At 63.1% G+C, this 54,348-nt stretch carries 59 protein-coding genes (2 of these 59 cut by a window edge); 34 read left to right on the forward strand and 25 right to left on the reverse strand.

The genetic code is table 11. From position 1 onward, the window contains the following. Nucleotides 1-732: the 5' portion of a PilT/PilU family type 4a pilus ATPase gene (locus tag VPH40_RS26195; RefSeq protein WP_285817188.1), read on the reverse strand. The gene continues 408 nt to the left of window position 1, outside the view; the window shows 732 of its 1,140 coding nt (coding positions 1-732); the start codon lies at nt 730-732; the stop codon falls past the left edge of the window. A 3-nt stretch (nt 733-735) separates the two neighbouring features. After that, complete coding sequence (locus VPH40_RS26200; protein WP_099665476.1) at nt 736-1,779, reverse strand: type IV pilus twitching motility protein PilT; 1,044 nt, start codon at nt 1,777-1,779, stop codon at nt 736-738. A gap of 70 nt (nt 1,780-1,849) precedes the next feature. Here VPH40_RS26200 and VPH40_RS26205 point away from each other — a divergent pair, with 70 nt between their 5' ends. Both VPH40_RS26205 and proC read left to right on the forward strand, forming a co-directional pair. Continuing rightward, nucleotides 1,850-2,551 (forward strand): YggS family pyridoxal phosphate-dependent enzyme, encoded by a 702-nt coding sequence (locus tag VPH40_RS26205; protein WP_328574903.1) that lies wholly within the window; start codon nt 1,850-1,852, stop codon nt 2,549-2,551. Nucleotides 2,552-2,573: 22 nt separating this feature from the next. After that, entirely contained in the window at nt 2,574-3,404 is an 831-nt protein-coding gene (proC, locus tag VPH40_RS26210; protein WP_328574904.1) for a pyrroline-5-carboxylate reductase, read from the forward strand. A 12-nt stretch (nt 3,405-3,416) separates the two neighbouring features. Here proC and VPH40_RS26215 read toward each other — a convergent pair whose 3' ends face one another. The 8 genes from VPH40_RS26215 to VPH40_RS26250 form a co-directional block, all read right to left on the reverse strand. After that, nucleotides 3,417-4,133, reverse strand: a complete 717-nt coding sequence (locus VPH40_RS26215) for an anti-sigma factor (RefSeq protein ID WP_328574905.1) — start codon at nt 4,131-4,133, stop codon at nt 3,417-3,419. Continuing rightward, complete coding sequence (locus VPH40_RS26220) at nt 4,130-4,687, reverse strand: sigma-70 family RNA polymerase sigma factor (protein WP_180278816.1); 558 nt, start codon at nt 4,685-4,687, stop codon at nt 4,130-4,132. The genes VPH40_RS26215 and VPH40_RS26220 overlap by 4 nt, the downstream gene beginning before the upstream one ends. Nucleotides 4,688-4,779: 92 nt before the next feature. Then, the gene (locus VPH40_RS26225; protein WP_099665472.1) at nt 4,780-5,337 is read right to left on the reverse strand and encodes a DUF3455 domain-containing protein; all 558 of its coding nucleotides are present in this window, start codon (nt 5,335-5,337) and stop codon (nt 4,780-4,782) included. Nucleotides 5,338-5,426: 89 nt separating this feature from the next. Then, entirely contained in the window at nt 5,427-5,774 is a 348-nt protein-coding gene (locus VPH40_RS26230; protein WP_077399688.1) for a hypothetical protein, read from the reverse strand. Further along, complete coding sequence (locus VPH40_RS26235; protein ID WP_046683403.1) at nt 5,771-6,157, reverse strand: phage holin family protein; 387 nt, start codon at nt 6,155-6,157, stop codon at nt 5,771-5,773. Before VPH40_RS26235 ends, VPH40_RS26230 begins: the two co-directional genes overlap by 4 nt. Before the next feature lie 56 nt (nt 6,158-6,213). Beyond that, nucleotides 6,214-6,570 (reverse strand): glycine zipper domain-containing protein, encoded by a 357-nt coding sequence (locus VPH40_RS26240; protein ID WP_099665471.1) that lies wholly within the window; start codon nt 6,568-6,570, stop codon nt 6,214-6,216. 108 nt (nt 6,571-6,678) lie between these two features. Beyond that, nucleotides 6,679-7,533 carry a 4-hydroxybenzoate octaprenyltransferase gene (gene ubiA, locus VPH40_RS26245; RefSeq protein WP_305063505.1) on the reverse strand — a complete coding sequence of 285 codons (855 nt, stop codon included), beginning with the start codon at nt 7,531-7,533 and terminating at the stop codon, nt 6,679-6,681. Between the two features lie 77 nt (nt 7,534-7,610). Beyond that, nucleotides 7,611-8,549, reverse strand: coding sequence for a hydrogen peroxide-inducible genes activator (locus VPH40_RS26250; RefSeq protein ID WP_099665470.1), 939 nt, complete (start codon nt 8,547-8,549; stop codon nt 7,611-7,613). 134 nt (nt 8,550-8,683) lie between these two features. Between VPH40_RS26250 and VPH40_RS26255 the strand changes: the two genes are divergently transcribed. The 8 genes from VPH40_RS26255 to VPH40_RS26290 all read left to right on the forward strand — a co-directional run bounded on the left by VPH40_RS26255 (nt 8,684) and on the right by VPH40_RS26290 (nt 18,795). Continuing rightward, nucleotides 8,684-8,923 carry a DUF3717 domain-containing protein gene (locus VPH40_RS26255; RefSeq protein ID WP_328574906.1) on the forward strand — a complete coding sequence of 80 codons (240 nt, stop codon included), beginning with the start codon at nt 8,684-8,686 and terminating at the stop codon, nt 8,921-8,923. 44 nt (nt 8,924-8,967) lie between these two features. Continuing rightward, entirely contained in the window at nt 8,968-9,450 is a 483-nt protein-coding gene (rfaE2, locus tag VPH40_RS26260) for a D-glycero-beta-D-manno-heptose 1-phosphate adenylyltransferase (protein ID WP_251351044.1), read from the forward strand. Between the two features lie 126 nt (nt 9,451-9,576). Then, entirely contained in the window at nt 9,577-11,061 is a 1,485-nt protein-coding gene (locus VPH40_RS26265) for a hypothetical protein (RefSeq protein WP_328574907.1), read from the forward strand. Then, on the forward strand, nt 11,058-12,533 hold the full coding sequence (locus VPH40_RS26270) for a hypothetical protein (RefSeq protein WP_328574908.1): 1,476 nt from the start codon (nt 11,058-11,060) through the stop codon (nt 12,531-12,533). The genes VPH40_RS26265 and VPH40_RS26270 overlap by 4 nt, the downstream gene beginning before the upstream one ends. A 44-nt stretch (nt 12,534-12,577) precedes the next feature. Beyond that, nucleotides 12,578-13,027: a hypothetical protein gene (locus tag VPH40_RS26275; RefSeq protein ID WP_289906843.1), complete on the forward strand. Its 450-nt coding sequence runs from the start codon at nt 12,578-12,580 to the stop codon at nt 13,025-13,027. A gap of 36 nt (nt 13,028-13,063) precedes the next feature. Further along, complete coding sequence (locus VPH40_RS26280) at nt 13,064-16,759, forward strand: tubulin-like doman-containing protein (RefSeq protein ID WP_328574909.1); 3,696 nt, start codon at nt 13,064-13,066, stop codon at nt 16,757-16,759. 33 nt (nt 16,760-16,792) lie between these two features. Next, nucleotides 16,793-18,028 (forward strand): hypothetical protein, encoded by a 1,236-nt coding sequence (locus VPH40_RS26285; protein ID WP_328574910.1) that lies wholly within the window; start codon nt 16,793-16,795, stop codon nt 18,026-18,028. A gap of 17 nt (nt 18,029-18,045) precedes the next feature. Beyond that, complete coding sequence (locus VPH40_RS26290; RefSeq protein ID WP_289919613.1) at nt 18,046-18,795, forward strand: hypothetical protein; 750 nt, start codon at nt 18,046-18,048, stop codon at nt 18,793-18,795. A 142-nt stretch (nt 18,796-18,937) separates the two neighbouring features. Here VPH40_RS26290 and trmL read toward each other — a convergent pair whose 3' ends face one another. Beyond that, nucleotides 18,938-19,408: a tRNA (uridine(34)/cytosine(34)/5-carboxymethylaminomethyluridine(34)-2'-O)-methyltransferase TrmL gene (gene trmL, locus VPH40_RS26295; protein WP_328574911.1), complete on the reverse strand. Its 471-nt coding sequence runs from the start codon at nt 19,406-19,408 to the stop codon at nt 18,938-18,940. Between the two features lie 40 nt (nt 19,409-19,448). Continuing rightward, a complete protein-coding gene (locus VPH40_RS26300) occupies nt 19,449-20,198 on the reverse strand; it encodes a ComF family protein (RefSeq protein ID WP_328574912.1) in 750 nt (249 codons plus the stop codon). Nucleotides 20,199-20,255: 57 nt separating this feature from the next. Here VPH40_RS26300 and VPH40_RS26305 point away from each other — a divergent pair, with 57 nt between their 5' ends. The 7 genes from VPH40_RS26305 (at nt 20,256) to VPH40_RS26335 (ending at nt 26,339) form a co-directional block, all read left to right on the forward strand. After that, nucleotides 20,256-21,179, forward strand: coding sequence for a methyltransferase domain-containing protein (locus VPH40_RS26305; RefSeq protein WP_328574913.1), 924 nt, complete (start codon nt 20,256-20,258; stop codon nt 21,177-21,179). 465 nt (nt 21,180-21,644) lie between these two features. Next, nucleotides 21,645-22,853: a cytochrome c oxidase subunit II gene (gene coxB, locus VPH40_RS26310; RefSeq protein WP_099665461.1), complete on the forward strand. Its 1,209-nt coding sequence runs from the start codon at nt 21,645-21,647 to the stop codon at nt 22,851-22,853. Between the two features lie 13 nt (nt 22,854-22,866). Further along, nucleotides 22,867-24,465 carry a cytochrome c oxidase subunit I gene (ctaD, locus tag VPH40_RS26315; protein ID WP_099665460.1) on the forward strand — a complete coding sequence of 533 codons (1,599 nt, stop codon included), beginning with the start codon at nt 22,867-22,869 and terminating at the stop codon, nt 24,463-24,465. 68 nt (nt 24,466-24,533) lie between these two features. Further along, nucleotides 24,534-24,653 (forward strand): cytochrome oxidase small assembly protein, encoded by a 120-nt coding sequence (locus tag VPH40_RS26320; RefSeq protein WP_218965284.1) that lies wholly within the window; start codon nt 24,534-24,536, stop codon nt 24,651-24,653. Next, nucleotides 24,650-25,222, forward strand: a complete 573-nt coding sequence (locus tag VPH40_RS26325) for a cytochrome c oxidase assembly protein (RefSeq protein WP_099409817.1) — start codon at nt 24,650-24,652, stop codon at nt 25,220-25,222. Before VPH40_RS26320 ends, VPH40_RS26325 begins: the two co-directional genes overlap by 4 nt. Nucleotides 25,223-25,231: 9 nt before the next feature. Next, nucleotides 25,232-25,438: a DUF2970 domain-containing protein gene (locus tag VPH40_RS26330; protein WP_077399736.1), complete on the forward strand. Its 207-nt coding sequence runs from the start codon at nt 25,232-25,234 to the stop codon at nt 25,436-25,438. 40 nt (nt 25,439-25,478) lie between these two features. Further along, the gene (locus tag VPH40_RS26335; protein ID WP_099665459.1) at nt 25,479-26,339 is read left to right on the forward strand and encodes a cytochrome c oxidase subunit 3; all 861 of its coding nucleotides are present in this window, start codon (nt 25,479-25,481) and stop codon (nt 26,337-26,339) included. Between the two features lie 123 nt (nt 26,340-26,462). On the opposite strand, the gene VPH40_RS26340 is transcribed toward VPH40_RS26335, so the two are convergent. Further along, nucleotides 26,463-26,663 (reverse strand): twin transmembrane helix small protein, encoded by a 201-nt coding sequence (locus VPH40_RS26340; RefSeq protein WP_034748996.1) that lies wholly within the window; start codon nt 26,661-26,663, stop codon nt 26,463-26,465. Between the two features lie 36 nt (nt 26,664-26,699). On the opposite strand from VPH40_RS26340, the gene VPH40_RS26345 reads away from it, so the two are divergent. From VPH40_RS26345 to VPH40_RS26370, 6 genes are read left to right on the forward strand one after another with little or no spacing between them, the layout of a single operon-like run. Continuing rightward, nucleotides 26,700-27,458, forward strand: a complete 759-nt coding sequence (locus VPH40_RS26345) for an SURF1 family protein (RefSeq protein WP_305054602.1) — start codon at nt 26,700-26,702, stop codon at nt 27,456-27,458. Beyond that, nucleotides 27,439-28,062, forward strand: a complete 624-nt coding sequence (locus VPH40_RS26350; protein WP_099665457.1) for an SCO family protein — start codon at nt 27,439-27,441, stop codon at nt 28,060-28,062. The genes VPH40_RS26345 and VPH40_RS26350 overlap by 20 nt, the downstream gene beginning before the upstream one ends. An 18-nt stretch (nt 28,063-28,080) precedes the next feature. Further along, entirely contained in the window at nt 28,081-29,256 is a 1,176-nt protein-coding gene (locus tag VPH40_RS26355) for a COX15/CtaA family protein (protein ID WP_099668234.1), read from the forward strand. Then, nucleotides 29,257-30,156 (forward strand): heme o synthase, encoded by a 900-nt coding sequence (gene cyoE / locus VPH40_RS26360; RefSeq protein WP_070258805.1) that lies wholly within the window; start codon nt 29,257-29,259, stop codon nt 30,154-30,156. Further along, entirely contained in the window at nt 30,153-30,746 is a 594-nt protein-coding gene (locus tag VPH40_RS26365; protein ID WP_328574914.1) for an SCO family protein, read from the forward strand. Before cyoE ends, VPH40_RS26365 begins: the two co-directional genes overlap by 4 nt. Before the next feature lie 42 nt (nt 30,747-30,788). Beyond that, nucleotides 30,789-31,868, forward strand: coding sequence for an AI-2E family transporter (locus VPH40_RS26370; RefSeq protein WP_099665455.1), 1,080 nt, complete (start codon nt 30,789-30,791; stop codon nt 31,866-31,868). On the opposite strand, the gene VPH40_RS26375 is transcribed toward VPH40_RS26370, so the two are convergent. From VPH40_RS26375 to nhaR, 3 genes are all read right to left on the reverse strand, one after another. Then, nucleotides 31,865-33,205 (reverse strand): hemolysin family protein, encoded by a 1,341-nt coding sequence (locus VPH40_RS26375; RefSeq protein WP_099668233.1) that lies wholly within the window; start codon nt 33,203-33,205, stop codon nt 31,865-31,867. The two genes, VPH40_RS26370 and VPH40_RS26375, sit on opposite strands and share 4 nt — an antisense overlap. Nucleotides 33,206-33,325: 120 nt before the next feature. Beyond that, nucleotides 33,326-34,660, reverse strand: a complete 1,335-nt coding sequence (locus tag VPH40_RS26380; RefSeq protein ID WP_305054604.1) for an MFS transporter — start codon at nt 34,658-34,660, stop codon at nt 33,326-33,328. A gap of 123 nt (nt 34,661-34,783) precedes the next feature. Next, complete coding sequence (gene nhaR, locus VPH40_RS26385; RefSeq protein WP_099665453.1) at nt 34,784-35,698, reverse strand: transcriptional activator NhaR; 915 nt, start codon at nt 35,696-35,698, stop codon at nt 34,784-34,786. A 117-nt stretch (nt 35,699-35,815) separates the two neighbouring features. Between nhaR and VPH40_RS26390 the strand changes: the two genes are divergently transcribed. From VPH40_RS26390 to VPH40_RS26410, 5 genes are all read left to right on the forward strand, one after another. After that, nucleotides 35,816-36,889, forward strand: a complete 1,074-nt coding sequence (locus VPH40_RS26390) for a DUF475 domain-containing protein (RefSeq protein WP_076568380.1) — start codon at nt 35,816-35,818, stop codon at nt 36,887-36,889. A gap of 131 nt (nt 36,890-37,020) precedes the next feature. Beyond that, the gene (locus tag VPH40_RS26395; RefSeq protein ID WP_070222543.1) at nt 37,021-37,596 is read left to right on the forward strand and encodes a TerD family protein; all 576 of its coding nucleotides are present in this window, start codon (nt 37,021-37,023) and stop codon (nt 37,594-37,596) included. 195 nt (nt 37,597-37,791) lie between these two features. Beyond that, nucleotides 37,792-38,487 carry a TIGR00266 family protein gene (locus VPH40_RS26400; RefSeq protein ID WP_251351058.1) on the forward strand — a complete coding sequence of 232 codons (696 nt, stop codon included), beginning with the start codon at nt 37,792-37,794 and terminating at the stop codon, nt 38,485-38,487. A gap of 34 nt (nt 38,488-38,521) precedes the next feature. Beyond that, nucleotides 38,522-39,103, forward strand: coding sequence for a TerD family protein (locus VPH40_RS26405; protein WP_099665451.1), 582 nt, complete (start codon nt 38,522-38,524; stop codon nt 39,101-39,103). 203 nt (nt 39,104-39,306) lie between these two features. After that, nucleotides 39,307-39,525: a hypothetical protein gene (locus VPH40_RS26410; protein ID WP_034784905.1), complete on the forward strand. Its 219-nt coding sequence runs from the start codon at nt 39,307-39,309 to the stop codon at nt 39,523-39,525. A 70-nt stretch (nt 39,526-39,595) separates the two neighbouring features. Here the strand turns inward: VPH40_RS26410 and VPH40_RS26415 are convergent, their stop codons facing one another. The 3 genes from VPH40_RS26415 to VPH40_RS26425 form a co-directional block, all read right to left on the reverse strand. Continuing rightward, nucleotides 39,596-41,248: a patatin-like phospholipase family protein gene (locus tag VPH40_RS26415; protein WP_099665450.1), complete on the reverse strand. Its 1,653-nt coding sequence runs from the start codon at nt 41,246-41,248 to the stop codon at nt 39,596-39,598. 241 nt (nt 41,249-41,489) lie between these two features. Then, nucleotides 41,490-42,344, reverse strand: a complete 855-nt coding sequence (locus VPH40_RS26420) for a DUF3667 domain-containing protein (RefSeq protein WP_328574939.1) — start codon at nt 42,342-42,344, stop codon at nt 41,490-41,492. A gap of 139 nt (nt 42,345-42,483) precedes the next feature. Next, nucleotides 42,484-43,182: an ArsR/SmtB family transcription factor gene (locus VPH40_RS26425; protein WP_251351060.1), complete on the reverse strand. Its 699-nt coding sequence runs from the start codon at nt 43,180-43,182 to the stop codon at nt 42,484-42,486. A 76-nt stretch (nt 43,183-43,258) separates the two neighbouring features. On the opposite strand from VPH40_RS26425, the gene VPH40_RS26430 reads away from it, so the two are divergent. Both VPH40_RS26430 and VPH40_RS26435 read left to right on the forward strand, forming a co-directional pair. Then, nucleotides 43,259-44,386, forward strand: coding sequence for a cytochrome P450 (locus VPH40_RS26430; RefSeq protein ID WP_328574915.1), 1,128 nt, complete (start codon nt 43,259-43,261; stop codon nt 44,384-44,386). Beyond that, on the forward strand, nt 44,383-44,730 hold the full coding sequence (locus tag VPH40_RS26435) for an antibiotic biosynthesis monooxygenase family protein (RefSeq protein ID WP_289900380.1): 348 nt from the start codon (nt 44,383-44,385) through the stop codon (nt 44,728-44,730). Before VPH40_RS26430 ends, VPH40_RS26435 begins: the two co-directional genes overlap by 4 nt. 3 nt (nt 44,731-44,733) lie before the next feature. On the opposite strand, the gene VPH40_RS26440 is transcribed toward VPH40_RS26435, so the two are convergent. Next, on the reverse strand, nt 44,734-45,186 hold the full coding sequence (locus tag VPH40_RS26440; RefSeq protein WP_099665446.1) for a hypothetical protein: 453 nt from the start codon (nt 45,184-45,186) through the stop codon (nt 44,734-44,736). 178 nt (nt 45,187-45,364) lie between these two features. Here VPH40_RS26440 and VPH40_RS26445 point away from each other — a divergent pair, with 178 nt between their 5' ends. Then, nucleotides 45,365-45,631, forward strand: a complete 267-nt coding sequence (locus VPH40_RS26445; RefSeq protein ID WP_077399791.1) for a hypothetical protein — start codon at nt 45,365-45,367, stop codon at nt 45,629-45,631. A gap of 90 nt (nt 45,632-45,721) precedes the next feature. Here the strand turns inward: VPH40_RS26445 and rpoH are convergent, their stop codons facing one another. The 5 genes from rpoH to VPH40_RS26470 form a co-directional block, all read right to left on the reverse strand. Next, nucleotides 45,722-46,615 (reverse strand): RNA polymerase sigma factor RpoH, encoded by an 894-nt coding sequence (rpoH, locus tag VPH40_RS26450; RefSeq protein WP_034784924.1) that lies wholly within the window; start codon nt 46,613-46,615, stop codon nt 45,722-45,724. Between the two features lie 417 nt (nt 46,616-47,032). Further along, entirely contained in the window at nt 47,033-47,953 is a 921-nt protein-coding gene (gene ftsX / locus VPH40_RS26455) for a permease-like cell division protein FtsX (protein ID WP_099665445.1), read from the reverse strand. Then, complete coding sequence (locus VPH40_RS26460; RefSeq protein WP_251351063.1) at nt 47,950-48,687, reverse strand: cell division ATP-binding protein FtsE; 738 nt, start codon at nt 48,685-48,687, stop codon at nt 47,950-47,952. Before VPH40_RS26460 ends, ftsX begins: the two co-directional genes overlap by 4 nt. A gap of 8 nt (nt 48,688-48,695) precedes the next feature. Continuing rightward, entirely contained in the window at nt 48,696-49,754 is a 1,059-nt protein-coding gene (ftsY, locus tag VPH40_RS26465) for a signal recognition particle-docking protein FtsY (RefSeq protein WP_251351064.1), read from the reverse strand. Between the two features lie 164 nt (nt 49,755-49,918). Beyond that, nucleotides 49,919-50,860, reverse strand: coding sequence for a MerR family transcriptional regulator (locus VPH40_RS26470; RefSeq protein WP_289913646.1), 942 nt, complete (start codon nt 50,858-50,860; stop codon nt 49,919-49,921). Between the two features lie 205 nt (nt 50,861-51,065). Here VPH40_RS26470 and VPH40_RS26475 point away from each other — a divergent pair, with 205 nt between their 5' ends. The 3 genes in view from VPH40_RS26475 to VPH40_RS26485 are tightly spaced (each overlapping or abutting the next) and all read left to right on the forward strand, a layout consistent with a single transcriptional unit that may run on beyond the window. Further along, complete coding sequence (locus VPH40_RS26475; protein ID WP_251351066.1) at nt 51,066-52,379, forward strand: NAD(P)/FAD-dependent oxidoreductase; 1,314 nt, start codon at nt 51,066-51,068, stop codon at nt 52,377-52,379. Then, the gene (locus tag VPH40_RS26480; protein WP_099665441.1) at nt 52,369-53,166 is read left to right on the forward strand and encodes a DUF1365 domain-containing protein; all 798 of its coding nucleotides are present in this window, start codon (nt 52,369-52,371) and stop codon (nt 53,164-53,166) included. The genes VPH40_RS26475 and VPH40_RS26480 overlap by 11 nt, the downstream gene beginning before the upstream one ends. Next, nucleotides 53,163-54,348, forward strand: partial view of a class I SAM-dependent methyltransferase gene (locus VPH40_RS26485; RefSeq protein WP_442906692.1) — the 5' portion only. 56 nt of this gene lie beyond the right edge of the window; the window shows 1,186 of its 1,242 coding nt (coding positions 1-1,186); the start codon lies at nt 53,163-53,165; the stop codon falls past the right edge of the window. Before VPH40_RS26480 ends, VPH40_RS26485 begins: the two co-directional genes overlap by 4 nt.

Below are 54,348 nucleotides of genomic sequence, written 5' to 3' on the forward strand. Positions count from 1 at the left end.
CGCCTGGTTGGCGTTGTTCGCGTGCAAGGTCGCCAGGCACAGATGGCCCGTCTCGGCAAACGCGATGGCGTGGTCCATGGTGTCGCGGTCGCGGATTTCGCCGATCTGTATCACGTCGGGCGCCTGGCGCAGGGTGTTTTTCAGGGCCGTGGCCCAGTCGTCCGTATCGACGCCCACTTCGCGCTGGGTGACGATACAGTTGCCGTGCGGATGGATGAATTCCACGGGGTCTTCGATGGTGATGATGTGGCCGTGGCTGTGGGCGTTGCGGTGGCCCACCATGGCCGCCAGGGTGGTCGACTTGCCGCAGCCCGTGGCGCCCACCATGATGACGAGGCCGCGCTTGCTCATCACGATGTCTTGCAGGATGGCGGGCAAACCCAGACCAGCGAGGCTGGGGATGGCGGTATTGATCAACCGCAAGACCATGCCTGCCTGGCCCATCTGCACGAAGGCGGACACGCGGAAACGCCCCAGTCCCTCCGGGCTGATGGCGAAATTGGCTTCGCGGCTGGACTCGAACTCGGCCGCCTGGCGCGCGTTCATGACGGCGCGCACGTAGCCGGCCGCCTGTGCCGCGTCAAGCGCGCCGCCAGCCAGCGGCGTCAGCTTGCCGTCGAGCTTGATGGCGGCGGGAAAGCCGGCCGTGATGAACAGGTCGGATCCGCCCCGTGCGCGCATCTGCGCCAGCAGCGCATGCATGGCGCCATAGTGTTCGTGCGTCGTCTGCATGGCTTATCCGGGGAAGTTTTCAGGGGACTTGGCGGCCGAGCGGGCCGTTTCCGCCGAGATCGTGCCGCGCCGCACCAAGTCGGTGAGGCACTGGTCCAGGGTTTGCATGCCCACGTTGCTGCCCGTCTGGATGGCCGAATACATTTGCGCCACTTTCGCTTCGCGGATCAGGTTGCGCACGGCAGGCGTGGCCAGCATGATTTCATGCGCGGCCACGCGGCCCGCGCCGTCCTTGGTTTTCAGCAAGTTTTGCGAGATGACGGCTTGCAAGGATTCGGACAACATGGCGCGCACCATTTCCTTTTCCTCGGCAGGGAAGACGTCGATGATGCGGTCGATCGATTTCGCCGCCGACGAGGTGTGCAGGGTGCCGAACACCAGGTGGCCCGTCTCGGCCGCCGTCAGCGCCAGGCGGATGGTTTCCAGGTCGCGCAATTCGCCCACCAAAATCACGTCCGGGTCTTCGCGCAGGGCCGAGCGCAGCGCATTGCTGAACGAATGCGTGTGGGAACCGACTTCGCGCTGGTTGATCAGGCATTTCTTCGGTTCATGCACGAATTCGATCGGGTCTTCGATGGTCAATATATGGTGGTTCAGGCGCTCGTTGACGTGGTTCACCATCGCCGCCAGGGTGGTCGACTTGCCGGAACCCGTCGGGCCCGTCACCAGCACGAGTCCCCGCGGACGCATGGCCAGCTCGCCGAAGATGCGGGGGGCGTTGAGCTCTTCCAGGGTCAGCACCTTCGACGGAATCGTGCGCAGCACGGCCGACGCACCGCGTTCCTGATTGTAGGCGTTGACGCGGAAGCGCGCCAGGCCGGGGATTTCGAACGAAAAATCGCATTCCAGCGCTTCTTCATACGCCTTGCGCTGGCTGTCGTTCATGATGTCGTAGATCATGCTGTGCACTTCCTTGTGCTCGAGCGGCGCCACGTTCAGACGGCGCACGTCGCCATTGACCCGTATCATCGGCGGCAGGCCGGAAGACAGGTGCAGGTCGGAAGCCTTGTTGCTGACGGAGAAAGCGAGTAGTTCGGAGATGTCCATTTATAATCCCTGTGCCTGCATTGATGGGCTGGCGCACTGTGCCGCCGCCCCTATACACTAGAAAATGATTATGTCCACAATCGAACAGAACTTGCAAGCCGTGCGCGACAGTATTGCGCAGGCCGCCTTGGAGGCGCAGCGCGCCCCTGGTGACGTGACCCTGCTGGCCGTGTCGAAAACCTTCGGCGCGGACGCCGTGCTGGCAGCCATGCACGCGGGCCAGGCGGCGTTTGGCGAAAATTACCTGCAGGAAGCGCTCGACAAGATTAGCGCCGTCAAGCTTGCGCTGCCGCAAGGCGCACCCGTCTGGCATTTCATCGGCCCCATCCAGAGCAACAAGACGCGCCCCATCGCCGAACATTTTGACTGGGTGCATACGGTGGAACGGGAAAAGATCGCCGCCCGCCTGTCCGAGCAGCGCCCGGCCGGCTTGCCGGACTTGAATATCTGCCTGCAAGTCAATATCAGCGGCGAAGCCAGCAAGAGCGGCGTGACGCCGGCTGACTTGCCGGCGCTGGCGCATGCCGTGGCGCAACTGCCCCGTTTGCGCTTGCGCGGCCTGATGGCCATCCCCGAGCCGGAAACGGATGTCGACCTGCAGCGCGCCGCCTTTGCGCAATTGCGCGCGCTGTACGACCAATTGAAGGCGGACGGCCTCGCGCTCGATACCTTGTCGATGGGCATGTCGGCCGACTTGCGCGCCGCCGTGCTGGAAGGCGCCACCATCGTGCGCGTGGGCAGCGCCATCTTTGGTTCCCGCAATTACTCTTAACTGATTGATAGAAAGAATCACCATGACGACAGAATTGAATATCGCCTTTGTGGGCGGCGGCAATATGGCTGCGGCCCTGATCGCCGGCCTGGCGGGTAAATTGACCCTGGGCGGCAACATCCACGTGATCGACCCGCATGCGCCCGCGCTGGAAAAACTGCGGGCGCAATTCGGCGTGACGACGGCTTCCGCCGCCGGCGACGCGCTGCGCGCCGTGGACGTGATCGTACTGGCCGTGAAACCGCAAAGCATGCGCGAGGTGGCGGCGCAGTTGCTGCCCTTCCTCGACGGCGAGCGGGCGCCATTGATCCTGTCGATCGCGGCCGGCATCCGCGCGGCCGACCTGTCGCGCTGGCTCGGCGATTACCGCGCCATCGTGCGCTGCATGCCGAATACGCCAGCCCTGATCGGCATGGGCATCACGGGCATGGTGGCCAGCAGCGGCGTCAGCGATGAGCAAAAGAAGACGGCGGACGCCATCCTGCGCGCCGTCGGTCAGACCGTCTGGCTTGATGATGAAGCGAAGATCGACCCTGTGACGGCCGTGTCCGGCAGCGGTCCCGCCTATGTGTTTTACTTTATCGAAGCGATGCAGCAGGCGGCCGCCGAGCTGGGCCTGACGCCGGAGCAGGGCACGCAGCTGGCGATTGCCACGTTTACGGGCGCGGCGCAGCTGGCGGCGAACTCCAGCGAACCCGTGTCCTTGCTGCGCGAGCGGGTCACGTCGAAGGGCGGCACGACGTATGCGGCGCTCACCAGCATGGAAGAGAGCGGCGTGAAGGCGGCCATCGTCAAGGGCATCAAGGCGGCTGCGCAGCGCGGACGTGAGATGGGAGACGAGCTGGGAAAATAAGTGGTCAAGTAATTACATGACCTTGACGGCGCGGCCGATGTATAAAACCGGCCCCGTCGGCCGGCCCGTGGGCGAGCCCGTTGCCGGTTCCAGGGTGATTTCAAACAGTTGCTCCGGCTGCAGCGGCGGCAGCTTGTCCAATGTCAACTTGAGGCTTTGCCCCGGCTTGACCAGGCCCAGCGACACGGGCGCACCCCAGTCCTTGCCCTTGGTCCAGAATTGCAGGGCCTTTTGCTGCGGCACGCTGGTCGGCCCCAGCGGGATCAGGCTCAGGTCGCGGTTCTTGCCGCCGCGTCCGCCCGCCTGCACGATCCAGCCCGGCGATTTGTCCTGCGGCGCCACCAGCACCACCAGGTAGCCGGGTCCGCTGGGTGCCTGCAGTTGCACGCTGACCAGCACGGCCAGCGCGGCCGTGGCCGCCAAGCCGCCGCCCGCCAGCATTCTCCAGAAGGCCAGGCTGTACCACCACGCTTGCCAGCCGCCCGCCTGCCGCACGGCCGAAGGCGTGAACAGGCTGGCGCTGATGCGCGGCCACAGTTGCGCGGAGGGCGTTTCGGGTGGCGCCAGGGTCGTCAAGGGCAGCAGGCGCCGTTCCCAGGCTTCGACGGCATCGCGCAAGACGGCGTCGCGCGGCAAGCGCTGTTCCACTTCCGCCCGTTCGGCCAGCTCCAGGGTGCCCAGCACGTATTCGCTGGCCAGCCTGTGCAATTCTTCGCCGCCGTTGATCATCCCATGCACTCCCGCAAGGCGGCCAGGCCCCGCTTGACCCAGGCCTTGACGGTCCCCAGCGGCGCTTGCAGGCGCTGCGCGATTTCGCTGTGGGAACAGCCGTCAACGTAGGCGTACAGGATGCTGTTGCGCTTCGATTCATCCAGGTGGCCGAGGCAATCGTGCAGCTTGCCCAGGTTCGCCTGGTCGGCATAGGCCTCGCCCGCATCGTGGCTGTGGCGTTCGTGCAGCAGGGTTTCCACGGTATCCTCGTCGGCCGGTACTTCATGGGCGCGGGCGCGCGCCACGTCCAGTGCCTGGTGCCGCACCACCACATAGATCCAGCCCTTGCCGCTGCCGCGCGTGGCGTCGAAACTGCCGGCGCGGCGCCAGATATTCAGGAAGGCGTCGTGCAGCACGTCTTCGGCCAAGGCCCGCTGGCGCACGATGCGCAGGGCCACGCCCAGCAGGTAGCGGCTTTCCTGCTGGTACAGGCCGTGCAATGCCTGCTGCTCGCCCCTGGCGCAGGCGCGCAGGGCGGCATCGTAATCGAACGGAGTGGCTAGCGTTGGCAAGGTCGGCGCAATCGTCAGGAATAAACGGTTAGCAAGTTTTCAAGGCCGAGTATAGGCCAGAAACCCGCTTGCCAACCGTCAATTTGACGCTGTTATGCGGCTTTCCAAAAAATGTAGTCGGCCTGATAGGGCACCCATTGTTTGGCGCCGATGCTTTCCATGCCGCAGGGGCTGCTTGGCGCCACGCCGCCGCTGGTGGCCACGCGCTGGATGTAGCTGACGCCCTGCATGGCGCCGCTGCCCGTGGCCGGGTTGGCCTTCACCAGCTGGTATGGGATATTGCCCGCGCCGGCCGGCGCCACGGCCACTTGCGTGGCCGTCACTTTCGAGCCGTCCAGGTTGGCCCAGGTGGCCGGTGGACCGACATACGTGCCCACCTGCATACCGCTGCGGTCGTTCAAGGCCGCGTCCGGTCCCACGAAAACCCATTCATGGCCCGTCATGTCTTTCTTGGCCTTGCATTCGTAGGCGATCTTGCCCACGCCCACGGTCTGCATGGCCACCTGGTGGCCATCGGGCACCTTGACGGCGTTCGGTAATTGTTCCTGCGAATAGCGCGCGCTCATGGGGGCGCAAGCGCTCAGCAGCAGGGCGGCGCCCAGCACAGCGAGGGCGGGAACGGCGTGGCGTGGGGCGGTGAAGGCAAGCATGGCGAACTCCTGGTAGTTGGCTCAACCGGCTGGTTGATACTGTTACTACGCATGGGTCTGCCATTTGGATGCAGCCGGGTCAAAATATTTTATGACGGCGTTTCTTTCTTGCTGAAACGCTGCGCCAGCGCCAGCAGGACGGGCATGGCCGTGGTGGCGTGCTTGAGCAGCGCGCCGCTGGCCCGCAGCAGCGGCAGGATGCGGCGCGGACGTACCAATGCCAAGCCCAGCACGGCGCCACCCACCATCAGGGGAATTTTGAAACGCGTGGCCAGGGTGTGGCGCAGATTGCCGCCCGTGAGCGGTTCCAGCAACTGGCGCGTCTGCACGCCCAGGGCCAGGCGCTGCAGCGCGCATTCGGCCAGCAGCGCGTCGCGCCGCTGCGCCAGGCTGGCGGCCGTGTGGACGCTGGACAATTTGGTGGGGTGCGTGGTCATGGCCGCTCCGATCCCCGGCGCGCCAGCAATTGCAGCTCGTCCAGGTCTTTGTTCAGTTCGGAAAGTGTAAAAGAAAGCAGTTTCGGCTTGCTGCGGAAACTGGCGCGCACGCCCAGCAGGGTGGCGATGGCGGCGACGATGAAGACGGCGGCCGTGATGGCGATGGCGGCGATGCGGTGCGTATCCCAGAACAGCACGATGACGAGGAACACGATCAAGACGAGGCCGACAAACAGGCACAACAGTGCCAGCATGGCCAGCGCCAGATAGGACAGGAAGCGCAGCGACTCTTCTTCCATTTCCACGGCCGCCAGGGCCAGACGGGTCTGGACGATGGCGGCGAGGGTCGCTGCGACTTGGGCGACATGGTGCACGATAGCCATATGCTGCCTTTCGCGTCAGGTGACGGCCTGCGCCGTCGGTACCGCGTCGTTACAATCTAGCGGCGCGACGAGGAAAGCAGCAGACCGAACAGCACGCCGACGACGGCGCCCGCGCCCACGGCTTTCCAGGGATTGTCCTGCACGTATTCGTCGGTGGCCTTGGCCGCCTTCTTGGTACGTTCGAGCAAGTCTTCTTCCAGCTTGATCAAGTCTTTCTTGGCCGTTTCCAGGGTGGCGATGAACTTGTCCTTGACGGCTTTGACATTCTCGCCCGTCTGATCCTTGGCGCCATCGAGCCAGCCTTCCGCTTCATCGATGACGGTCTTCAAGTCGCCGACCAGTTTGTCGCGGGCCTTGTCGGCGTCGGCGAGGATGCTGTCGCTGCTGGATTTTCCGGTATGTATCGAGCTCATGTATTACCTCATGGAAGTGAAACTGCACAGTGAAATACCAGTGTAGGCAGCTGCGGCCAGGCTTGTCTTGCGCCGCCTCAAGGGCTGCCGCGGCGCAAGGGTCATTGCTTAACGGAAAGCAAAGTCCAGTACCACGCCCGCAAATACCGCCGCTCCTAGCCAGTTATTATGCCGGAATGCCGCAAAACACGGCATACGCTCGCGTGCGCGGATCAAGGTGTAGTGATAAACGGCGCAGCCGGCCGCCACCAGCAAGCCCGCGACGAACCAGTAACGCAAGCCCAGATACCAGCCGCATGCCAGCCACAGCAGCAGGAAAACGGCATAGCAGGCCATGACGATGGCCACGTCGTAGCGGCCAAAGGTGATGGCCGAGGTCTTGATGCCGATTTTTAAATCGTCGTCGCGGTCGACCATCGCGTATTCCGTATCGTAGGCCACGGCCCAGAAGACATTGCCCAGCAGCAGCAGCCAGGCGACGATGGGCACGGCATCCGTGATGGCGGCAAAGCCCATGGGGATGCCGAAGCCGAAGGCGATGCCGAGATACGCTTGCGGAATCGCAAAGAAACGCTTGAAATAGGGATAGGTGCCGGCGATGATGACGGCCGCCACGGATAGCTGCTTGGTCAGCGCGTTGAGGGGCAGGATCAGGCAAAAGGCCAGCACGGTCAGCACGCCTGCCACGGCCAGCGCTTCCTTGCCGCTGATGCGTCCGCTGGTGATGGGACGCTCGGCCGTGCGCTTGACGAATTTGTCGATATCCTGGTCGGCGTAGTCATTGATGGCGCAGCCTGCCGAGCGCATCAGGAAAGTGCCGAGGGTAAAGATGAGCAGCAGCCGCCAGTCCGGCACGCCCTGCTGCGCCAGCCACAGCGCGCACAGGGTAGGCCACAGCAGCAATACGGTACCGATAGGCTTGTCCAGCCGTATCAGGCGGAAATACAGCGCCAGCTTGTTCATGGAAGACTCGATCTTGTTGAAGAGAAAGGTCGATTATCGCAAATAGTATGTAAATGTACTATTTTGCGCCTGGGGCGCTAGTCTTCGTCCTCGCACAGCGGCGTAATGCCGGGCAAGTTGCAGCTGGCGATGGCCGCGCACAGGGCGTCGATGGCGGCCTTGCGCGTGAAACTCTTGCGCCACAGCATGACCACGCGGCGCGATGGCACGGGGGCGGCGAAGGGCCGGTATTCGAGCATGCCGTCGGTGGCGTGCATATTGGCGACTGAGGCGCGCGGCAAGACCGTCAGGCCGATGCCGCTGGCCACCATGTGGCGGATGGTTTCCAGCGAGGAACCCTCAAACGTGCGCTGCATGCCATTGCCGGGCGAGGAAAAACGCGCCATTTCGGGGCACACTTCCAGCACCTGGTCGCGGAAACAGTGGCCATTGCCCAGCAGCAGCATGGTTTCCGATTTCAAGTCTTGCGCGGCGATTTTCTCGCGCGCCGTCCATGGATGCTGGCGCGGCATGGCGACGACGAACGGTTCGTCATACAGTTCCTGCATGGCCATGCCGTGTTCGGGCAGGGGCAGGGCCATGATGGCCACGTCCAGTTCGCCCTGGCGCAGCAGTTCGAGCAGGCGAACCGTGAAGTTTTCCTGCAAGATCAAGGGCATCTGCGGTACCTGGTCTATCATGGCCTTGACCAAGGGCGGCAGCAGGTAGGGGCCGATCGTGTAGATCACGCCCAGGCGCAGGGGGCCGGCCAGCGGGTCCTTGTTTTGCTTGGCGAGTTCCTTGATGGCGGCCGTCTGTTCCAGCACGCGCTCGGCTTGCGCAATGATCTGCGCGCCCAGGGGCGTGACGGAGATTTCCGCGCCGCCCCGTTCGAACAGGACCACGCCCAATTCGTCTTCGAGTTTCTTGATGGCCACTGACAGGGTGGGCTGGGCAACGAAGCAGGCTTCGGCGGCGTGGCCGAAGTGCTTCGCTCGCGCGACTGCAACGATATATTTCAGTTCAGTCAGTGTCATAGGTTGATTGAAACACAGGAAGTACTTACTTGCAATGAATGAAAGGTGGCGCAAACGTGAAACTGTGGCGCCGATGGCGTATTGTAGCGGATCGCCCCCTATAATGCGGTACCGGGCGTCGAAGGGAGATGGCGATGGAACTGCGGATGCAGGCGCTGGAAGCGGCGATCAATTACTGGCGTGCCAGGCAACCGGCGTGCGGCAACGAATATGCACTGTCGCCGCCCGTCAGCCGCCTGGCCGGCGTGTATGCGCTGATGATTTATTACCGGCAAGATCGCATCGCCGAAGAGACCCTGGAACCGGCCGTCGTGGCCCTGATCGATGCCTGGCGCCGGGATGCCGGCGGCATCCAAGGCGATAGCCACGCCTGAGTGCGACCATGGCGTGACCCCATTTAACCCAACCAGAGATATCCATGCCTGATTTTGAAAACAAACTGTGCGGCCGCGACGAATTGCGCGCCCGCGCCGCGGCCCTGCCGAAACCGGTGGTAGTGACGAACGGCGTGTTCGACATTTTGCACCGCGGCCACGTGACCTACCTGGCGCAGGCGCGCGCGCTGGGCGCCTCGCTGATCGTTGCCGTGAATACCGATGCCTCGGTGAAACGCCTGGGCAAGGGCGACGACCGTCCCCTGAACAGCTGCGAAGACCGCATGGCCGTGCTGGCCGCGCTGGAAGCGGTGAGCCTGGTCGTGCCGTTCTCGGAAGACAGCGCCCTGGAAGTGGTGCAGGATATCGAACCGGAAATCTATGCCAAGGGCGGCGACTATGACATGGCGGCCATTCCCGAAGGCAAGGCCGTGTTGGCGTATGGCGGCCAGGCCGTGGCCATCGATTTCGAGCATGACCGCTCGACCACCAAGCTGTTGACGAAAGTGCGGACGCAGCAAGGCTGAGGAAGCTCGTCAATGTTTCCATACAGATAAAAAGACGTTACTATGAGAACTGCCAGGGCTGCGACTTCGTTTCGTCAGCCCCAGCACGTTACACCGTCTGAATGCATTGCTAGTCATAGAAAATAAATGGATCATAAAACTTCTGGGGATTGGCCACTGCCTTCCGGCGCCTGGCACGTGGATGACGAGGGCGCGTGGACCATGCAGCGCAGCGCGGATGGCCAGAATGTCTCGCCCTTGGTGAGCCATGCCGATATCGGCAAGCTGATGCATGCGCGGCGCCTGCCCGCAGCAGCCGGTGCGCCCGTGCGCCAGTTTCCGCCCGAATTCGCGTTCGACCCCGCCTCGGGCGCGGCCTTGCAAGTGCCGCCCGACACGGCCGCCACGCCGCCCTGGGTGCCGCCCTACGGCGCATCTCCCGTCAGCGACGTGCCGCCAACCGGCCCGGCCGGCTTGCGCCAGGCCAGCGCGCCCCTGAAACTGGCCGACCAGCGCGCGCGCGAAGAGCATGCGCAGGCCGATGTCTCGCTGCCCATGCCGCCGCCCGGCGAATACGAATTCTTTTCCGCCCAGTTCGGCACCAGCGCGCCCGCGCTGCTGGCGCTCGACCCGCGCAAGGCCGTCTTGCACGCCTGGTTGCCCGCCTCGAAACGCTGGCTGGCGCTGGACCCCGACTATGGCAGCTTGCTGGCCGAATCGGACCTGGCCCACGGCGCCTGGCGCGCCGAGCTGGTGCCGGAGTTCAATAGCGTGCTGGTCTTGCCGACCAGCCATGGCCTGGCCTGCATCCGTCCCGACGTGCCGTCGCTGACCTACGTGGTCGAGCATGTGGGCGGCGCACCGTGCGCGGCCGCGCCCGTCTGGTTCCAGAACCGTCTGTGGGCGCCGCTGCGCGACGACGATGGCCGCCTCCGCTTCGTCAACCTTGATGCGCAACAAAAGCCGGGCAGCGACGTGCTGCTCGACGGCCTGTTTGACCTGGGCGCCGTCAGCGCGCCCGTCGCCTACAACCGCATGGCCGTGTGGCCCTGCGCCAACGGCCAGCTGCGCCTGCAATTGCAGCCGGACGGCAACGTGGCCGCCTCGTTCACTCCCTGGCCCGAAGGGCTGGTGCCGCATTTCGAATTCGGCAGCCCGTACGTGTCGCGCGACGGCGGCCTGTGGCAGCTGTGCTTCGAGCGCAGCCGCGGCACCTATGTCTACGTGAAACTGGGCGCGCAGTCCGAACGGGCCGACGCGCTGGCGCCGCGCCTGTGCTCGGGCAGCTTCAATTACCGCTTCGCCACCAAGCTGAAAACGGCGCCGTGGGAAGAGCCGGAACACGGCGACGACGGCGGCAAGAACCAGGCCGTCATGCCGCTGCTGGAATCGAGTGTGGGCAACAGCGTCTTCGGCGTGAAGTTTGCCACCAGCGCCGGCCTGTCGAGCGTGCTGCGCTCGAACGATCGCCTGGCGGCACAGCTGGTGCAGGACGACGAATTGCGCGAAAACGTGTTCCATACCTTTGCCGTCAGCGAACCGTGGCGCGTGCGCCTGTTTGTGCATGAAGGTACGCTGTGGGCTTACCACCCGCTGCTGTCGCGTATCGATGGCTGGGCCTTGCAGGCATGAAAGCGCGCGTCCTGATCGCGGCCGGCGCCGCCTTCCTCGCCTTCGCCAGCGCCAGCGTGCAGGCCGCCGGCATCCAGCAAGCGTTCCTCGTGCAGAATTCGGGCTGGATGGAGCCGTTTTACACGGATGAACACTCGCAGCTGAAAGCCCTGGTGGGCGCCGTGGCGCAGGCTGCCACAAACCCGTCCGATAAAGTGTATACCCTGGCCTTCAGCCAGAGCAGCGGCGCGCACGTGTCGCCGTCGCTGCTGGGACAAGGGCAGGGCGGCGCCGGCGTGGCTGGCCAGCTGGCCAGCCTGGGCCTGGCGCGCAAGGGCGCCGGCGGCGCGCTGGCCGACACGGATTTCCAGGAAGCCGTGACGAAGACCATCACGGGGCCGTTCCAGTCCGCGTCCGGCATCGTGTGGATCTTTACGAATAACAAGAACAGCCCGAACAACGACAGCCAGACGGCCGAGCGCAACCGCGATTTTTACCGCCTGCTGCACCTGGAACCGTCGATCACCAAGACGGTGGTGTTTCCGCTGCGCATGCCCGTGCAGGGCAAGCTGTACAGCGCCAAGGGTTTGATGGTGTATGCGCTCGCGTATGGCCAGCCGGCATCCGAGGCCTTGAACCGCATCCTGGCCGAAGGGCGGCTGTCGCAAGTGCTGACGCGTCCTCCCGCGCGATTGAAACCGGTGGACCAGGATGCCGTGCGCATCGTGCCGCAATCCGTCAAGAACAGCGCCAACGTGCACGCCAGCCTGGGCCGCGACGGGCGCACCATCGTGCTCGACGTCGATGCGGCGAACCTGGTGCCGCAAGTGGTGTTGCAGGCATCCCTGCAAAACATGTTTTTCCCGTACGTGATCGACAGCGCCAGCGTGCACGCCAGCCTGGCGGGCCAGAACGCGCCCCTGCATGTTGCGCCAGATCAAATCCGCCAGCTGCAGCCGGGCGCCAGCCAGTCCGTGCAGGTACAGTTTGCGTTGCCGATGGCGCAGATTCCGTCGCCGTGGTCGGCGCAGGCGATCGCCGCCATGGGCAAGCAGGTGCTGCTGCCCATGCAGGCGCAAGTGGGCCTGTCGGAACAGCGGCTGGCGCTGTCGTCCAGCTTCGGCAAGGATTTGCAGGAATTGTTCCCTGGCGACCCGATTTCCGGCATGTTTACGCCGCCCGACAGCGTGCGCGCGTCGCAGGCGACGATACCGCTGCTGGTGCGCATCCAGTATCCGCTGCTGCCCGTGCTGGTGATACTGGGCGGCGTGCTGGCGCTCGTGCTGGGCTTGCTGGCGCTGGGCCTGGTCAGCACGCGCGCCACGCGCTACAAGGTGATGGCCGACGGCGTGCAGCGGCAAGTGTTATTAAAACCATTTAAAAGCGTGCAGATCCGCGACGATGACGGCCGCGACATTGGCGAACTCAAGCGTGGCCTGGGCAAGCCGGCCGTCGTGCGCGTGGCCGAAGGCCATACCTTGACCCTGGCCTGAACACAGATTCCTTAAAAATTCCTTCCATTCAATAGAGGCATACCATGGCGCAAGACACTCCGAAAGACAACGCAGGTTTCACCTTGCCGGCCCCGGTAACGGCCCCGGCGTCGGCGCCGCCCGCCGCGGACGCTGCCGCTGCGGCCAGCGCCGCCACCGCAACGACCGAAGCTGCGCCCGCGTTTGATGCAGCCGGCACGACCGATACCTCGTCGCGCGACACCCTGGTCGGCGGCGTGGTGCTGTTGCTGCTGTTCATCGCCTTTTTCTTTGCCAAGAATGCCTATGCGAATGGCCTGGTGGCCAAGCGCGTGCCGCCGAACAAGGCCAATGCCTCGGGCTGGTGGCTGTTCATCTTCCTGGCCAGCCTGGCGACGGGCGTCGTGCTGGCTGCCGTGAATGCGCATAAATTCCTTGCGCCACTGTTCATGGGCCCGCTGGTGCTGGTGGGCCTCGTTGCACTGTTGTTGACCTTTACTTCCAGCCGCCGCTAAGAACACGCCGTTGCACGCATCATCGAAGGAATCACCATGGCAGAGAACCTGAACCAAACCATCACCGGCGGCGCCAGCGAGCGCAAGCAGGACAAGATCATCGAACTGCGCCCGACCCTGTTCATCGGCATCGGCGGCACGGGCATGCAAGTGCTGATGCGCGTGCGCCGGCGCATCCTCAACACCCTGTGGGGCGGCGCGGGCAACCGCACGCGCATCGAGGGCTTGGCGGACTTTCCCATCGCGCAATTCATCCATTTCGACCTCGACAATGGCGCCGTGATCGAAAGCGGCGAGTCGCAGGCGAAGGACTTGCAGTTCGACCAGGTGAAGTTCACGGACGATGACAAGGTGGTCGAATCGTTCGACATGGACAAGTACAGCCGTGATGAAGATTCTCTGGAGAAATATCCGCATATCAAGGAATGGCTGCCGCTGACGCCGCAGCGCATCCGCGAATTGCGCTTCGACATGAGCAGCGGCGCCGGCCAGATCCGCGCCGTGTCGCGCCTGTATTTCTTCGACAAGTACGCGAAGATCCGCGACAAGATCCGCTTGAAACTCAAAGCCCTGAAGGCGGGCCTGTCGCACGAGCGCCAGTTGGCCGAACTGGGTCTGCGCATGGAAACGAACCGTTTCCGCATCGTCATCGTCGGCTCCGTTGCGGGCGGCACGGGTTCCGGTTCCTTCCTGGACATGGGCTTGCTGGCGCGCTGGCTGGCGCGCAGCGAAGTGGGCGCGGCCGACGTCGAGCTGATGCTGTTCTTGCCGACCGGCTACACCAAGGCCAACAAGGACCGGGTCGAAGCCAATGGTTACGCGGCGCTGATGGAGCTGGAATCGGCGATGATGGGCAACAAGGGCTATGTGGGCCGCTGGGATGCGTATGACCGCCCGGAATTGACGCGCGAGCCGTACAGCGAGGTGTACCTGATCGATTCGGGCAATCTTGCCCAGCAGCACACCAAGGATGTCAGCGACGTCTACCACATGGTGGCCGATTCGCTGTTCGAGGATTTTGCCTCGGCCGACTTCGCCCGCGCCAAGCGCTCGATCGCCGTCAACCAGGCGCAGCACAAGAATTCGCTGTACAACGCGCCCGTGCCGCAAGACCGCTTCGGCGACATGCGCCTGTATTTCTCGAAGCGCTTTTCCTCGTTCGGCATGGCCGTGCTCGATACGCGCCAGGAAGCGGCGCGCGACGAGCGGGCCCACCGCTGGGCCGGCGCCATGCTGCAAGCGTTCTTTGGCGTGGGCGGCACGGATGCGGGCGCCAACCGGGCCACGGATACGCAACGCGATAATTTCCTCGCCGCCAATATGTTCCTGAAGGGCACGCCGTTCAGCGATTTCCCCGAGTTTTCCGACAAGAGCATCGAACTGAAGCGCTCCAGCGGCGACTTCATCGATTTCCGCGTCGTCGACGAATTGCTGGAAGACCGCCATGGCCACTTGCTGGCCGGCGTGGAAAACCGGGTCAATACGCGCATCAACGATATCCGCACGGGTTTCGACCGCAGCGAATGGCCGGCGCAAGTGCGCGACGCCATGAAGCATTTGGAACGCGACGCCGTGCGCGACCAGGATTCCACGGCCGACACGACGGAAGACCGCATCAGCAAGCGGCGCCGCGAAGTGCTGGAAGACGTCAAGAAAGTCGTGCGCGACCAGCTGTATGGCTATCTTGATAACAAGGAGTTCGGCGGCCTGGAATACGTGCTGTCGCTGGTGGAACAGATCAAGGACCGCATCGAGGCGCCGGGCAGCGGCTTGACGGCGCAGATCGGCAACAATGCCGAGCGTTACCGCGAAATCAAGGAAGCCGTGCGCTCGCGCGAATACGAGCGCCTGTTGAACAACCTGGAACAGACGCGCAGCACCTTCGGTTTCCTCAGCAATGGCGAAAAGCAGGCGGGCGTGGTGATGGACCATTTACGCACGGAAATGGCGAATGCGCTGAAATTCCATTTACGGGCCAAGGCGGCAGACGAGTCCGTCCTCCTGCTGGGCGAGCTGTCGCGCTGGCTGGGCAACCGGGTCGGCGTCGATGCGCAAGGCCGCGCCCAGTGGAATGGCCTGGTGGGCGAGCTGCAATCGGGCCGCGAAGGCGTGCTGGCCATGCTGACGGAGTTGAAAACGGCCAATACCATCCTGCAAAAGGACCTGGACAAGGAACACGCGACCCTGATCGTCATTCCCGTCACGGAAAAAGACATCGCGCTGCCGTCGGCGGCCACCTTGCGCCAGTGGGCCGATGAAGCGTTCAAGGACATGGGCGGCTCGAAAGCGCTGTTCCCCATGTTGGGCGAACCGGCGCAACGGGCCTTGATCCTGGCCAAGGTCACGCGCATGGCGGAAAACATGATCGCTACTGCCGGCCTGGCGGAAGGGGCGACGAGCACGCCCGACCCGCTGTTCGAGGCGCTGGAACAGATGGATGTGTCCGAACGCCTGGACCGCTTCCGCAAGCTGCTGGCCTGCTCCATGCCGTGGATCGACGCCAATATGGCGGGCGACTTCACGGTCGTGTCGGACCAGTTCAAGTGCGTGATCGGCGTGGCCAACGCGGCCGCCTTCAAGGCGAAGTTCGGCGCCGAGCTCGAATCGTGCGTGCCGACCCAGGTGGGCATCACGGTGAGCCAGCTGGAAATCGTCGAAACGGGCATCCGCGGGCGCGCCGTCTGCTATTGCGAACTGGCAGGCGTGCCGATGACGGTGCTGCGCGGCCTGGAAGGCTGGCGCACCAGTTACCGCAAGGAAGGCGACAACGACAAGGCGCCTACCCACACGCACATTGATCCAACGCAATTCACGCACCCGATCGCGCCGAACACGGACGAGATGAAGCGCCTGGCGGAAGACTTCGGCGAATTCCTGCAAGCGATCATGCTGGGCGTGCTGACGCGCCACACGGGCAGAGTCGTGCCGCCGGGCCAGTACCAGTTTGCCGTCGAACCGGGCGACTTGCGCCGCATCGGCAACGAACGGGCCATCCGCCAGAACGGCATGCCCGCTTCGTACGAGAAAAATATCGCCCTGCGCATCGAAGAAAAATTGACGGCGCTTGACGCCGTGCAGACGGCGGCCATGGCGGCGCTGGCAAAATACTACGAGCGGGGCGTGTATGCGCCCAAGCTGGTGGCGCAAGCCGATGGCTCGCAGCTGCCCTACATCGGCTTTGGCAGCGCCATTTCCGCCGAAGTGGGCACGCGCCTGCGCGAGTCGGCGCGCCGCAAGGGCATGGCCAGCGACGAGCTCGACCGCACGGTGCAAGCCTTGCTGGGCCGCCTGAAGGAGTGGGCCAACGTCATCGGCGATTCCGACGGCGATGCCTACGACTGGGAAGTGCGCGAACCGGAAGCGGACGGCCAGCCGCGCCTGAAGTATGCGATCAAGCCGGAAATGCTGGAAGCGGGGCGCCTGGAGCAATTGCTGCGTCCGGCCGGCGCGGCGGCTGCGCCGGCGGCCGCGTTCGGCATGGCGCCGCCACCACTGGGCGGCATGCCGCCGCCGCTGGTGGAATACCAGTACTTCCTGGGCATCAACGGCCAGCAGCAGGGACCGTTCACGGCCCAGCAGATCGTGCAGTACGTGCAGGCGGGACAGGTCGTGCCAGCCACGACCAAGGTGTGGCGCGCCGGTTTGCCGGCCTGGGCCGACCTGGCCCAGTTCCCCGAACTGGCGCCCTTGTTCCTCGGCGCGCCGCCACCGTTGATGCCGCCGCCCTTGTGAACGCTGGAATGACGTTGGAATGAAGGATTAGTTTTGGATATCTGCAACAAATGCAAGACGGGCCTGTGGACCGTTGTCAGCCATTGCCCGTACTGCGGTCACGCCATGGCGGACGCTGCCAAGCCAGCCGCGGCCGTGCTGCCGCCGCTGCCCGTCCCTGCGCCTGCGCCGGTAGCGCCGCCAGTGGCACCCAAGCCGCCGCCCGTGCCGGTGACGCCTGCGCCTGCGCCGAAAGCGCCGCCGAAGCCGGCGCCAGTACCGTCACCCAAGCCGGTGCCGCCGCAAGCGGCGCCGAAGCCCGTGCCCGCGCCTGTGCCTCCACCGGCGCCTGCCCCGGTAACACCGGTACCGCCGCCGCCACCGCCGCGCAAGTGGCTGCGCTGGCTGGGCGTCGCCGCCGTGCTGGCGGCCGTCATCGTCTACATGAATGGCAAGCCGGGCGGCAAGAATGAGTCGGCTTGCAACGACGCCATCGACAGCGGCTTGAAGCTGGTGGCAAATGGCAGCCTGGACGGCGCCCGGCAAAAGCTGGCGACGGCGAAGAATGTGTGCACGGGCAAGTCCAGCGCCAAGGCGGACGATTTGCAGGCGGCGATCGGCAAGGCCGGCGCCGCATCGGGCAGTTGCCAGCGGGGCGTGCGCGCCATCGAACGCCATATTGATGGCCATCAATTGCAAAGCGCGGCCAGGGGCATCGCCACGCTCGACGCCGATTGCGCGGGCGCTGCCAGCGTGGATTCCCTGCGCAAGCAGCTGGCGCGCCAGCAGGCGGCTGCCGCGTCCGTGCTGGTGGGCGTGCGCCAGGCGCTCGACGGCAAGGATGCGACGGCGGCCGGCAATGGCATCGCCAGGCTGGAAGCCATCGACCGCGAAGCGGCGGAATTGCCGCAGTTGAGGGCCGATGTGCAGGCGCTGTCGGCGCCCGCGTCCGTCGCTGCACCGGTCCCGGCGCCGGTGGAAACGGCACCGGCCCGCGTCGTGCCCACGGAACCGGCGCCCGCGCGCGCGGTCGAACGATCAGCGGTGGCCGAACGCCGCCCGCAGGAAACGGCGCCCGTCGACAGCGGCGCGGCCATGCGCAGCGAGATGGCGCAAGCGTTCTTGCGCGATGCCGAGCGTTCTTTGCTGGAAGGTAAGTTCGATGCGGCCAAGACGTATCTGGAAAGCGCGCGCCGCGTCGATCCGGGCAATGCGCGCATCGACAATCTGTCGCGCCGCATCCGCGAGCGCGAACGGCAGGTGTTGCAGACAGAAACAACGATCAATTAGTCATCTGGAGAGTCACCATGCTGAATCACACCACCTTGCGGACGGCCGCTGCGCTGACCATCGCGGCCATGCTGGCCGGCTGCGCCACGGCGCCGATGAGCCCGAACGGCGTGCGGCAGGACAGTTCCTATCCGCAAGGTGGCGCCCAGGCGGCCACGGATGAGGACCCGTGCAGCGTGGGCGCGACGGCCGCTGCCGGCGCGGCCGTGGGGGCATTGCTGGGTGCGCTGGCGGGCGGCAAGAATGGCGCGCTGAAGGGGGCCGCCATCGGCGGCGGCCTGGCGGCGGCCGGTTGCCTGGCCATCAATGTCAATTCGCGCCAGACCAAGACGGCGGCGCAGGCGGACCGCGACTACATCCGCACGCGCGGCGCGCTGCCGCGCGAGCCGCAAGTGGTGTCGTACACGCCGCAGCTGAGCGCGTCGACCGTCAAGCGCGGCCAGCCGTTCAAGGTCAATTCGGTCGTGGAGCTGGTCAACGGCAGCGCGCAAAGCGTCAACGACGTGCGCGAAGAACTGGTGGTGCTCGATCCGCAAGGCCAGCCGTTCAAGTCCGGTTCGAAAGCCTTGGCCAGCAGCAACAAGTCGGGCGGGCGCTTTGAAAACTCGTTCGAGCTGACCTTGCCGGCCGGCGTGTCGCAAGGCGTGTACGGCGTCAAGACGAATCTGTACGTGAACGGCAAGCTGGCCGCCACGCGCGACTTGCGCACGCAGCTGGTGATGCTGGATGACAATAGCGGCGCGGCGCAGCAATTGGCGCAGCGGTAAAGGGAGATTGCAGGAGTCTCAACATCTCATCCAGTCGTAGCGAGCGGCGATGATTTGTGGCCGAGAAGCGCAGCGCTACTTTAGTAGCGCGAGCATCGCCGGCCGCAAAGCGCGCCGCGCAGTAGACTGGGTGAGGTGTCAGCTACGCGCCACCGGCGTATCCGTGCTGGCGCCACGCTTCATACACGACGACGGCCACCGTATTCGACAGATTCAAGCTGCGGTTATCCGGGCGCATCGGCAGGCGGATACGCTGTTCGGCCGGAAAGCCGTCGCGCAGGGCCGGGTCCAGGCCTTTTGTTTCCGAGCCGAACACGAACACGTCGCCGGGCAGGAAGGCCACGTCGCCGAACGGGCGCGAGCCGCGCGTCGTCATGGCGAACATGCGGGCCGGGTCGGGCTGGGTGTCGGCCAGGAACGCTGCCCAGTTCTTGTGCACCTTCATGTTGGCGTAATCGTGGTAATCGAGGCCGGCGCGCCTCATCTTGGAATCGTCGAGCGGAAAGCCCAGCGGTTCGACCAGGTGCAGCTGCGCGCCCGTGTTCGCGCACAGGCGGATGACGTTGCCCGTATTGGGCGGGATTTCAGGTTCTACCAAAACAACGTGAAACAAAATGCTCTCCTCATATATATATAGCGAATCTGATGCGGTTCTAGTGCGGCGGGGTGCGCGCCACGACCAGGATGCTGACCCTGGCCGCGCCAGCGCTCTTGCAGGCGGTGGCCAGCGCGTGAACGGTATGGCCGCTGCTCATCACGTCGTCGACGATGCCCACATGGCATCCTTGCAACAAGGCCCCATGTTCGGGCGCGATGGCAAACGCGTGCGCCAGGTTGGCTTGCCGTTCCTGCGGCGCCACGCCGCTTTGCGCCCGGGTTTCGCGCACGCGCAGCGCCAGGCGCGGCTGTAAAGCCACGTCCAGCAGGCGCGCCAGCGGACGGGCAACTTCCAGCGCCTGGTTAAAACCCCGTTCGGCCAGCCGGGCCGGGCCCAGCGGCACGGGACACAGCAGCTGCGGCGCTTCCCACGCTTGCTGTTGCTGAATGGCAACATACAGCAGTTCTGCCAACAGGGGCGCCAGCGCCAGGCGCGCGCCGAATTTCAGCTGCAGCAGCAACTGGTCGACGGGCGCCGCATAATCAAACGCCGTGACGGTGGCGTCATACGCGGGCCGCTGGCGCAAACAGCGTCCGCACAGCAGCGCCGCATCGTCGAGCGGATTGGCGCACTGACGGCAGCGGGGGCGTCCTTGCGTCAGATATTGGGCGCGGCAGGGCGAACACAGCACTTCCGGGCAGCCCATGCCGCACAGCGCGCATTGCGCCGGCAGCACCGTGGCGCCCAGCCACAGTCGCAGCGCCTGCCAGGCGGCGTCAAGGCGGTGCCCGGTGGCGGTCCGCATCGCGATGGCGTCGTTCCATGTACACTGCCGACATTATCTCACCTCACCCGATTCAACATGCCAGTTCCCACCAGTCCGCCCAAAATGAGTGCGCCCATCGATGCGGTGCAAGTACGTGATTTCTTTTCCCGTCCGGCGCGCGTCGCGCCGTCGGACTTCCTGCGCCGCGAAGTGTCGGCACGCATGCACGAGCGCCTAGAGCTGGTGAAAATCACGCCGCACCGTGTGCTCGACGCGGGCTGCGGTCCCGGCGCGGATTTGGCGCAGTTGCAAAAGGATTATCCCGCAGCGCAGATTATCGGTCTCGATGCAGCGCAAGCGATGATGCAGGCGGCGCGCGCGCCCGCGTCGAAACTGGCCAGCCTGAACCAGTTCCTCAGCAAACTCTTGCCGGCCAAGGCGGGCGTGGATTTATTGTGCGGCGACCTGGGCGATCTGCCGCTGGCGCAGGGCAGCATCGACCTCGTGTGGTCCAATCTGGCGCTGCACTGGCATGCCCAGCCCGACCGCGTGTTTGCCGAATGGCGGCGCGCGCTGCGCCTCGACGGCTTGCTGATGTTTTCCTGTTTCGGCCCCGACACCTTCCGCGAAGTGCGCGACGCCTTCGCCGAAGCGGACTTGTACCCGCACGCCTTGCCCTTCGTCGACATGCACGACTTTGGCGACATGCTCGTCGAGACGGGCTTTTCCACGCCCGTGCTGGACATGGAAATCATCACCGTCACCTACGACACGGCGGAAAAAATGCTGGCGGACGTGCGCGCCTTCGGCGGCAACCCGCTGACCACGCGCCGGCGCGGCCTGATGGGCAAGGCGGCCTGGCAGCGCATGCTCGATGCGCTGGAAAAGAGGCGCCGTCCCGATGGCAAGCTGGGCCTGAGTTTCGAGGTGATCTATGGCCATGCCTTCCGTCCCGCACCGCGCGTGACGCGCAATGGCGAAGCCATCATCCGCTTTGATTTACCGCGCAAGCCTAAATAAAAGCATAAAGAAACCGACACTTGGTCGCCATCCGCGCATGGATGTTGCAGCAACCGTTGCAAAGCGCGCGGCGGCCGGGAGAAGGGTGCGCACAAAGCCGATTATTGCTTGATGGATTCAAGTTTACTTGATTATAATCGTTGATTGTTTGTCAGCTTGTTAAGTAGAAAAAACAAGGGCTGCATACAAAATAAAAAAAACAAAGCAAGACTAATTCGAAGTTACTGCATTAGTATAGTAACCATCTTCCACACGAGGCCATTTCAGTGTGGGGAAGAAAAACAGGGTTCCAGCATGGTTGCGCGCCGCCGTTTTTGCTGCCGCAGCCAGCATGGAATTCGCTGGTGCTTGACGCACATGGCCGCATTCCGGCCGTGTTGCTTTCATGGAGGAGCGGCAGCGGTCCAGTACGGAGAAGTCCGCAGCCGTTTAAAATATCATTATTTTTGGGTGGTTGGGGAAAACATGACACATGCAAAGCGACTTCAATCGTTGCTGCTCGGGCTGTCTTTGACAGCGTTTGGCATCGGGCGATGGGCCACGGCGGCACCGGCTGCCAGCACCTATCCCGGCACCGGCGGTCCCGTGCCGTTCGAAATGAATCTGCAACCGCCGGCGACACAGATCGCCCATGAAATCTACGATTTGCACACCCTGATGATGATCATCTGCCTGGTGATCTTCGTGGCCGTGTTCGGCGTCATGTTTTATTCCATCTTCAAGCACCGCAAGTCCCTGGGCCACAAACCGGCCACTTTCCACGAAAGCACCACCGTCGAGATCGCCTGGACCGTCGTGCCTTTCCTGATCGTCATCGGCATGGCCCTGCCTGCCACGCGCACGGTCGTCGGCATGAAGGACACCTCGAACGCCGACATCACCATCAAGGCCACCGGCATGCAGTGGAAATGGGGCTATGACTACCTGAAAGGCGAGGGCGAAGGCATTTCCTTCCTCTCCAACCTGGCCACGCCGCGTTCGCAAGTGGGTGCGCCGGGCGCGCCGCCGACGGAAAAGCGGGGCGAAAACTACCTGATCGAAGTCGACAACGAAGTCGTCGTGCCGGTCAACAAGAAGATCCGCGTGGTGCTGACGGCCAACGACGTCATCCACGCCTGGTCCGTGCCTGCCTTTGGCGTGAAGCAAGATGCGATTCCCGGTTTCGTGCGCGACACCTGGTTCAAGGCCGACCATATCGGCACCTTCCGCGGCAATTGCGCCGAGCTGTGCGGCAAGGAACACGCGTTCATGCCCATCGTCGTCAAGGTCGTCTCGGCAGATGATTACAAGGCCTGGGTTGATGTAAAACAAAAGGAAATGGCCGCATTGGCTGATGATCCAAGCAAGGTATGGACCATCGACGAATTGAAGGTCAAGGGCGAGAAAGTGTATGCGGCCAACTGCGTGGTCTGCCACCAGGCGACAGGCAAGGGCGTGCCCGGTGCGTTTGCGCCGCTGGATGGCTCGGCCGTGGTAAACGGTCCGAAAGCGGATCAGATCCACGTCTTGCTGAACGGGCAAAAGAGCGGCAAGTATCCCGCTGAAATGCCAGCATGGAAACAGCTGTCCGACACGGAAATTGCCGCAGTGATCACTTACACGCGCAATACCTGGTCGAACAAGGCCGCAGAGAACATCGTTCAACCAGCCGAAGTCGTGGCTGCACGCAAGTAATTAGGAGCCGCAGATGAGTACTAGCACGAGCACGAGTACCTTGGACCACGCCGATCACGACCATGCCCACGATCACCCGACCGGCTACCGCCGCTGGCTGTTTGCCACCAACCACAAGGATATCGGTACCTTGTACCTGTGGTTTTCGTTCATCATGCTGCTGTCGGGCGGCGTGCTGGCCCTGATGATCCGTACGGAACTGTTTCATCCAGGCTTGCAATTTTTCCACCCAGAATTCTTCAATCAACTGACCACCATGCACGGCCTGGTGATGGTGTTTGGCGCCATCATGCCGGCCTTCGTCGGCTACGCCAACTGGATGATCCCGCTGCAAGTGGGTGCATCCGACATGGCGTTTGCCCGCATGAACAACTTCTCGTTCTGGCTGCTGCCGCCGGCCGCGCTGCTGCTGGCCACGTCCTTCCTCGTGCCGGGCGGCGCCACCGCCGCCGGCTGGACCCTGTATGCGCCGCTGTCGACGCAGATGGGCCCTGGCATGGACATGGCCATTTTTGCCATGCATCTGATGGGCGCCTCGTCCATCATGGGTTCGATCAACATCATCGTCACCATCCTGAACATGCGCGCTCCTGGCATGACTCTGATGAAAATGCCGATGTTCTGCTGGACCTGGCTGATTACCGCGTATCTGTTGATCGCCGTCATGCCGGTGCTGGCTGGCGCCATTACCATGACCCTGACGGATCGCCATTTCGGCACGTCCTTCTTTAACGCGGCAGGCGGCGGCGATCCCGTCATGTACCAGCACATCTTCTGGTTCTTCGGCCATCCCGAGGTCTACATCATGATTCTGCCGGCTTTCGGCATCGTCTCGCAGATCCTGCCCGCGTTTGCCCGCAAGCCCCTGTTCGGCTATGCCTCGATGGTGTACGCCACGGCCTCGATCGCCATCCTGTCCTTCATCGTCTGGGCGCACCACATGTTTACTACCGGCATGCCGGTGACGAGCCAGCTGTTCTTCATGTACGCGACCATGCTGATCGCCGTGCCGACGGGCGTGAAAGTGTTCAACTGGATCGCCACGATGTGGAAGGGTTCGATGACGTTCGAGACGCCGATGCTGTTCTCGGTGGGCTTCATCTTCGTGTTTACCATGGGCGGCTTCACGGGCCTGATCCTGGCCGTGACGCCGATCGACATCCAGCTGCAGGATACCTATTATGTGGTGGCGCACTTCCACTACGTGCTGGTGGCCGGTTCGCTGTTTGCCCTGTTCGCCGGCTTCTACTACTGGTCGCCGAAATGGACGGGCCATATGTACAACGAGACGCGCGGCAAGATCCACTTCTGGCTGTCGCTGATCACGTTCAACGTGACCTTCTTCCCGATGCACTTCCTGGGCCTGGCCGGCATGCCGCGCCGCTACGCCGACTATCCGGCGCAGTTCACCGACTTCAACATGATCGCCTCGATCGGCGGCTTCGGTTTTGGCCTGATGCAGGTGTACTTCCTGTTCTTCGTTGTCTTGCCGACCATCCGCGGCGGCAAGGCTGCGCCAGCGAAACCATGGGAAGGCGCGGAAGGCCTGGAATGGACCGTGCCGAGCCCGGCGCCTTTCCACACGTTTGAAACGCCGCCTACCGTCAAGTAGTCATCCGCAAGTAATGCCAGTGTCACGGGCCGGCGCCGCTGCCGGCCCCTTTGAATAGAGTGCCTGCCATGACCGAAGTGAAAACTGAGCGCAAGAAACCGAACAACCTGCGTACGGGACTGATACTGGGGGCCCTGGCGGCCTTCTTCTTCCTGTCCGTCTTCGCCAAGCGGCTGTGGCTGTCGTGACGACGCCCCACCAACAGGAAACACGCGGCCTGAACCGCAAGATGCTGGGCAAGCTGCTCGTCATTGCCGTGCTGATGTTTGGCTTTGGCTATGCCCTGATTCCCGTCTACAAGCAGATTTGCGAAGTGATGGGCATCAACGTGCTGACGCAAAAAGATGGCACGGTAGCCTACGACAACAATACGCAAGTCGACACGACGCGCAGCATCACCGTCGAGTTCGACGGCAATGCGCAGGGGCCATGGCGCTTCCGCCCGACCGTGTCGAGCATGCAAGTGCATCCGGGCGAGCTGGTGACCGTCATGTATGAAGTGGTCAACACGCAAAACCGCGTCGTCAATGCGCAAGCCATCCCCAGTTACGCGCCGCAGAGCGCCACGCCGCATTTCAAGAAGGTCGAGTGCTTCTGCTTCAAGCAGCAGACCTTGAAACCGAAGGAAGCGCGGCAGATGCCGGTGGTGTTCTTCCTCGACCCGGCCCTGCCGAAAGAGGTCAAGACCATCACCCTGTCGTACACGTTTTTCGAGATTGCCGGTCTGAGCCAGGCTCAGACGCCGGCCGTCCAATAGGAGAGTGCCATGGGCGAATCCGCCAAACCGGAAAAAGCGTCGTTCCTGTATTCGCTGCGGGCCGTCGTGTGGTCATTCACGGGCCTGCGCCGCAAGAGCGATTTCGACACGGATTCGGCCAAGCTCAATCCCGTGCACATCGTCATCGCCGGCTTCCTAGTGGTGGCTTGCCTGATCGGCATCTTGATTTCGATTGTTAAATTCGTCGTTTTATAAATTATAAAAAACCACCCTATAAGTTTTTGAGGAGATGATGATGAGTTCCAACCACGCCGCCGTACCCTATTATTTCGTGCCCGGCCCGTCGCGCTGGCCCATGCTGGGCGGCGCCAGCCTGCTGCTGACCATGATCGGCGCCTCGGCCTGGGTCAACGACGTCTCCTGGGGCCCGTACGTGAATTACCTGGGCATCGCCGGCATCCTGCTGGTGCTGTATTTCTGGTTCGGCGACGCCATCAGCGAATCGGAGCAGGGCCTGTACAGCGAGCGCATCGATCACTCCTTCCGCTGGAGCATGAGCTGGTTCATCTTTTCGGAAGTCATGTTCTTCGCCGCCTTCTTCGGCGCCCTGTTCTATGCGCGCAGCATCTCCATGCCGTGGCTGGCCGACCTCGACCACAAGGTGATCTGGCCCGATTTCGCCGCCCACTGGGGCAATACGGGCCCGGCCGGCACGGTGCAGGAATTCACCACCATGACGCCGTTCTGGATTCCAACCATCAACACGGCCTTGCTGCTGACGTCGGGTGTCACGCTGACCATCTCGCACCACGCGCTGCGCGCCGGCCACCGCGCCATGACGGCCCTGTTCCTGTTTGCCACCATCGTGCTGGGCGCCATCTTCATGGGCTTCCAGGTCTACGAATACATCCACGCTTACAGCGAACTGAACTTGAAATTGACGTCGGGCATCTACGGCGCCACCTTCTTCATGCTGACGGGTTTCCACGGCTTCCACGTGACCCTGGGCGCCATCATGCTGTCCGTCATCCTGTACCGCGTATTGAAAGGCCACTTCACGCCCGAGCACCACTTCGGCTTCGAAGGCGCCGCCTGGTACTGGCACTTTGTCGACGTCGTCTGGCTGGGCCTGTACGTGGTCGTGTATTGGTTATAATGGCGGGGCAGGGCGCGCGTGGTTGTTAGGCGCGCCGGCACCATAAAAAAAGCCGTACCGGGACATCCTGGGTACGGCTTTTTTCTTAGTATGAAGAATTTGCCAATCAGGCAATGTCGGGTGTTAATGAATTCCAGTGGGCTGGATGTAGCCAAGCTTGTGCGCCAGCAGGATCAGCAAAAACAGGGTGATCGACAAGCCCACGCGCAAGGCCAGCGCCTGCACGGTGCGGTTGCTCTTGCCCTTGTCGCGCATGAGAAAGAACAGGGCCGAGCCCAGGCTGCCCAGGATCAGGATGAAGGCAATGGCAACGAGGATTTTCATGGATGGTAGCGCCAGGCTAGAGGAGGTTTCATTGTAATGCGTATCCGCTTCCATTTTAGATGGATTCCATTTGTTGTAATGCTGCTACTGGTGGCCCTGGGGATATCCCTGGCGCAATGGCAGCAGCGCCGTGGCGACGAGAAAGTCGCGCGCGCCGCCCGCCTGGAAGCGGGCAACGTGGCCGCGCCGCTGTCCCTGACGGCCGCGCCCCTGTCGCCGGCCGATGCGCAAGCGATCGAATACCGCAGGGTCACCGTCACGGGCCATTTTCTTCCCGCCTGGACGGTGTACCTGGACAACCGCCCCTACAAGGGGCAAGCGGGCTTTCACGTGCTCACGCCCTTCCAGATCGACGGTTCCCCCATGCACGTGCTGGTGGCGCAGGGCTGGTTGCCGCGCAACAATGCCGAGCGCACGCGCATCCCCGACTACGCCACGCCCACGGGCACCGTCACCATTACCGGCATCGCGCGCCTGAACGCGGGCCATGTGATGGAGCTGGGCACGGCGCCGCCCCTGGCGCCGCACGCCATCGTGCAAAATGCCGATATCGCCCAGCTGGCCCAGGCCAGCGGCCTGGCCTTGCAACCTTTTATCCTTGAACAAACAGCTGATCCAGTCGATTCGGCAGCCACGACGCCAGCGTCCAGCCAGCTTCCCGTGCGCGACTGGCCGGCGCCGGACCTGGGCGCCGACAAGCACCGCGGCTATGCATTCCAGTGGTATGCACTGGCACTGATGGCTTTTCTATTTTTTGTCTTTACAGGATTTCGACGTGCAAACAAACAGCCCTGAAGCAACGCAAGACAGCAGCAATAAACAGGTACAAGGACGGTGGAAACTGCTGGCTGTGGTGGCCGTATGCGCCTTTCCCATCATCGCTTCGTATTTCACGTATTACATCATCAAGCCCACGGGCCGCAACAACTACGGCGCCCTGATCGACCCCCGTCTGCATCCGATACCGGAAGCCCAGCTGCAGGTGGCGGAACTGGACGGCAAGGCCGCGCCGCTGGCCCAGTTCAAGGGCAAGTGGGTGCTGCTGCAAACGGGACCGTCCGATTGCCAGGAAACATGCAAGAAGCAATTGTTTGACATGCAACAACTGCGCCTCATGCAGGGCAAGGAGCGCGAACGTCTGGAACGGGTCTGGCTGGTGACGGATGGTCAGCCGCTCGACACCCTCGTGATGCGTGAATTCGACGGCACCAGCATGCTGCGCGTCAATAACGACGCCCTGAAAGCGTGGCTGCCCGTGGAAGCGGGCGGCAAGACGAGCGACCATCTGTATTTGATCGACCCGCTGGGCAATCTGATGATGCGCTTCCCGAAAGACGCGGACCCGAACAAGATCAAGAAAGACATCGCCAAGCTGCTCAAAGCTTCGGCGATCGGTTGAGGGGACCGCATGCCGACGATGCATCTCTCCGCGCTGGCCCAGCTGGGCTTGACCGGTCTGCTGGTGGCGCTGCTGCCGCTGACCATGGTCTGGGTGTCCGCGGACGCCAATAAGTACCGCAAGCTCGTATGGATCGCCGTCTTCCTGACGGTCGACCTGATCATGTTTGGCGGTTTTACGCGCCTGTCCGATTCCGGCCTCGGTTGCCCTGACTGGCCTGGCTGTTATGGTTCTGCTAATCCTTTCCTCGCGCACGAGCACATCGTGGCGGCGGAAACCCTGATGCCGACGGGCCCCGTGACGGTCGTGAAAGCGTGGATCGAAATGACGCACCGCTACCTGGCCATGGCCATTGGCGTGCTGATCGTGGCGATGATGGTGCAGGCGTGGCGCCAGTGGAAGAAAAGCAAGCGGCAGGAATTCGCTCCCGCGCTGCCGACGGCGCTGTTCCTGTTCGTCTGTCTGCAGGGCGCGTTCGGCGCGTGGACCGTCACCTTGAAGCTGCAGCCGGTGATCGTCACCATCCACTTGCTGCTGGGCATGGGCTTGCTGGCCATGCTGACGTGGCTGGGCGGACGCCAGGACCATGCCGTGGCGCCTATCAAGCGGGCCGATGCGGACGCGTCCGTGCTGCGCCCCGTGCGCGCGCTGGCCGTCATGTCGCTCGTGCTGTTGACGGTACAGATCGCGCTGGGCGGCTGGGTGAGCACCAACTACGCCACCCTGGCGTGCACGGATTTCCCCCTGTGCGGCGGCAAGGTGATTCCGGAGATGGATTTCGAGCATGGTTTCCATCTGTGGCGCGAGCTGGGCAAGACGGCCGCCGGCCATTACTTGCCGTTTTCCGCGCTGACGGCCATCCACTGGGTGCACCGCAATTTCGCCTTCATCGTGCTGGCCGGCATCGGCTATACCGTGTTTCGCGCGTGGAAACTGCCGTCCTTGCGCGGCACGGCCCGCTGGGTGGCGCTGGTGCTGGCCCTGCAGGCGGCCACGGGCCTGGCGACCATCTACCTGAGCTGGCCGCTGTCGATTGCCGTCATGCATAACGGCGGTGCGGCGCTGCTCGTGTTATTGCTGACCATGTTAAACTACAAGGCTAAATTCCAACTCGATGTCGCGCGCAATGTTCAGCGCGCTTGCGCCGCCGCGCCAGTGCCCTCGGCACCAGCCAGTCCTTCCCGTACCGCATAAATGACTACTCAGACCATCAGCCGTAAACCCTCCCCCCGCATCGCCCAGTATTGGGCGCTGACCAAGCCCCGCGTGACGCAACTGGCCGTGTTTTGCGCCGTCATCGGCATGTTCCTGGCCAGCGAGGAATTGCCCGACTGGCACGCGGTGGTGTTCGGCACCATCGGCATCTGGCTGCTGGCCGGCGCCGCGTTTGCCGTCAATTGCCTGGCCGAGCGCGAAATCGACGCGCGCATGGCCCGCACGGCGCGCCGCCCCATGGCCATGGGCGACATCACGGTGAAACAGACGGTCGTGTTCGCATTGGTGATCGGCGGCCTGGGCATGGCAATCCTGTACCACCTCGTCAATCCGCTGACCATGTGGCTGACTTTTGTCACCTTTGTCGGCTATGCCTTGATCTATACCATGGTGCTCAAACCCGCCACGCCGCAAAACATCGTCATCGGCGGCCTGTCCGGCGCCATGCCGCCCGCGCTGGGCTGGGCGGCCGTCGCCAACGACGTGCCGATGCAGGCCTGGCTGCTGGTCCTGATCATTTTCGTCTGGACGCCGCCGCATTTCTGGGCGCTGGCCATGTACCGCCGCGACGATTACGCGCGCTCGGGCTTGCCCATGCTGCCCGTCACGCACGGCTTGAAGTTCACGCAATTTCACGTCTGGCTGTACTCGATCGCGCTGGCCGCCACCACCTTGCTGCCGTATGCCGTGCGCATGAGCGGCCTGATCTACCTGGCCTCGGCCGTGGTGCTCAACGCCGGCTTCCTGTATTACGCGTGGAAGATGTACCGCCACTACACGGACTTGATCGCGCGCAAGGCCTTTACGTTTTCCATCATCTACCTGGCCTTGCTGTTCGCGGCTTTGCTGGTCGACCACTACATTCCCCTCGGAACATGAAAAAAACCCTGACACTGTTGCTGGCGGCCGCACTCGTCGCCGTCCTGGCCGGCTGCGGCAAGCCCGCCGCGCCCAAGCTGGCCTTCAAGAACACGGACGTGACGGGCCTCGGCTATGCGCGCGAGTTCGCGCTGACGGACCACACGGGCCACCCGCGCACCCTGGCCGACTACAAGGGCAAGCTGGTGCTGATGTTCTTCGGCTACACGCAATGCCCGGACGTGTGCCCCACCACCATGGCCGACATGGCCCAGGTGATGCAGGAAATGGGTCCGCAGGCGGAGCAGGTGCAAGTGCTGTTCGTCACCGTCGACCCCGAGCGCGACACGCAGCAATTGCTGGCGCAGTACGTGCCCGCCTTCGACAAGCGTTTCGTCGGCCTGTATGGCGATGCGGCCGCGACGGCCAAGGTGGCCAAGGAATTCAAGGTGTATTACGCCAAGGTCGAGGGCGAGACGGACGAAAGCTACACGGTCGACCACACGGCCGGCACCTATGTCTTCGACCGCGAAGGCAAGATCCGCCTGTTCGTGCGCCACGGCGAAAAGCCGGCCGTCATCGCGCACGATCTTAAACTTCTGCTATCCTGACCTGGTCGCGCCCCCGGGCGCCATCTTCAGGATACGCAGTACATGGATAAACGTTTCGAGCCCCACGCCCGTCTGGCAGCCATCATCTTTTTGTTGATCGGCTGCTTTTTCGTCTTGCGGCCCTTCCTCGCCGCCATGCTGTTTGCCGCCTGCGTGGGCATTTCCAGCTGGCCCCTGTATCTGCTCCTGCTCGAACGCCTGAAAGGCCGGCGCAACTGGGCCGCCGCCATCATGACCCTGTCCCTGATCCTGGTCATCGTGCTGCCGCTGGCCCTCGTCACCTACAACCTGGCCGACAATGTGTCGCGCATCTATGAACAGCTGCGCGCGGCGCTGGAATCGGGCGGCCTGCATCCGCCGGCCTGGCTGGCCAGCATTCCCGTGGTGGGCGAAACCATCGACGGCTATGTGCAGCGCCTGCTGGCTGACCGCGAGGAATTATTGAATTTGGGTAAGACCATGCTGGAACCGGCGCGCCACTTCCTCGCTTCCGGCGGCATCCTGCTGGGCACGGGCCTGGCGCAGACCAGCCTGGCCGTGTTCGTCAGCTTCTTCCTCTACCGCGACGGCCAGCAGCTGAGCCGCGCCCTGATGACGGGCGCCGGCCGCATCATCGGCGACAGCGCGCCCGGCGTGGGCCTGACCATCAGCCGCACCGTGCGCGGCGTCATGTACGGCTTGCTGGGCACGGCGCTGGCGCAAGCGCTGGTGGCCGTGGTGGGTTTCCTGATCGCCGGCGTGCCGGCCGTGGCGCTGCTGGGCGTGGCCACCTTCATCTTTTCGCTGATCCCGGTGGGCCCGCCCCTGATCTGGGGCGGCGCCGCCATCTGGCTGTTTACCGACGGGCAGACGGGCTGGGGCATCTTCATGCTGGTGTGGGGCGCGCTGCTGATCAGCGGCGTGGACAACGTGGTCAAACCCATGCTGATCAGCCGCGGCAGCAGCTTGCCGTTCCTGCTGGTGCTGCTGGGCGTGCTGGGCGGCGTGCTGGCCTTCGGCTTCGTCGGCATCTTTATCGGCCCGACCCTGCTGGCGGTACTGTACAGCTTGCTGCAAACGTGGACGGTGGGCGAAACCACCGTGCCGCAGGGCAAAGATACGCTTACCTTGAAAAAAGATTAATCGCGCAAGTCCGCATCGAGGTCGCGTTCCTGTTTCGGGATCACCTTGATCAGCACGATGCGGGGCCCGTTCATCTTCTTGACGACGATGTCGAAGTCGACGAAGGTGATGCGCTGGCCCTGCTTTGGAATATCTCCCAGCTTGACCATGATCAAGCCGCCCACCGATTCCACGTCGTCCAGCCCCAGTTCCTCGTTTTCGATATCGATGCCGAGGATGCGTTCGAGCGAAAAGATGGGCAGGCTGGCCTTGCCGATCAGGGTGCCGTCGCTTTGCTTGAGCCAGTCGTTTTCATTGCGGCGGAATTCATCGCGGATTTCGCCGACCATGGCGCCGAGCAAGTTATCCAGGGTGATGAACCCCAGCGGACGCTTGCCCTTTTCGCCGATCAGGGCGAAGTGGGGCGCGCCGTCGCGAAAGCGGCGGAACAGCTCCAGCGCCGGCGTGCGCGCGGAAATGACGTCCACGGGACGCAGGAAGGGCGTGAGCGAGGTGATGGGTTTACCCGCCTGCTGGGCAAAGAACAGGTCCTTTAAGTGCACCACGCCCAGCACGTCGTCTTCATTCGTGTCGAAATACGGGTAGCGGCTGAAGCGGTTGCGCAGCACCGTGTCGAGGTTCTCTTCCAGCGTGTTGGAAGCGTGCAGGGCGATCACTTCATTGATCGGGCGCATCAGGTCCGACACCGTCATTTGTTCGAAATCAAGCGACTGCGCCAGGATGTTGCGTTCGTCGCGCGTAAATTTCTCGCCCGGCTGGCTGGTGCGCAGGATCAGTTTCAGTTCTTCGGACGAATAATGTGCGTCGTGGCCGCCCTTGCCGGACAGGCCCGCCAGGCGCAGCACCCAGTTGGCGCTGGCGTTGAGCAGGTAGATGGCCGGGTACATGGTCCAGTAGAAGCCGTACAGGGGAATCGCGCTCCACAGGCCGACGGCTTCCGGGTTGCGGATGGCCATCGATTTGGGCGCCAGTTCGCCTACGACGATGTGCAGGAAGGAAATTACGCTGAAGGCGACGACGAAGGACACGCCGTGGATCAGCTCTTGCGAGGTGACGCCGATGGCGCCGAACAGGGGCTCGAGCAAGCCGGCAAAGGCCGGTTCGCCGACCCAGCCCAGGCCCAGCGACGCGAGGGTGATGCCCAGCTGGCAGGCGGACAGGTAGGCGTCCAGCTGGCCATGCACCTTGGCCAGGATGCGGCCCCGCAGCCCCTGTGTCTTGGCGATGGCGCGGATGCGCGTGCGCCGCAAGGTGACGATGCCAAACTCGGCGGCAACAAAAAAACCGTTCAGCGCGACCAGGAAGAGGGCGAGCAGGACTAGCAAGACATTGTGCATGGGGGCGCTGAAGATGGGCTGTAAAAACGACATCTTAAACGACGAAGGGCGCCATAGCCTAATTTAGCCGCGCTCGCCGCCCGTGCGGGCGGGCGGGCGCGGCAGGTTTTTCACGCTTGTTCAGTCTTTGGCCGCCGTTTGCGGCCCGCCGCGCATGGCAAACACCATGACGGCCGAGACCACCGCCGGGATGGCGACGACGAGGAAAATCGTGCTGTTGGGCCAGTTCAGGCGGATCAGCTCGCCACCGAGCACGGGGCCGATGATGGAGCCGATGCGGCCCACGCCCAGGCTCCAGCCGATGCCCGTCGAGCGCAGGGTGGTCGGATAGTAGCTGGCCGCCAGGGCGTTGACGGCGGGCTGGCCACCCACCACGCAAAAGCCGGCGATGAAGATCGTGATGAACAGGAAGGCCAGCGACACGTCCGGGCGGCCGATCAGGGCGATGGCGACGGCGGCGACGAGGAAGCACGGCAGCAGGATGCGGCGGAAGCTGGAGCGGTCGATCAACTGGCCCATGACGAGGGTGCCGATGGTGCCGCCCACTTGCAGGGCCGTGCCGGCCAGCACGGCGTTGGCCGTCGACAGTCCCGCTTCCTTGGCAATCGTCGGCAGCCAGTTCGACAGGAAATACAAGTTCAGCAAGTTCATGAAGTTGATGACCCACAACAAAATCGTCATCTTCGCGCGGCCGCCCGTAAACAATTGCAGCACGGGCGCGCCCTTGTGTTCCTTTTCATGCACGACATACTGGGTTTCGGCCGTGATGCTGACCGTCGGGTCGATGCGCTTGAGCCACTTGGCGACTTTATCCAGCTTGCGTTTCTTCAATACCAGGAATTGCATCGATTCCGGCAGCAGGAAGAACATCAGCACGCCGATCACCAGCGGCACCACGCCGCCCACGTAAAACACGGATTGCCAGCCGAACGCGGGAATCAGCGCGGCGGACAATAAACCGCCCAGCACGGCGCCCAGGGTAAAGCCGCACGAGACGAGCATCATCAGGGTGACTTTCTTGCGCAGGGGGCTGTATTCGCCGGCCAGCGCCATGGCGTTCGGCATCACGGCGCCCAGGCCCAGGCCCGTGATGAAGCGGATCAGCTGCAATTGTTCGATGGTGGTGGCCAGCGGCGTGACGAGCATGCACAGCGAAAAGAAGATGGTCGAGCCGATCAGCACGGGACGGCGGCCGAACTTGTCGGCCGTGATGCTGAAGACGAGCGAGCCGACCAGCATGCCCAGCAAGCCCGCGCCGAACACGGGCCCCAGGTTGGCCTTGCTCACGTGCCAGTCGGCAATGATGGCGGGCGCCACATAGCCCATCGCCTGCACGTCGAAGCCATCCATGATGACGCACAGCCCGCACAGGATCAGCATGCCGATCTGGAAGGAACCGATCTTGTTGTTATTGATGAGATCGGGAATATCGATCGTCTTGCCTGCCGTGGACATGGTGCCGCTCCTGTTTTTTATGGTGGTCGCGCCTTTCCGGCGAGGGAGGGGCGCGTGTTTGTCTCAGGCTTCATTACAATCGCTTTTGATTAATTATTCAAACGTTATTTTCGAATGGATTTATCAGATTTCCTTGTGAATCTTCGGGTGCCCCTGGATGGCCGCCAGGATGACGTCGAGGGCAGGATGCATGATCTTGCGCTCGTTGGAAATGACGTAAAACTGCTCGCGCAGGGACGAGGCGTCGCCCACCAGCACGGCGCCGAATTGTTCTTCGATATCGGCCGCCAGGCTGGCGGAGGCGAAGAACAGGCCCAGGCCCTTGCGGCCGAACGCGTTGAGCATGGCGTTGTCCTCGAATTCGCCGACCACGTCGGGACGCACGCCTTGCTGCACCATCCATTCGTCGATGCGCCCGCGCAAGGCGTTGTTGCGCGCGGGTAGTAAAAAGGGGGCGCCGTGCAGGCTGTGCGGGAAATTGTCGCGGTACTGGGCGGCCAGCGCGGGGATGCCGAACAGCTTCATGGCGCTCTCGCCCCACAGGTGGCTGGACACGCGCAGGCTGGCGCCGGCCGGCACGGCGCGGTCCGTCAACACCAGGTCTAGCTTGTGCAAGGCCAGGTCGGCCAGCAAGGATTCGAATTCATCTTCCAGGCACACCAGCTTGACGGGCTTGTCCAGGCTGCGCGTGGCGTCGAGCATGCGGTACGCCATCAGTTTCGGCAAGGAATCGGAAATGCCCACCGTCAGGCGCATCTTTTCCGCGTCGGTGTCGGCCAGCGCTTCCTGCATCTGCTCGCCCAGCAGGAAAATCTGGTCCGCGTAGCCGAGCGCCAGCCGGCCCGCTTCCGTCGGCACCAGGCGCCGCCCCTGCGGCTGCAGCAGCGACTTGCCCAGCTCCTTTTCCAGCAGGGCCAGCTGGGTGCTGATGGTTTGCACGGCCAGTCCCAGCCGTTCAGCCGCGCGCGTCACGCCGCCTTCCTTGGCGACCACCCAAAAGAAGTACAAATGGCGGTAATTGAAACCGGTGGTTTTCATCGCTGCATCCTCTATCTTCTGTTTTTACGAAGTAATACTTCCATTATCTTCTATTTTTAAATGTGTCACACGTCCCTATACTACGTTCCATTGAATTTGGATAAAGGGGAACTATCGATGAAACATTTCAGAGTGTCATTTCTAGTGACATTTATCTGCCTGGGCATTTCCGCCTGGTGGGGTTACACGCACGGCGGCGTGCAGACGATGCTGGCGGCGCTCGGTATCGCGGTGATCCTGGGCGTGATGGAAGTCTCGCTGTCGTTCGACAACGCGGTGGTCAACGCCTCGGTGCTGAAGAACTGGGACAAGTTCTGGCAGGGCTTGTTCCTGGGCGTCGGCATCATCATCGCCGTCTTTGGCATGCGTCTGGTGTTCCCGCTGGTCATCGTGGCGCAAGCGGCGGACCTGGGCTTGATGGAAGTATGGAATCTGGCACTGAGCAATCCTGAACAGTACTCGATGCACCTGACGAATCACCATGCGGAAGTGGCGGCCTTCGGCGGCATCTTCCTGCTGCTGGTGTTCCTGAACTTCCTGCTGGACTCGGAGAAAGAAACGCACTGGCTGGGCCGTATTGAAGAAAAACTGGGCGCGCTGGGCAAGATTTCGTCGATTTCCGTGATGATCGCGCTGGGCACCCTGATGGCGAGCCTGTCGATGATCGAAGAAGGCCAGAAACTGGTGGTGCTGACGGCCGGCCTGTGGGGCATCCTGACCTACGTGGGCGTCGATGTGGTCAGCGGCTTGCTGGAAGGCGATAACGGCGACGGCAACGTGGGCGACATCGTCAAGCGCGGCGGTATTGGCGGCTTCCTGTACCTGGAAGTGCTCGACGCCTCGTTCAGCTTTGACGGCGTGATCGGCGCGTTTGCCATCACCAAGGATGTCGTGATCATCATGCTGGGCCTGGCGATCGGCGCGATGTTTGTGCGTTCGATGACGGTGTTCCTGGTGCGCAAGGGCACGCTCGACGAGTTCGTTTATCTGGAGCACGGCGCGCACTATGCGATCGGTATCCTGGCCGTGATCATGTTGGTCAGCATGAAGTTCCACATTCCCGAGATCTTCACGGGTCTGATCGGCGTGGCCTTCATCCTCGCCTCGCTGTGGTCGTCGATCCGCTACAAGCGCAGGATGGCCCTCGAAGAAGGCCGGACGGAAGCGCTGGAAGCGGTCAAGGCAGTGTAAAGAATGCGCGACAAACGACTACACCCGTTTGTCGGCAAGTTGTAGCAAGCGTCGCCGCCGGCCTGGGGAGTCAGGCCGGTGGAGGACGCCAGGTGTTTGGTCTTACACAACCCACATAGGAGTAATACATCATGGCAATCAGTTTGCAAAAAGGCGGCAACGTCAACCTGAGCAAGGAAGCCCCTGGCATTTCGAAGATGATCATCGGCCTGGGCTGGGATGCCCGCGCCACCGACGGCGCCGCGTTCGACATCGACGGTTCCGTGTTCCTGCTAAAGGCCGACGGCAAGGTTCGCGCCGACGTCGACATGATTTTCTACAACAACCTGAAATCGAGCGACGGCTCCGTCACCCACTCGGGCGACAACACCACCGGCGCCGGCGATGGCGACGATGAAACCGTCGTCGTCGACCTGGCCACGGTGCCAGCGGAGATCGACAAGATCGCCGTCTGCGTCACGATTCACGATGCCGAAGCGCGCAAGCAAAACTTTGGTATGGTATCGAAGGCGTACGTGCGTTGCGTGAATGCCAACGGCAACACGGAAATCGCCCGCTTCGACCTGTCGGAAGACGGTTCGGCGGAAACGGCCATGGTCTTCGGCGAAATCTACCGCAATGGCGGCGATTGGAAATTCAAGGCCATCGGACAGGGTTACAAGGGCGGTTTAGGTCCTCTGGCTGCCTCGTTCGGCGTCGGCGTGTAAGGTAACCACACCAAACCTACTGCGCGGTGCGCTTTGCGGCCGGCGATGCTCACCGTACTAAAGTACGGTTGCGCTTCTCAGCCACAAATCACATCCGCTCGCTACGGTTTTGTGCGGTACCGTTACGCTGCATTAAGGGTGGTTCACTATGTAGACCGCCGCCATCACCATCATCGTTGAGGAAGGAACAGTCAGATGCCAGTTTTTAATATTACCGGGGACGTCGACCCGTTCCTGCATGTGTCGCTTGCCAAGGGCGAGAAGATTTATTGCGAATCCAATGCGATGGTGATGATGGAAACCAATCTTGAGCTGAAAGGCAAGATGACGGGCGGCATAGGCGCCGCGCTGATGCGCACCTTTGCCAACGGGGAATCGTTCTTTCAGCAGCATATCGAGGCCATGCGGGGCGACGGCGATTGTCTGCTGTCGCCCACCTTGCCCGGCGCGATGCGGGTGCTCGAGGTTGGCGCCCAGCAATACATGATCAGCGACGGCGCCTTCGTGGCGGCCACGTCTGGCGTGGAATTGAAGGTGCGCACGCAAAGCCTTGGCAATGCGCTGTTTGCCCAGAGCGGTGGTTTTTTCATCACCGAGACGGCAGGCAGCGGCCAGTTGGCGGTATCCGGTTTTGGCGCGATGTCGATACTCGAAGTGACGCCTGGCAAGGACGTGGTGATCGATAACTCGCATGTCGTGTGCTGGGACAACCGCCTGCAATACGAAATTTCCATGACGACCGGCAGCAGCGGCGGCTTTCTGGGTAACCTGATCAATAGCCAGACCAGCGGCGAGGGCATGGTACTGAAGTTTTCAGGCACGGGAAAAATCCTCGTGTGTTCGCGCAACCGCGCAGCCTTCCTCGCCTGGACCCAAAGCAAGCCGGCGTAATCAAGCAGTAATCAACCAAACAGGAGCTATGCGTATGTCTGTCAATTTGAGCAAGGGCCAGAAGATTTCTCTGGACAAAGAAGCTGGTACCACCCTGACCCGTATCACCATGGGCCTGGGCTGGGATGCGGCCAAGACCAAGGGTTTCCTCGGTTTCGGTTCGAAGACGGAAGCCGTCGACCTGGACGCTTCGTGCGTCATGTTCGACGACAACAAGAGCACGTCCGACATCGTCTGGTTCCGCCAGCTGAAAAGCAAGGACGGCAGCATCGTCCACACGGGCGACAACCGCACGGGCGCGGGCGATGGCGACGACGAACAGATCAATGTCGATCTGTCGAAAGTGCCGGCGCACGTGAAGAGCCTCGTCTTCACCGTCAACAGCTTTACTGGCCAGAACTTCTCGCAGGTGGAAAACGCCTATTGCCGCATCTTGAATGCCAGCAATAACCAGGAAGTCGCGCGTTTCAACCTGTCTGTGCAAGGTTCCCACACGGCACAGATCATGGCCAAGCTGTACCGCCATAACGGCGAATGGAAGATGCACGCCATCGGAGAAAACGGCAACGGTCGCACCTTTGACGACTTAATGCCCCAGATTTCCGTGCATCTATAAAGGTCTGGCCAAATCTGCTGCGCGCCGCGATTTGCGGCCTGTGATGCTCACTGTGCATTCGCACAGCTGCGCTTCTCGGCCGCAACTCGCATTCGCTCGCGACGATTTTGCCAGACTTTATTAAGGAGCAGTACGCAGCGGGCGGGGGACGGACCGGATACCGGCCCTTGTCCGCTGCTCTATATTTAGGAGAGTATGTCGTGATGCGATTGCTGATAGCCTTGCTACTTCCGTGTCTCACGTTTTTCATGCTGGGGCGCCCGCTGGCCGGTGCCGCCGCCTTGATCTTGCAGTGCACTGTGATCGGCTGGGCGCCGGCGGCCCTGTGGGCCCTGTACACGGTGAACCAGCATAAGACGGAGCAGGAACTGGAAGGCGCGTTAAGCCGCAGCTACATGCGCAGGCGTAGTCGGTTGATCTAAATCAACCGGGCGCCAGGTATCCTTGCGCTAAGGCCCGCACGAGCGATCGTGCGGGCTTTTTTGTGCGCGCTCACTTCTTGCAGCGGATCGGCACGTTCACGGAATTGCCGTCCGAACTCAGGTTGCGGTACTGCAAATCTTCGCTTTCGATGGCGAAGCGGGGCACGGCGTGGACATAGCGCTGCTTGCAGACGGTGTCGTCATTGATCAGCTGGCCCGCCAGCATGTAGTCGCACAGGGCGAAGCGCGATTCCTCGTCGTCGAGGATCAGCACGCGCGCGGCGCTGTACAGGGCCGATTGCAACACTTCCGGGCTGCAATTTTCCGGGCCCGTCAGCTTCAGATGGGTTTTCGTCTGCGTGGCCAGCCGTTGCAGCTTGACGAGGGCGGCGCGTTCTTCCTTGCGGGCACTGTCGACGTGCACGTCTTCGCTGGCCAGGCGCAGCGCCAGCGAGGCAATTTGATCGATGGAAATGTGCCAGGCAAAGCCTTCCAGCCGCGTGCGGATCTGGCCCGGCAAGGGATCGGCCGCATCGACTTCGCAGCGGTACTGGCCCAGGTGGGGGCGGCACAGCACGGGGATGGCAAAGGCCGAGGTGCGCTTGCTCTTGACGAATTTCTGGCTCAGGTCGCCAAAGTTTTCATGCGTGATGGTATCGAAGCGGGCTTGGCCAAAGCCCATCTTGACGAGGTTTTCCTTGCGCTGGCGCGAAAACAGGGCGTCGACGGCATCGTAGATATTCTTGTTGAAGATGCGGTCCAGCGGCTGGCGCTCGTCCGACATCTTTTCAAACACGGCGCTGGAATTGGGTGCGTTGGCATCGATGGAAATGAGGATGAAGGGCTTGCTGTTCAGGCGCGGCGGCACGACGGCCATGTCGTTGCCGTACAGTTGCGTCAGGGCCACGTCCCACAGGGTTTCCACGCCCAGGTTGTCGGCCGCGCCGCCATCGAACAGGTGCACGTAGGACGGCGATTCGCGCGACTCGGAACCGAGTTCCGGCACGAAACTGTTTTTCGGACGGAAACGCTCGAAGGTGACGGAATCGAACACGCCGGGAAAGGCGGCCGAGGTGGCCACGGCCGTGGCCAGGCGGATATCCTGGATCGGCGAATGCAGGGTGCTGTAGAAATACTCGTAGGAAAACACCACGCGCTTGCCGCCATCCGTGGCGTCCGTCGCGTTGGCCAGGAAGATGGGGCCGCCGTGCGGCAAGTCCTGGTAGGTTTTCTTGTCGTACAGCACATCATCCAGCACGTCGGACAGGAACGAGGTGCGCGTCTTGTTCGTCAACAACATCGTCGTCAGGTTGGCGGGTTTCAAGATGGTTTGGCCAAAGAAATCCGTTTTCAGCTTGCTGCGCAGCAAGGGCCAGTCCGTCTGCTTGCCATGCAGCGCATAGTAGCCGCCCGCGATGGCGCCGCCCGAGACGCCGGAAATGGCCGAGGCGCCGCTGACGAGGCCGAACTGCTCCAGCTGTTCCAGCGAGGCGGCCGAGAAATTGGCTGCGCGGCTGCCTCCGCCGGACAGGGCGATGCCGATGAAGTGGTCGTTGGGCATGGGATTCTGGATGCGCGCCTTGGGCGCGTCGATGCGCAGGCGCGGGGTTTCCTGCACGGTAAACGTGCGGTTTTCGACGCCGCTGTTGGGGCGCAGGGCGAGTACCGTGCAGCCGCTCAGCAGCGCAACGAGGATAAATGGGGCGAACAAACGTGGATGCATGCGTGATCTGTGCGTAGTCAGGGGTTGGGATACGGACGGAAACGTGTGCGATTCTAGCAAACCCGGCAACAATCAGCTATTCAGCTGATAAGCGGGCAGGGCAGCGCTGCTGCGCGCCCAGGCATGGCCCGTGCGCCAGCACGCCCAGAGCCAGCGGCCACAAGCCATCGTCATTGATCTGCATCAATGGTGGAGCGTCCGCTGGCAGCAGGACCGCCGGAGCGCCTCTTGGTGGCGTAACTTAATGCCGCAACATCACGCCGATGGCGATGCAGGCCACGATCGCCAGGCTCATGGCGAGGCTGTAGGCGACCATCAGCAGCAGCCAGCGGCAGACGGTGGCGAGTTTGCCGCTTGGATACACGCGCCACATGGCCCAGGGCAGGTAGGCCAGCAGCCAGGCGCCGAGCACGAGGCGGACCAGGTCGACGGGGATGAGGAGCATCAGCGCCATCGTGATGAAGGCGAAGGCATTCGTATGCAGGGCGAACAGGAAATGCTCGCCATAGCGCCGTCCGCTGCCCAGGTAGAGGATTTTTAGGAACAGGGCGAACAGCGGCATCAGGCAAAACATGGCGTACGGCGCGTAATGGAAAAAGCTTTCCACCACGAGTTTTTGTTTCTCGGTCGTGGGCAGTTGCTCAAAGTCTTGCCATTGGCGCGGCAGGGTGGGCGTCTGGCCCAAAATGCTGACCTGCATGGTCGATGTCTGGTTTTCCGGAGCTTGGCGGGGGCCATGGGCGCCTACCTGGGCTTGCTGGTCGTGGACGGTGAGGAACACGTCGGGACTGCTGAACTTGAGGATGGCAAAGAACAGGATGCTGAAGGTCAGGTAGACGCGCAGCGGTTCGACGTAGCGCACGCGGCGTCCCGCGAGGTATTCGTTGCTGAGTGCGCCAGGGCGGAACAGCAGCAGGGCCAAGGTACGCCAGAGCTTGCCTTCGAGCGCCACATAATGGGCGACAAATTCATGCAGGAATTCGCGCGCGCTGGGCATGTGCACGGCCGTTGTCTGGCCACAGGCGCTGCAGAAGTTGCCTGGCGCATCGGTATGGCAGTTATGGCAGGTGCTGGCGGGATGCGTGCTGGATGACACTGTTTTCAAGATGGACTCTTTCCATGGCCGAAAGGTAAAGATGATCGCTCAAGGGCGCAGCATATGATGAAGGAAAAAAATGATAAAAGCGCATTTTTTCGCGTTCTAGTTGCTTCCGAGATACAAAATCCTGCGCCGGTCAGGCGCCACGGAAGGCGGCCAGCAGGCGTTGTTCACCGGCCGGCGTGAGGCGCAGGGCGCGGCTGTCGAGTTCGCGCTCGGCCCAGCGCTGGCGCAGGGCCAACTGCAGCAGGGCCGCCCCCAGCGCGCCGCCCAGGTGGGCGCGCCGTTCGCTCCAGTCCAGGCAGGCACAGGCGAAGCGGCGGCGCTGGCGCTGCAATTGCGGCACGTCGATGCCCAAGGCCGCCATGCCAGCCGCGCCCGCTTCCGACAAACGATATTCCCCGCCATCGTCCAGCAGCCAGCCTTGCGTGTGCAGCTGGTCATGCAGGGCGACGGCTACCGTGCCGGCCATGTGGTCGTAGCAGGTGCGTGCATGGCGCAGGCGGTCTGGCGTGGTGGGCGTAAACGGCGTCGCCGCCACGCCGGCCACCACCAGCAGCGCTTCGAGGGCCTGGCCCACCTCCATGCTGGCCAGGCGGTAGTAGCGGTGCTTGCCCTGCGCCAGCATCGACAGCAAGCCATCGTCGCGCAGCCGGCTCAGATGCGCGCTGGCCGTCGAAGCGCCCACCTCGGCCAGCGCCGCCAATTCCGTGGCCGTGCGCGCATGGCCGTCGAGCAGGCTGCACAGCATGCGCGCGCGGGCCGGTTCGGCGATGGCGCCGGCCAGTTGCGCCAGCCCCATGTCGGCCGTGCGGGCTTGATGCTTGTCATCCATGATTCGTTCGTTAGCGAAGTGTTGTGGTGGAAGGGCCAGCATACTCTGCTCCCTACCTCACTGCAATGGAAGCCGCATGCCGCTCACCGATTCTGTTACCGACCCCGTGGACCCTTTCTCTGCCGTCACCCACGCGGCGCCGTACGATTACTATCGCCGCCTGGCGGACGGCCCGCCGCTGCGATTCGATGCGCAGCTCGACTGCTGGCTGGCGACGGGCGCGGACGGCGTGCGCGCCGTGCTGGCGCATCCCGCCTGCCGCGTGCGGCCAGCGGACCTGGGCGTGCCGCACAACCTGGCGGGCACGCCGTGCGGCGCGATCTTTGCCGAACTGGTGCGTATGAACGATGGCGAACGGCATGCCTTGCCGAAACAGGTGCTGGCGCGCGCGCTGGGCCAGGTGGATATGGCGCGCTTGCAGGGGCGGGCGCTGCACCTTGCCGGCGACCGGGTGCCCGGCAGCGCCGTCCAGCTGAACGACGCGGTTTTTGAGCTGCCCCTGTTCGCCATGGCGGACTTGCTGGGCTTTGCGCCAGCGCAATGGCCGGCGCTGGCCGCCTGGACGCGCTCGTTTGTCGCCTGCCTGTCGCCGCTGAGCAATGCCGAGCAACTGGCCGGCGCGCAAGTGGCGGCCGAGGCCTTGCTGCAAAGTTTTGGCCGTCTGCTGCGCGAGGGCGACGTGAGGCCCGGCAGCATGCTGGCCGCCATCGTGGCCGAGGCGGATGCCTTGGGTTGGCAAGCGTCGGGCGGCGTGCTGGCTAACCTCGTGGGCTTGCTGTCGCAGACGTGCGACGCCACGGCCGGCTTGCTGGGCAATGCCATCGTGGCCTTGCGCGCGCAGCCGGAGTTGCCCACGCAATTGAGTGCCGCGCCCGAGCTGTGGCCGGCCATGCTGCGCGAAGTCAGCCTGCGCGATCCCGCCATCCACAACACGCGCCGCTACACGGCGGAAGACGCGGAGTGCAATGGCGTACGCGTGCCGGCCGGGCAGATGATCCTCGTCGTGCTGGCCAGCGCCGGCCAGGCGGAGTCGGGCTTCGGCCATGGCCGCCACGCCTGCCCGGGCCAGGCCATCGCGCTCGCCATCGCCACGGCCTGCCTGCAGGCGTGGGCCGGGGCATTGGAAAGCTTGCCGCTGGCGTGGCGTTATCTGCCGTCGCTGAACGCCCGCATCCCCGTGTTTGCGCAAGGAGAAAACGCATGATTGCCGTGATTTTCGAGGTCTGGCCCAGCGCCGCAGGACGCCAGCAGTACCTGGACCTGGCGGCGTCCCTGCGGCCCCTGCTCGATGAAGTGGACGGTTTCATTTCCATCGAGCGCTTCAGCAGCCTGAGCGAGCCAGGAAAACTGCTCTCGCTATCGTTCTTTCGCGACGAGGCGGCGCTGGCGCAGTGGCGGCAGCTGGAAGCGCACCGCGCGGCGCAATCGGCCGGCCGGCACGGCGTGTTCGACGATTACCGGCTGCGCATTGCCGCCGTCGTGCGCGATTACGGCATGCTGGAGCGGCAGCAGGCGCCCGAAGACAGCCAGCGGCGCCACGATGCCTAGCCATCAGCGGGGCAGCGCGCCCTGGGTGATTTTCACCTTGACCCGGTAGGTGGGCTCGGCCGCATTCAGGGCCGGCGGCGTGGCCGGGTCGACGTCGAGCAAGGTGAACGTCAGGTGGTTGACGGTGACGGAACTGGCGGCGCCGGGCATGGACTCGGACAGGACGATGTCGGTCGCGCCCGCGCTGTTGAGCAGACTGAAACTGTAGCTGACGTAACCTTTCCACACGCACACGGCGCCTTTGCGGCAGCGGCTGTCGTTGACGCGTTCGAGTTTCAGGGTATCGGTGGCCGTGATGGCCACCTGTTCGCCCGGCGAAAGCACATGGGTGACGCTGCGCGGCGTGTTTTCCGCGTCGCCGGCGCTGCCGGCCGCGCCGCAGCCCGCCAGCATGGCCAGGCAGGCGAAGAACAGGGGAAGCAGCACGGTGCGGTAAGAGCGGTTCAGAGTAGACATGTTTTTCCTTTCAGGTGGTGCGTCCCCGGCGTGCTTGTTCACGCGTGGGATAAAATGATAGTAACAAAATGATATTTTTCCGGCGCACTATTGGCGTGCTGCCGATGAATTGAGGCGCGAGCCACGCGGCGCGCCGATTACTGCGTAGAATGGCTGTTTTGAAAATCAGGAAACAACCATGAAAAAAACCGACCTGGCCAAAAGCGATGCCAAGAAACTGATGGGAAAGATGAATGTTCCCGGCGCCGGTGCATTCGGTAAGGAAGCGGTGGTCGTCGACCGCCGCGAACAGCGCAAGCGCGACCAGGCCCTGGGCCTGGTGCCATTCGCCGTCAAGCTGAACAGCGATCTGGTCTTGCAATTGCAGACCCTGGCCAAGGAGCGCGGCGCGGATCTGAATGAAGTCGTTGCTGAATTGATCAGCAAGGGCCTGGCTGCAGCTTAACGGGCTGCCATGTTTATCTGTTGATAAACATCAAGTAGTAAAACTAAAAGGCGCCTTGCGGCGCCTTTTACATTGCGGCATTGCTGGCGATTACACGTAGGCCGCCAGGGCGCCCTTCATTTTTTTCAGCGCCGCCACTTCGATCTGGCGGATGCGCTCGGCCGATACGCCGAACTCTTCCGCCAGCGCGTGCAGGGTGGCGCCGGAACCGTCGTCGTTGGCCAGCCAGCGCGCTTCGATGATGCGGCGCGAACGGGCGTCCAGCTTGGACAGGGCCGTTTCCAGGCCTTCCGATTGCAGGCGCGTCACTTGTTCCGCTTCCAGCACCTTGGTCGGCTCGCTTTGCTCCGACGACAGGTAGGCGATCGGCGAAAACTTGTCGTCTTCATCGTCGGTCGGCGATTCCAGAGCAATGTCGCGGCCGCTCAAACGCGTTTCCATCTCGATCACTTCTTCGCGTTTCACGTCGAGCAGCTTGGCCAGCGCATCGATCTGCTTCGGCGTCATCGCATCCAGGCCCGTCTTGTGGCTGCGCAGGTTGAAGAACAGCTTGCGCTGCGCCTTCGTCGTCGCGACCTTGACCAGGCGCCAGTTTTTCAGGATGTACTCATGCATCTCGGCTTTCACCCAATGCATGGCGTACGACACCAGGCGCACGCCCTGGTCCGGATCGAAACGTTTCACGGCTTTCATCAAGCCGATATTGCCTTCCTGAATCAGGTCGGCGTGCGGCAAGCCATAGCCCAGGTAGCCGCGGGCAATCGAGACCACCAGGCGCAGGTGCGACAGCACCAGTTCTTGCGCGGCGGCCAGGTCATTTTTTTCGCGCAGGCGTGTCGCCAGCGAAATTTCTTCGTCGTGGGTCAACATGGGCAGGCGGTTCACGGCCGAAATATAGGCGTCGATATTGCCCAGATTGCCAGTGAACCCGAGGCCCAGCGCATTACTTTTGGTCGGAACCAATGCGGACGTTGCGGACATCATAGTCATGTTTTCTCCCTCGTAGTCTTGCTTTGTTCCAGTTGGCCACGTCACGCGACGTGGCAGCTTGTATCGTCGTTTTTGCGTATTCGGTCTTGCACTTTGCAGATCGCGGCACCATCTTGATCTGGCGTCCATGGCGGTTCTGCTGTTGGTATGTCCCTATATTAGCACTCTCTGCTTGAGAGTGCCAATCAGCACATTTAATCGATCTGATAGCCTAAATGCTATGGCGAATGAATGCCTGATAAATATGTCTGAATAGCGATCTGAACAGCACTACAGGCCGCTTCACGACAACGTAGCCAGTCTACGGCCTCTGGCTGAAGCGAACCTTAAGAATACTTGCTTAATATCAAGATAACAGCAGTATGGGGAGGGCGCATGGCGGCACCGGAGGCGCCGCCATGGGAAAGAAGATCAGTTCAGGCGCGCCAGGTGGCGCTGCACGCACAGGAAGGCGCCGATCAGGCCCAGGCCGGCGCTGACGGCCAGCAAGCCGGCCATCGGCAGCGGCGCCAGCGGCACCAGCTGGAATTCGGACGCGTACAAACGGGCAAACTCGGCAATCGCCGTATTGAGCGGCTGCAAGGCCAGCGCCACGGCGCCCAAGGCCAGCGCACCGGCGCACAAGCCCAGCAGGGCGCCCGTGTAATAGAAGGGACGGTGGATGAAGGTGTCCGTCGCACCGATCAATTTCGAGATGCTGATTTCATCGCGCTGCTGCATCACTTGCAGGCGGATGGTATTGAAGACGACGGCGATCACGGCCACGCCCAGGGTAATGGCCAGCAGCAACAGCACCAGGCGCAGCACGCCCAGCAGGGCCGCCAGGCGCTTGACCCAGGCCGAATCGACTTGCGCCGATTCCACGCCGGGCAAGTGGCGCAGCTGTTCCGCCACGGCATCGACATCCTGCGCTTCGCTGGCGCTGCTGAAGGCGTCGAGTTTCAGCACATAGCTGTCGGGCAAGGGATTGTCGCCCAGGGTGCTCAGCACATCGGCCAGGCCGTTCTTGTTTTTCAGCGAGTCCAGCGCCTGTTCGCGCGGGATGAAGACGATCTTCGCCTTTTGCTCGCCGACAATCTTGCGCATGGCGCCGGCCAGGCCCACGGCTTGCTCGCGCGGCGTGTCGATCTTCAGGAAGACGCTGATTTCCGGGTCGACCGACATCTGTTCCGACATGGGGCGGACATTGTCGAGCATGGTCAAGCCGGCGAACGGCAGCGACAGGGCGATGGCGACGACGAGCACGTTCAATAGGAAGCCGCCCGGCGACTTGCGCAAGTGAATCAGCGCCGAACCGAGGGCGAAGCGATGTTGACGGAACCAGCCTCTCATGCCTGTTCTCCTTCGCCGTCATCTAAGCCTGGGGCGAAATCGGGATCGGGCGGCGCGAACACGGGCGCCTGCGTGGCCTTGTCGATGGCCACCAGCTGGCCGTTTTTCAGGTGGATCACGCGGGCGGCGGCGTCGAGCATCTGTTCGTCATGGCTGGAAATGAGGCAAGTCACGCCCACGGAGTGGAATGCTTTCAGGGCGTCGAGCACCTTGTTGGCGCTGGCGCGGTCCAGGTTGGCCGTCGGTTCGTCGGCCAGGATGATCTGCGGCCGGTTGACGATGGCGCGCGCGATCGACACGCGCTGCTGCTCTCCGCCCGACAGCGACAGGGGACGCGCCATGGCGCGGTCGAGCAGGCCGACTTTATCGAGCGCGGCGCGCGCGCGCTGTTCGGCGGCCGTCTTGTGGGCGCCGACGACGAGCAGCGGCAGCATGACGTTGGCCAGGATGGAGCGGTCGTTGAGCAATTTTTGCTGCTGGAAGATCAGGCCCATGTTGCGGCGCAGGAAGGGCACGCCGGCCGGCTTGATCTTCGCCATGTCCTGGCCATTGACGATCAGCTTGCCCGACGTGGGGCGTTCCATGGCGGCGATCATTTTCAGCAAGGTGGATTTGCCGGCGCCGGACGGGCCCGCTAAAAACACCAGCTCGCCTTTGGCAATATTGAGGGAAATGTCGCTGAGCGCCACGGCGTCGGCGGAGTATTGCTTGGAGACGTGCTGAAATTCAATCATGTATAGGCTTATCCTAGCAGCGCTTCGACAAATTCGGCAGCCACGAAAGGCTGCAAGTCTTCAATTTTCTCACCGATGCCGATGAAATACACGGGCACGGGACGCACGCGGGCGATCGCCGCCAGCACGCCGCCCTTGGCGGTACCGTCCAGCTTGGTAATCACCAGGCCGCTCAGCTGCAGGGCATCGTCGAAGGCCTTCACTTGCGTGAGGGCATTCTGGCCCGTGTTGCCGTCGATCACGAGCAGGGTTTCATGCGGCGCGCCATCCATGCCCTTGCCGATCACGCGCTTGATTTTCTTCAATTCTTCCATCAGGTGCAACTGTGTCGGCAAACGTCCCGCCGTGTCGACCATCACCACGTCGATGCCGCGCGCCTTCGCCGATTGCACGGAGTCGTAGGCCACGGCGGCCGGATCGCCCGATTCCTGCGAAATCACGGTGACGTTGTTGCGCTCGCCCCAGACCATCAACTGTTCGCGTGCGGCGGCGCGGAAGGTGTCGCCCGCGGCCAGCAGCACGGACTGGTTATTCGACTGCATGTGCTTGGCCAGCTTGCCGATGGTGGTCGTCTTGCCTGCGCCATTCACGCCGGAAATCATCATCACCAGCGGCTTGTGGCGGCCCAGCTCGAAGCGCTTTTCCAGCGGCGAGAGCAGGTCGATCAGCAGCACTTTCAGGGCGGCCTTCACGGCGGCCGCGTCGAGCAGCTTGTCTTCCTTGACCTTTTTCTTCAATTCCGTGAGCAGGAATTCCGTGGCGTCGATGCCGGCGTCCGACATCAGCAGCGCCGCTTCCAGCTCTTCGTACAGGGCGTCGTCGATCTTCGCGCCGACGAACAGCACGGACAGGGTGTTCGAGGTTTTCGACAGGCCGGCCTTCAGGCGCGTCATCCACGATTTTTTCTCGGGTTCGGCTGCCACGATCACGGGCACGAGCTCGGCCGGCGCGCCGCTCAGGGGCGTGGCGGCAGGCTGCGGTGCAGGCGGCGTGGCGGCGGGAAGGACGAGGGGCTCGGCTGGTGCAGCCTCGGGAGCGATGGGTTTTTTCTTGAAGAAACTAAACATGGATGTGTGGTGGCGGGTGCTGACCTAAGGCCCGGCGGCGCCGGACACTGTGTTACGGGCTATTCTACCAGAGCGCGCCCGGCCCTTCATGCTTTACTGTTCGATTGGCAACATTGCGCCGCTATCCACGGAGATCGCCGCAGTTGCCGCGCTTTTCCGCCGGTTCAGTGGGTTTGCAGGGCGAGCGCCTGGTGGCGGCGGCGCCAGTCGGCGATGCTTTCGTCGACTTGCCGCAAGTCCAGCACATGCAAGAAGGGTGGCGGCTGCCTGGTCAGCACGGGACTGCGTCCTCCTGCCCACAATTCCATGCTTGGCGGCAAGCTTGCATGCAGCTGCTGCAGGCTGTCGCGCGTCTGCCGTTGCTTGCTGGCACTGGAAAACGATAGCGCGACGATGTCGGCCCGCTGCGCGCGGGCGGCCGCGACGATGTCCGTCAGCGGCGTTTCCACGCCCAGCGACATGCAATGGGCGCCGGCCGCCGCACACAGCGCTTCGGCCATCAGCAGCCCCAGGCCGTGACGCTCCTGCGGCAAGGTGCTGAGGACGATGCGCGGCGAGCGCATGGACGGGCTGCTTGCTTGCGGCAGGGAAAAGATGGCGTGCCGCATCACCGTTTGCAAGGTTTCGCTATACAGATGCTCTTCGTAAACCGCCAGTTCGCCGCAAGCCCACGCTTCGCCCACCATGCCGGTGAGGGGGGCGATGACGTCGATGGTGAACGCTTTCAAGCCCAGCACGGCCAGCGCCTGGCGCAGGGCGTCGCCCAGTTCCGCCATCTGGTGGCTGCGGCACAGGGCCAGGTAGTGTTCAAGCTGGGGCGCCGGCGCGGGCGGCGGCGTGCTGCCGGCGCTGGCCAGCTGCTGCAGTTGCGCGGTGCTGTGCTGCATGATTTTTCCCGGACGAAATCCGAGGTCCAGCAGGCGTTTGACCATGCGCAACTTTTGCACTTGCTCGGCCGGATAGCTGCGCTCGCCAAAGGCGTCGCGCCGCGGCTGGGGAAAGTCGTAGCGGCGCTCCCACACGCGCAAGGTTTCCTTGGCCAGCCCTGTGTCGCGTTCGACATCGCCGATGCTGAAGGCAGGAGATAGTTGCAGGTCAGTATCCATACCAGTGGGGTTGCTCGCATGCCGAAAAGAACGTTACTGGCATTCTACGCCTTCCGCCGCCCCGTACCAAATAGCTGAATCCGATTGGATATTGCTCGCGTATAAGTTTGTGAACGACAACAGGTGCTCATTGACATAGATCAATATTTGACTGACTATCGATGTAGCTTGTTTTGTCCAGGACAAACATAACACGGGTGCACTCATGAAAATTGCCGTCGTCGGAGCAGGAATCGCAGGATTGTCGTGTGCCTATCGCCTGGCGCAATCGGGCCAGGACGTCACCTTGTACGAGGCGGGCGATTACTTTGGCGGCCACAGCCATACGGTGGATGTCACGCTCGATGGCGTCACGCATGGGGTCGACACGGGTTTTCTCGTGTTTAACCACGCCACCTACCCGCATCTGGTGCAACTGTTTGACGAACTCGGCGTCGAGGCGGCCGACAGCGACATGTCGTTTTCCGTGAAGATGCCGCTGGGCGCTGCGCCCGATGCCCGCGTGCTGGAATGGGCGGGCGCCAACCTGGACACCGTGTTTGCCCAGCGCAGCAATCTGCTGCGCCCCGCCTTCCTGCGCATGTTGCGCGACATTCTGCGCTTCAACCGCCAGGCCAGCGCCCTGGCCACGGCTGCCTTGCCGGCGCCGGCCCTGTCGCTGGGAGAATTCCTCGACCTGCACGGCTACGGCGACGAATTCCGTCACTGGTATCTGTTGCCGATGGCCGCCTGCATCTGGTCGTGTCCGGCGCGCCAGATGCTGGCCTTTCCCTTGGCCACCTTCATCCGTTTCTGCCACAACCATGGCTTGCTGCAAGTGAGCGACCGGCCCCAATGGCGCACGGTGCGGGGCGGCTCGCGCGTGTACGTGGAAAAATTGCTGGCGGGCATACCGCAGCAGCGCCTGGCGTGCCCCGTGCTGGCCGTGCGCCGTCAGGGGCACGGCGGCGCGCGCATGGTCGAGCTGCATACGGCCGCCGGCGTCGAGCATGTCGATCACGTCGTGCTCGCTTGCCACAGCGACCAGTCGCTGGCCCTGCTGGGAGATATCCGCGACGACGAGCGCTCCGTGCTCGAAGCCGTGCGCTACCAGCCGAACCGGGCCGTGCTGCATACGGATGCCTCCTGCCTGCCGCAACGCCGCCGTGCCTGGTCCGCCTGGAATTACCAGGGGCGGCCGGCAGCGGGGGAGGGCGAAGCGCCACAAGTGTGCGTGCATTATTTGCTGAACCAGTTGCAGCCGCTGCCGTTCACCACGCCCGTCATCGTCTCGCTCAATCCGCTCGACGAGCCCGATCCGGCAAGCATCATCGACGCGTTTTCGTATGCCCACCCCGTGTTCGATGGCGCGGCCATTGCCGCCCAGACGCGCCTGGCCGGCTTCCAGGGCGCGCAGCACACGTGGTTCGCGGGCGCCTGGACGGGCTATGGCTTCCATGAAGACGGCTTGAAGTCGGGCCTGGGCGTGGCGCAAGCCCTGAATGGCCTGGCGTTGGCGGAGCTCGGCCATGCCGCGTGATCCCACGCAGCCGCTCCGGCCGCAGCCCCAGCTGTGCCTGGGACAGGTGCGCCATGCGCGGCTGCGTCCGCGCGCGCATGCTTTTGCTTATGGCATGTTTTATCTGCGCCTGCCCCTGCGCAGCCTGGGCGCGCACGATTTTCCTGCCCGTTTGATTTCGCGCAACGGCGCCAATGTGCTGTCCTTCCGCGACAGCGACCATGGCGATGGCACGACACCGCTGCTGGACTGGATCGACGGCTTGCTGCGCCAGCATGGCGTGGTCGACGCGGGCGGCGAAATCTGGCTGCAAACCATGCCGCGCATGTTCGGCTATGTCTTCAATCCCGTCAGTTTCTGGTTTTGTCACGGGCTTGACGGCGCGCTGCGGGCCGTGCTCTGCGATGTACGCAATACCTTTGGCGAGCGCCATCTGTACTTGCTCGAACAGGGCGGCGCCATCGCGTATGGCAGCGAACTGGTCGCCAAGAAAATCTTTCACGTGTCGCCGTTTTGCAAGGTGGAAGGCCAGTACCGCTTCCGTTTCCTGCGCAACAACGACCAGGATGGCGAGCGCCACCTGGCCCGGGTCGATTACGACGACCTCGACGGCCCGCTGCTGCAGACGAGCTTGTCCGGCACGGCGCAGCCGCTGCGCGATGGCGCCATCGCCTGGGCCTTGCTGCGCTATCCCCTGATGACGTTCGGCGTGATGGCGCGCATCCATTGGCAAGCCTTGCGCCTGTGGCTGCGCCGCGTGCCGTTTTTCAGCAAACCCCATCCTCCACAAGAAAAGGTGTCCCGATGAGCTCCGATTCCCTGCCGACCGGCCTGCATGCGCGCAGCAGTTCCACTCCCTTGCATGGGCATGCGCACGTGGACATGCCCGCTGCCGGGCGCATGATCGTGCGCCTGCTGGAAAAATTGCAATACGGCGCGCTGCGCCTGCGCACGCCGGACGGCAGCATCTTGCTGTACGGCGATGGCAGCCATCCCGTCACCCTGGACTTGCACAACTGGCGCCTGTGTGCGGCCGTCCTGCGCTCGGGTGACATCGGCTTTGCGGAAACGTTTATCGCCGGCGACTGGCGCACGGACAATTTGCCGGGCTTGATCGAGTTGATGATACGCAACCGCGCGCACATCGAGTCATTGATCTATGGCAACTGGTGGGGCAACCTGGTGTACAAGGTCCGGCATTTTCTCAACCGCAATTCGCGCGCGGGTAGCAAGAAGAATATTCATGCCCATTACGACATCGGCAACGCCTTCTATCAGCTGTGGCTGGACCCGTCGATGACGTACTCGAGCGCCCTGTTCACCGAAGGCGCCAGCCTGGAGCAGGCGCAAGGGGCGAAATACGCGCGCATCGCGGACCAGTTGCAACTGCAGCCGGGCGCACGCGTGCTGGAAATCGGTTGCGGCTGGGGTGGCTTTGCGGAAACGGCGGCGCGCGACTGCGGCGCGCACGTGACGGGTCTGACCTTGTCGACCGAACAGCTCGCCTATGCGCGCCAGCGCCTGCAGGACGCGGGCCTGGCAGGGCAGGCCGACTTGCAGCTGTGCGATTACCGCGACAGCGCGGGCCAGTATGACGCCATCGCCTCGATCGAGATGTTCGAAGCCGTGGGACAAAGCTACTGGCCCGGCTATTTCGCGTGCGTGGCGCGCAACCTGAAGCCGGGCGGACGCGCCTGCATCCAGACCATCGTCATTGCCGACGACTTGTTCGAGCGCTACAGCAAGAGCACGGATTTTATTCAACAGTACATTTTCCCGGGCGGCATGCTGCCCTCGCCGGCCGAATTCCGCCGCGCCGCCGAGGCGCAGGGCTTGCGCGTGGAAGACGCCTTCAGCTTTGGCCTCGATTACGCGGAAACCTTGCGCCAGTGGCGCGCCAGCTTCCTGGCCCAGCGCACGGCGCTGGAAAAGCAGGGTTTCGACGGCCGTTTCCTGCTCACCTGGGAGTTTTACCTCGCGTATTGCGAGG

Source organism: Janthinobacterium sp. P210005 (genome assembly GCF_036231865.1).
Taxonomy (GTDB): Bacteria; Pseudomonadota; Gammaproteobacteria; order Burkholderiales; family Burkholderiaceae_D; genus Janthinobacterium; species Janthinobacterium kumbetense.

Bases quoted from the DNA above. Each gene is read 5' to 3' on its own strand.
- VPH40_RS26200 (WP_099665476.1), bottom strand. From the start codon at position 1,779: ATGGACATCTCCGAACTACTCGCTTTCTCCGTCAGCAACAAGGCTTCC.
- VPH40_RS26205 (WP_328574903.1), top strand. From the start codon at position 1,850: ATGTCCACAATCGAACAGAACTTGCAAGCCGTGCGCGACAGTATTGCG.
- proC (WP_328574904.1), top strand. From the start codon at position 2,574: ATGACGACAGAATTGAATATCGCCTTTGTGGGCGGCGGCAATATGGCT.
- VPH40_RS26215 (WP_328574905.1), bottom strand. From the start codon at position 4,133: ATGATCAACGGCGGCGAAGAATTGCACAGGCTGGCCAGCGAATACGTG.
- VPH40_RS26225 (WP_099665472.1), bottom strand. From the start codon at position 5,337: ATGCTTGCCTTCACCGCCCCACGCCACGCCGTTCCCGCCCTCGCTGTG.
- VPH40_RS26230 (WP_077399688.1), bottom strand. From the start codon at position 5,774: ATGACCACGCACCCCACCAAATTGTCCAGCGTCCACACGGCCGCCAGC.
- VPH40_RS26235 (WP_046683403.1), bottom strand. From the start codon at position 6,157: ATGGCTATCGTGCACCATGTCGCCCAAGTCGCAGCGACCCTCGCCGCC.
- VPH40_RS26240 (WP_099665471.1), bottom strand. From the start codon at position 6,570: ATGAGCTCGATACATACCGGAAAATCCAGCAGCGACAGCATCCTCGCC.
- ubiA (WP_305063505.1), bottom strand. From the start codon at position 7,533: ATGAACAAGCTGGCGCTGTATTTCCGCCTGATACGGCTGGACAAGCCT.
- VPH40_RS26250 (WP_099665470.1), bottom strand. From the start codon at position 8,549: ATGACACTGACTGAACTGAAATATATCGTTGCAGTCGCGCGAGCGAAG.
- VPH40_RS26255 (WP_328574906.1), top strand. From the start codon at position 8,684: ATGGAACTGCGGATGCAGGCGCTGGAAGCGGCGATCAATTACTGGCGT.
- rfaE2 (WP_251351044.1), top strand. From the start codon at position 8,968: ATGCCTGATTTTGAAAACAAACTGTGCGGCCGCGACGAATTGCGCGCC.
- VPH40_RS26265 (WP_328574907.1), top strand. From the start codon at position 9,577: ATGGATCATAAAACTTCTGGGGATTGGCCACTGCCTTCCGGCGCCTGG.
- VPH40_RS26270 (WP_328574908.1), top strand. From the start codon at position 11,058: ATGAAAGCGCGCGTCCTGATCGCGGCCGGCGCCGCCTTCCTCGCCTTC.
- VPH40_RS26275 (WP_289906843.1), top strand. From the start codon at position 12,578: ATGGCGCAAGACACTCCGAAAGACAACGCAGGTTTCACCTTGCCGGCC.
- VPH40_RS26280 (WP_328574909.1), top strand. From the start codon at position 13,064: ATGGCAGAGAACCTGAACCAAACCATCACCGGCGGCGCCAGCGAGCGC.
- VPH40_RS26290 (WP_289919613.1), top strand. From the start codon at position 18,046: ATGCTGAATCACACCACCTTGCGGACGGCCGCTGCGCTGACCATCGCG.
- VPH40_RS26300 (WP_328574912.1), bottom strand. From the start codon at position 20,198: ATGCGGACCGCCACCGGGCACCGCCTTGACGCCGCCTGGCAGGCGCTG.
- VPH40_RS26305 (WP_328574913.1), top strand. From the start codon at position 20,256: ATGCCAGTTCCCACCAGTCCGCCCAAAATGAGTGCGCCCATCGATGCG.
- coxB (WP_099665461.1), top strand. From the start codon at position 21,645: ATGACACATGCAAAGCGACTTCAATCGTTGCTGCTCGGGCTGTCTTTG.
- ctaD (WP_099665460.1), top strand. From the start codon at position 22,867: ATGAGTACTAGCACGAGCACGAGTACCTTGGACCACGCCGATCACGAC.
- VPH40_RS26320 (WP_218965284.1), top strand. From the start codon at position 24,534: ATGACCGAAGTGAAAACTGAGCGCAAGAAACCGAACAACCTGCGTACG.
- VPH40_RS26330 (WP_077399736.1), top strand. From the start codon at position 25,232: ATGGGCGAATCCGCCAAACCGGAAAAAGCGTCGTTCCTGTATTCGCTG.
- VPH40_RS26335 (WP_099665459.1), top strand. From the start codon at position 25,479: ATGAGTTCCAACCACGCCGCCGTACCCTATTATTTCGTGCCCGGCCCG.
- VPH40_RS26340 (WP_034748996.1), bottom strand. From the start codon at position 26,663: ATGAAAATCCTCGTTGCCATTGCCTTCATCCTGATCCTGGGCAGCCTG.
- VPH40_RS26345 (WP_305054602.1), top strand. From the start codon at position 26,700: ATGCGTATCCGCTTCCATTTTAGATGGATTCCATTTGTTGTAATGCTG.
- VPH40_RS26355 (WP_099668234.1), top strand. From the start codon at position 28,081: ATGCATCTCTCCGCGCTGGCCCAGCTGGGCTTGACCGGTCTGCTGGTG.
- cyoE (WP_070258805.1), top strand. From the start codon at position 29,257: ATGACTACTCAGACCATCAGCCGTAAACCCTCCCCCCGCATCGCCCAG.
- VPH40_RS26365 (WP_328574914.1), top strand. From the start codon at position 30,153: ATGAAAAAAACCCTGACACTGTTGCTGGCGGCCGCACTCGTCGCCGTC.
- VPH40_RS26370 (WP_099665455.1), top strand. From the start codon at position 30,789: ATGGATAAACGTTTCGAGCCCCACGCCCGTCTGGCAGCCATCATCTTT.
- VPH40_RS26375 (WP_099668233.1), bottom strand. From the start codon at position 33,205: ATGCACAATGTCTTGCTAGTCCTGCTCGCCCTCTTCCTGGTCGCGCTG.
- VPH40_RS26380 (WP_305054604.1), bottom strand. From the start codon at position 34,660: ATGTCCACGGCAGGCAAGACGATCGATATTCCCGATCTCATCAATAAC.
- nhaR (WP_099665453.1), bottom strand. From the start codon at position 35,698: ATGAAAACCACCGGTTTCAATTACCGCCATTTGTACTTCTTTTGGGTG.
- VPH40_RS26390 (WP_076568380.1), top strand. From the start codon at position 35,816: ATGAAACATTTCAGAGTGTCATTTCTAGTGACATTTATCTGCCTGGGC.
- VPH40_RS26395 (WP_070222543.1), top strand. From the start codon at position 37,021: ATGGCAATCAGTTTGCAAAAAGGCGGCAACGTCAACCTGAGCAAGGAA.
- VPH40_RS26400 (WP_251351058.1), top strand. From the start codon at position 37,792: ATGCCAGTTTTTAATATTACCGGGGACGTCGACCCGTTCCTGCATGTG.
- VPH40_RS26405 (WP_099665451.1), top strand. From the start codon at position 38,522: ATGTCTGTCAATTTGAGCAAGGGCCAGAAGATTTCTCTGGACAAAGAA.
- VPH40_RS26410 (WP_034784905.1), top strand. From the start codon at position 39,307: ATGCGATTGCTGATAGCCTTGCTACTTCCGTGTCTCACGTTTTTCATG.
- VPH40_RS26415 (WP_099665450.1), bottom strand. From the start codon at position 41,248: ATGCATCCACGTTTGTTCGCCCCATTTATCCTCGTTGCGCTGCTGAGC.
- VPH40_RS26425 (WP_251351060.1), bottom strand. From the start codon at position 43,182: ATGGATGACAAGCATCAAGCCCGCACGGCCGACATGGGGCTGGCGCAA.
- VPH40_RS26430 (WP_328574915.1), top strand. From the start codon at position 43,259: ATGCCGCTCACCGATTCTGTTACCGACCCCGTGGACCCTTTCTCTGCC.
- VPH40_RS26435 (WP_289900380.1), top strand. From the start codon at position 44,383: ATGATTGCCGTGATTTTCGAGGTCTGGCCCAGCGCCGCAGGACGCCAG.
- VPH40_RS26440 (WP_099665446.1), bottom strand. From the start codon at position 45,186: ATGTCTACTCTGAACCGCTCTTACCGCACCGTGCTGCTTCCCCTGTTC.
- VPH40_RS26445 (WP_077399791.1), top strand. From the start codon at position 45,365: ATGAAAAAAACCGACCTGGCCAAAAGCGATGCCAAGAAACTGATGGGA.
- rpoH (WP_034784924.1), bottom strand. From the start codon at position 46,615: ATGATGTCCGCAACGTCCGCATTGGTTCCGACCAAAAGTAATGCGCTG.
- ftsX (WP_099665445.1), bottom strand. From the start codon at position 47,953: ATGAGAGGCTGGTTCCGTCAACATCGCTTCGCCCTCGGTTCGGCGCTG.
- VPH40_RS26460 (WP_251351063.1), bottom strand. From the start codon at position 48,687: ATGATTGAATTTCAGCACGTCTCCAAGCAATACTCCGCCGACGCCGTG.
- ftsY (WP_251351064.1), bottom strand. From the start codon at position 49,754: ATGTTTAGTTTCTTCAAGAAAAAACCCATCGCTCCCGAGGCTGCACCA.
- VPH40_RS26470 (WP_289913646.1), bottom strand. From the start codon at position 50,860: ATGGATACTGACCTGCAACTATCTCCTGCCTTCAGCATCGGCGATGTC.
- VPH40_RS26475 (WP_251351066.1), top strand. From the start codon at position 51,066: ATGAAAATTGCCGTCGTCGGAGCAGGAATCGCAGGATTGTCGTGTGCC.
- VPH40_RS26480 (WP_099665441.1), top strand. From the start codon at position 52,369: ATGCCGCGTGATCCCACGCAGCCGCTCCGGCCGCAGCCCCAGCTGTGC.